This is a genomic window from Corynebacterium sp. MSK158, from assembly GCF_030229085.1.
Taxonomy (GTDB): domain Bacteria; phylum Actinomycetota; class Actinomycetes; order Mycobacteriales; family Mycobacteriaceae; genus Corynebacterium.
In genome coordinates, this window is the sequence record NZ_JASPHJ010000012.1 from 1 (window position 1) to 56708 (window position 56708).

The window sequence follows — 56708 nt, forward strand, 5'->3', positions numbered from 1 at the left end:
AGCATATACTTTCCGGAAACCTACAGGTCAATCCGTGAAAATCCGCGATTCCGGACACACTTTTTGACCCTTAACCCCCATCCTCGGCCTTATGCTGTGGCTGGGCTCTGGCATGTTCTGGCTCTTTTTGGCCGGCTTGGCCATCGGCATCGCCGCAGCCCCGCTTCTAAAGCTGGCCGCCGATCCTTCCCGTTCGCGCAAGCGCCGCGATAGTTCCTTCCGCGACTAGGTCCGCCGACTAGGTCCGCACAAGTCTCACGCAATCCACTTATAAAATGCAGGACACGTATAAAATATTCGCAGCAACCTCCCAGACAGGCTTAGTAGAAAAAGAAAGTCTTTATTAACAAGGGGAGCGCGGTGACGCGTTCCCCTCCGTCTTGAAGGAGAACGCTAGGTGTTAGCACCCTCGCGCATTGTAGGGCTCGATATAGCCCGCTCACTTGCGATTATCGGCATGATAGTTCTGCATATGGCCTCTTTGGTGTGGCATACCAAGGTCATTTTAAATGGCCTGCCCGCAGCACTATTCGCCGTTCTGGCCGGCGTCACATTGATGCTTATTTCCCGCGATTTCACGGCGACCACGTTCCTGCGCATCATCGCCCGCGGCTGCATAATCACACTTATCGGCCTCGCCCTGCTGCCCGTGGGTGGCGAGATCCAAATCGTCCTCGTGGTCATCGGCATCACGATGATCCTCGTGTCCTGGGTCCCGCCGCTGCGCTGGTGGTGGAAGCTCCTGCTTCTCGCCGCTGCTACCGTCGCCGCGACCATAAAATATGCGCCGCTGACCCTTCCGCAGGTCTATCCGCTGCTGGCCTATTGTGCCTATTTCCTTGCTGGCATGCTGCTCTATGAGGTCTATATCCGCAGCTCCCGCGCCGCTGCCCAGTGGGTGTCCACCGCCATCGCCGCGGCCGTTGCGGCAGCCGGCTTTTACTTCCGCTTCACCCCGGATATGCCTGGCTGGCTGCGCTTTACCGGCCACACCGGCGTGCTAGGAGAGATCGTCCTATCCATCGCCGTCGCCGCCATCGTCCTGCACCTATGCCTGCTTATCGGTCGGGCGGTGCCTAAGCTGGCGTATCCCTTTGCTGCGCTGGGTGCGATGTCGCTGAGCATCTACATCCTGCATGTGCTCACCGCTTACTACTGGCAAAGTCACGTCTCCCTCCACAACACCGGGTGGGCCTGCGCGTTCATCGCTCTTTTCCTCGTCCTCGCGAGCCTATGGCGCCGCCTGATAGGGAAGGGGCCGGCCGAATGGGCCGTCGCTAAGACCATCGCCATCGCCGTTCCTGCCGGAAAGAAGGACTAATCATGCAGCACAAAATCTTCCCCGCCCTGCTTACCGCCGGTATCGTGGCATTGACCGCCGCCCCTGCCAGCGCCCTCGAACACGGCGAGCCGGCCCAAGACTCAGCGGAGTCTCGCACCGTGGCGCAGTTGAAAATCGGGCGCGTGGGCAGCTTCGGCGATTGCACCGGCACCCTCGTGGCCGCCCAGTGGGTGCTTACCGCGCGCCACTGCCTAGAGTCCGTCAACAATGAGGGCACGCAGGCCCGCATCAATGGCACCACCTACGACGCCGATTCCTGGGCGCTATCCCCGCTTTCCGACGCCGCCCTTCTCCACCTCACCACCCCCGTCACCGATACAAAACCCGCAGAGATTTCCACTCAAGTTCCAGAACCTGGCCAGCGCGGCACGCTTTACGGCTGGAGCAGCAGTTCCTCCATGGCGCGCCGCGGCCAGCTGCCGCAGGCGGAGATGGAAGTGGCTGAGCTCCTCGGCGCCGGCCCTGCTGGCCCCGCTAGCTCCACCGAACCAGGCGCCGCAGACGCGGCCGAGGATGGCGCCGAGGACGCCGCTGGCGGAGAAAGCATTCCCGCGGCCGAGGCCATGCCGGGACTTAAAATGCCGGAGGGTACGGAAAGCGTGCCAGCCAGCGAGGCGATGCCGGGTGGGGCGCCAGATGGCCCGATGCCACTAATTGAAAGCGCCATCCTCGACGTACACTCCACCGGCCGGGCCGGCATGCAGGGTGGTGACTCCGGCGGCCCCTTCTTTGTAGACGGTAAGCTCGCCGGACTCGCCACGGCGGGCACCGCGAATGGGGATCCGGACTTGCCCTCGCCAAGCGCGGCAATCACCACGCTGGCCGGCACCAAGGAGTGGATCGAGGCAGTAGTGAGCGGACGCGATAAGGAAGCGATTCTCACCGCGGCAACCACTCCCGAACCGCCGAAAACCCCGCAGACCAGTGCAGATCGTGCGGGGCTCTATGCGGGCATAGCCGCCATCGGCCTTATCGCCGCCGCGGTGCTGGCGCGGATTCCCCGCCTGCGCAACCGCGGCCGTGAGGACTAGAAAATCTCGATGCGCCCGCCCAGGGACTCGGATTGGCGCAGCTGCGCCACCCAGTTCGGACCGCCTGGGTGCAGGCGCAGCACCGGGCGGGAAGAAATCTTGACCGGGGAAACCGATTCCTTGCGCGCGCCGGAACGGGCATCGATGCGGGTGCGGGCGCGATAGCCGGCGTCGGAAAGCTCAGCGATGGAAGGCTCGGGGGAGTCGAGCTTCTCGCGGGCATCGTGCAGCAAGTCCAAGGCTTCGTCCAATGCTTCCACCAACGCCGGCGCATTGGTCTCGCACATCTGCTGCACCAGCTCCGGGTGCGTGCCGGCCACGCGGGTAGCGTCCTTGAAAGAACCGGCAGACAGGGACTGTGCCAGGATTCCGCCATTATCGCCGACCACGGCGAGGATCTCCGCAAAGACGTGCGGCAGGTGGGAAATGCGCGCCACCGCGGCATCATGATTAGCCACGCGGATAGGCACCGCCTCTGCGTGCACCATCTGGGTCATGCGCACGACCTCGGTGAAGGTCTCAATCCACTCCTTCGGAATCTTGTCCCCGCGCGCCTCACACTCGGCGGCGTAGTCATAGGTAATGCCCCACGCCGCGCGGCGGAACAGGTCCTTCTGCGAGTTATCCCAGCCGGACTTGGACGTGCCCGCCATCGGGTGGCCGCCCACATAGCGCGACTCCATACCGCGCTCCAGTACCTGCTGGCGCACGGCCGTCTTAACGGAAACGACGTCCGTAATACCGCAGCTCGGCGCGTGCTCTTGAATAGCATCGAGGACCTCGCCCACCGCGGTCATGGGAACGGCAATAACGATGAGCGCGTTCTCCGTCTCCGCGCGGGTCAAAATCGCCGGAAGATCATCGGTGACGTCAAAACCCTGCTTTACTGCAGTGCGGGCGCCAGACGTGGAGTGGTTGTAGCCAAAAACGTGGTGATTGTATCCGGCGAGATCGCGCAGCAAAGAGCCGCCGATGAGGCCGAGGCCAATAATGCAGATGGGGCGTTGAACATCTTGAGAACTCACGATGACAATTGTGGCACAACACGACTAATCTCACGAGGTATGAGCAACGAAAATTACTCCTTCGCGGTAACCGTCGCCCGCAACGCGGGCCAATGGCTGGTGCGCAGCTTCAACGATGACTTTGAGGATCCGCAGACCTCCATCAATGCGGTGCGCAGCCTGCGTTCTGAGGGGGCTGCGTTCGCGCTGCTGTGCGTGGAGGATGCTTATTTTATTGCCGTGCGCCCGGTGCCGGGCGGGGTGAAGATGCTCATCTCGGACGCCACCTATGGCGTGGACGATGACTTCGCCGCCGATTTCATGGATATCAACGATCATGAAATCCCGGATGTGGACCCTGAAGAGGCCGATCCTTATGGCGAGGGTGATTTCGATATCTTCGCTGACCTTGGTCTATCCGAGGACCAGGTGGGCTACATCATTGACAATGATGAGGACTGGCCTTCCGATATGTTGCTGCGTATCGCCGGCGAGCTCGGCTTTGGCGATGAGTTGGAAGACGTCATTGATAACGCCTGAGCCCTTGCTGCGCGCTGAGGCTCGGATGCGTCGCGCCCTCGACGTCGCCAAGCGTACGCCGGCCGGCGACGTCCCCGTGGGTGCGGTGCTGTACGACGCCGCGGGAACCGAACTTGCCACCGGCGTCAACCGCCGCGAAGAGCTGGCGGACCCCACCGCCCATGCCGAGGTCGAGGCCATTCGCCAGGCCGTCCGTGTACACGGCGATGGCTGGCGGCTTTCCGGCTGCGAACTCGTTGTCACCCTGGAACCATGCGCTATGTGTGCCGGTGCGCTGCAGGCCGCGCGGGTGTCCTCCGTGGTCTTCGGCGCCTTTGAGCCCAAGACGGGCGCGTGCGGCTCGCTTATCGATGTCCTCCGTGCCCCCACCGCCCCCTTTACCCCGCAGGTCCGCGGCGGCGTCCTCGAAGGCGAGTGCGCTGGGTTGCTCCGAAACTTCTTCGACGGCCTGCGCTAAACGTGCGTACACTGGTGGTCATACAACAACTGTCTACTCAAAGGAGTGATTATGGGCGATTTGGAAAACAAGAAGGATGGCCTCGTAGGCAAGGCAAAGGAAGCCTACGGCGAAGCTACCGACAACAAGGACGTAGCTAACGAGGGCAAGGCCGACCAGGTCACCTCCGAGGCTAAGGACAAGCTGTCTGACGCCGCTGAAGGCATCAAGGACAAGGCCAACGAGGTTATCGGTGGCCTGAAGGACGACTAATCCTCGTCCCTCGTTTCCGCATCTCGCTGCGCTGGCACCCCGCCGGCGCAGCGATTTTGTCGCTCGGGCCTACTCCCGTAATCTGGAACGCGGTGGCGTGTCCGAGCGGCCGAAGGTGATCGCCTCGAAAGCGATTGTTGGGTAACCCCCAACCGCGGGTTCAAATCCCGCCGCCACCGCACCGGGATCCCGGCCTGTTTACGCAGGTCGGGATTTTCTTTTGCCCAATTTCCCAGCAGGCGCGCGGAATCCGGCTGGCTGGCCGCCAGCTGTGAAAACTGGGACGCAGGTGGCTTCGTGATAGGGGATTGTGGGGTATGGCCACTACACTAGGGCAAAGTTCAACCCGTCCCCCACGCGAATGCGAAGGTACATCTACCCGTGGCTAAACTGCTTTATCGTCTTGGGCGCTGGTCTTTCCTCCATAAGTGGAAGGTCATCGTGGCATGGCTGCTGCTGCTCGCCGCCGTCGGCGGTGCCGCCGCCTTGCTGATGAAACCGATGACGAGCGAGTTCTCCATCAAGGGAACCCCGTCCATCGACGCCACCTACAAGACCATGGACCTCTTCCCAGAGGGCGGCAACCCTGCCAACTCGCCCTCGGTCAACGTGGTCTTCAAGGCTCCAGACGGCCAGAAGCTTTCTGATCCCGCCAACCGCGAGGCCATCGACGCCACCATCTCCTACCTCGAGGACAACCTGGAGATGGCCGATACCACGCGCTTTGGCAACCCGCTTGAGGTCTCGCCTCGCCTGCAAGACCAGGTGATCCATCAGTTCACGGATATGGGGCTGCCGGAAGCATCCGCCCGCGCGGACGCGGACAACCTCGCCATGGTCAATGATGACGAGACCATTGCCTATACCACCTTCAATTTCGACGCCGAGTCGCCCTATAGCGTGGAGCAGGCCGACAAAGACACCGTTACCGACGCAATGAATATTGCCCGCGACCGCGGCCTCACGGTGGAGGGCAATGGTGCCGGCTTCGGCGATGAAATCGCGGTCAATTCCACCTCTGAGATCATCGGCCTCGGCGTTGCCTTTATCGTGCTCATCTTTACCTTCGGCTCCCTGGTTGCTTCGGGTATGCCTTTGGTGTCCGCCGTCATCGGCGTGGGACTAGGCGCGCTGGGCATGTTCATTGCCACCCACTGGATTGAGCTCAATAATATGACCCCGGTCCTGGCCATCATGATTGGCCTTGCCGTGGGCATTGACTATGCACTGTTTATTCTGTCGCGCTACCGTGCCGAGCGCCGCCGCATGGATGGGCCCGATGCCGCAGGCATGGCGGTGGGCACGGCCGGTTCCTCCGTGGTCTTTGCCGGCGCGACCGTCTTTACAGCGCTCTTCGCGCTCCTCATTGCACGCATTGGCTTCCTGACAGCCATGGGCTTGGCTGCCGCCGGCACCGTCGCCATCGCCGTGTTGGTCTCGCTGACGCTCATCCCCGCGATGCTCGGCTTGCTGGGCGATAAGGCCTTCAACGGCCGCATCCCCGGCGTGGCCGGCAACCCGACCCGTAAGGGCAAGCGCCGCCGTGGTCCCACCATGGGCAACCGCTGGGTGCGCCTAGTTCAGAAGGTCCCCGGCCTGGCCATGGCGTTGGTTGTGCTCTCCCTGGGCGCGATGACCGCGCCGGTGCTCCACATGGAGCTCGCCCTTCCGGCCGATACCACCTCCAATCCCGATACCACCCAGCGCAAGGCTGCCGACATCATGTCCGAGGGCTTCGGACCCGGCGTCAACGGCCCCTTCCTCGCCGTGGTCGATGCCCATACGGTCAACGCGGATGCCGGCGCCCTTGCCCCGCTTGTCGACGCCCAATCCCAGTCCGAACCAGCCCCCGCGCCCGCCCCCGCACCAGACGCGGAGGCCGCGCCCGAGGGCGCTGCACCAGAGGGCGCTGCACCGGAAGACGTGGCACCGGAGGACGCGGTACCGGAAGACGTAGCCCCTGAGCAGCCGCAGCCGGACCAGCCCGAGGCCGAGCCGGAAATCGCCCCGGTCGCTGAGGTTGTAGATACCGCGGAAGGCGATGCGGATAATGCCTCGCCGGAGGATAAGGCCGCGCTCGCGTCCTTCCTGTACACCGCGGACCAGCTCAAGGGGCTGGGCGGCGTGAAGCACGCGCAGATCGTCGGCCTGAGCGAGGACAAGCGCGCCGCACAGATCATGGTCACGCCAGACACCGCGCCGACTGATGCCGCGACGGTCAACGTTGCGCACGCGCTGCGCTCGGCCACCAGCGAGATCGAGGATGCCACCGGCACCGACATCGGCTTGACCGGCCTGACCGCGGTACAGCTCGATATCACCGAGCGCCTCGAGGAAGCCATGGCGCCGTACCTGGCCATCGTCGTGGGCCTGGCCATCGTGCTGCTGCTTTTGGTCTTCCGCTCCATCCTGGTGCCGCTGGTTGCGGGCCTGGGCTTCCTGCTGTCCGTCGGCGGCGCCTTCGGCCTGACCGTCCTGGTCTGGCAGGAAGGCCTGTGGAACCTAGTCCCCGCGCCGGGCCCGCTGATTTCCTTCATGCCGATCTTCCTCATCGGCGTGACCTTCGGCCTTGCGATGGACTACCAGGTCTTCCTCGTCACCCGCATGCGCGAGCACATTTCTCGCCACCCGGAGGGCACCGGCGGGCGATATAGCGCCGTCGACGAGGCCACCATCACCGGCTTTACCCAAGGCGCCCGCGTGGTGACGGCCGCGGCCATTATTATGATTTCGGTCTTCGTGGCCTTTATTAACCAGCCGCTGCCTTTCATTCAGATCTTTGGCTTTGCCCTGGCCGCCGGCGTGCTTTTCGACGCCTTCTTTATCCGCATGACCCTCGTCCCCGCCACCATGTTCCTCATGGGCCGCACGACGTGGTGGATGCCGAAGTGGTTGGAGAAGATTCTGCCCACCCTGGATATCGAAGGCACCGCCCTGGAAGAAGAATGGGAAGCTAAACACGCCACCCCAGCCCCTATCCCCGCAGATGAGGAAGAAGAATAGAAATGGACTTGAGCTTCGACGTCGGCAAGCGCCTGCCCGAAGGCCCCGGCAAGCACGGCCGCAGCGGTGTCATCCACACTCCGCACGGTGATATTCACACCCCAGCCTTCATCCCAGTGGCCACCAAAGCCACGGTCAAGACGCTGACCCCGGAACAAATTCGCTCCACTGGTGCGCAGGCCATCTTGTCGAATGCGTACCACCTCTACCTGCAGCCGGGCCACGATATCGTGGACGAGGCCGGCGGCGTGGCCGAGTTTGAAAACTGGCACGGCCCGACCTACACCGACTCCGGCGGATTCCAGGTCATGTCGCTGGGTGTGGGCTTCAAAAAGGTCCTTGCGATGGACGTTGCGGATCTCAGCGATAAGGACATCCGCGCCGCTAAGAAGGAACGCATGGCGCAGGTGGACGAGGATGGCGTGGATTTTAAATCCGTCATCGACGGCTCCAAGCACCGCTTTACCCCCGAGACGTCCATGCAGATCCAGCACGGGCTGGGCGCAGACATCATGTTCGCCTTCGACGAGCTGACCACGCTCGTTGATACGCGCACCTACCAGGAGGAATCCGTCGCCCGCACCCACCGCTGGGCCAAGCGCTGCCTGGATGAGCACGACCGCCTCACCCGCGAACGCGCCCACCGCCCGAAGCAGTCGCTGTGGGGTGTGGTCCAAGGCGCGCAGTATGAGGACCTGCGTCGCCAAGCCACCCGCGGCCTGCTCGACCTCGACCGCGCCGCCCGCGAGGACGGCAAGCGTGGCTTCGGCGGCTTCGGCATCGGCGGTGCGCTGGAAAAGGAAAACCTGGGCACCATCGTCGGCTGGGTCTGCGATGAACTACCCGAGGACAAGCCGCGCCACCTGCTCGGCATCTCCGAGCCGGACGATATCTTCACCGCCGTCGAGGCGGGCGCCGATACCTTCGACTGTGTGGCGCCCACTCGTCTGGCGCGCCGCGGCGGCGTCTACACCCTCGACGGCCGCATGAACCTTACCAATGCGCGCTTCAAACGGGACTTTGCCGGCGTCGACGAGGAATTCGGCGGCTACGTATCCGAGAATTACTCCCGCGCCTACCTGCACCACCTGCTCAAGGCGAAGGAATTCCTCGCCGGCACGCTGTGCACCATCCACAACGTGGAGTTCATGATTCGCCTGGTGGATAATATCCGCGCCGCCATCGACGGCGGCTACTACGAGGCCTACCGCGATGAATTCCTCGGCCGGTACTACGCCGGCAAGTAGTCCTCGCGCTTCTTCACCCACTTAATGACCGCGGCCGTCACCGGCAGCATGACGGCCTCCATCAGGGTCTTCCACACAAAGCCCACGATGACGTAATTGATAAAACCGCCCACGGTGTCTACGCCGATGACCGGTGCGGCGATGGCGCAAAATAGCAGCGTATCGCCGAACTCGCCCACCACAGTGGAGGCGATAAGGCGCGCAAAGAGGCCCTTTTCGCCCGAGCGCTTCTTCATCGCGGTCAACGTCCAGGCATTCAGCAGCTGGCCCACCAGGTAGCCGGCCAGCGAAGCGGCCAGAATCTGCGGCATCAGGCCAAGGGTGGCGGCGAAGGCCTCCTGGCCCTCGTAGAAATCAGCCGCCGGCAGCCAGATGGCGATATAGAAACACACGGCCGCCAGAATGGCCATCGCGAAGCCAATATAGACCGCGCGCCGGGTGGACTTGAAGCCATAGCACTCCGAGAGCACATCGCCGACGATATAGGCCAGTGGGAAGAGGAAAAAGGCGCCGTCGGTGACCAGCGGGCCGAGCTGCACGCCCTTGGTGGCGTTGATATTAGAAATCAGGAAGGTCACCACAAACACGGTGACCAGCCAGGGGTAGAGGGTGGAGCGGACGGGAATGAAGCGCACCTCAGCGCCGTTCGATTTTTCCATGCCCGCCATTGTGCCAGCCCGTAGACTGTGGGCATGAATTCCGCGACCACCGGCGCCGGCCGTTACGCGCCCAGCCCCTCCGGCGATCTGCACTTTGGCAACCTCCGCACGGCGCTTCTGGCGTGGCTTTTCGCCCGGTCGACGGGCAGGCGCTTTGTGGTGCGCGTGGAGGACATCGATAAGCAGCGCTCCTCCCAGGAGTCGGCCGAGCGCCAGCTGGCGGATCTGCGCGCGCTCGGGCTGGACTGGGACGGCGAGGTCATCTACCAGCACGACCGCGACGCCGCCTATGAGCAGGCCCTAGCCCAGCTGCCCACCTACGAGTGCTATTGCTCCCGCAAGGATATCCGCGAGGCCTCGCGCGCCCCGCACGCCATTCCCGGCCAGTACCCGGGCACCTGCCGCAACCTCACCGAAGACCAGCGCGCGGCCAAGCGCGCCGAGCTTGCGGCCCAGAATCGCCAGCCCGCCCTTCGCCTGCTTGCCGACGCCCCCACATTCACCATCCACGACGCCCTCCACGGCACCTATACGGGCGACGTCGATGACTTCATCCTGCGCCGCGGCGGCCAAGACACTGGCTGGGCTTATAACCTGGCCGTCGTCGTCGATGATGCCTACCAAGGCATCGACCAAGTGGTCCGCGGCGATGATCTTCTCTCCTCCGCGCCGCGGCAGGCTTACCTCGCCTCGCTGCTCGGCATCGAACCGCCGGAGTATATCCACGTCCCGCTCGTGCTCAATGCATCCGGCGAGCGCCTGGCCAAGCGCGATGGCGCGGTGACCATGCGGGAGATGGGGGAGGAGGGGGACGTCGTCAAGCAGCTGGCGGCCTCGCTGGGGTACGAAGCTCACAGTGCCGCTGATCTGCTCGCGCAATTCGCGCCCGAGCGCTTAAGCCCTGAGCCCTATACCTGGCGCGGGTAAAATCTGGGCCCATGGATGTTCTTCTGGTGCTCATTGGGCTCATGCTGCTGACCGTGTTCGTCGTCGCCATCGGTGACAAGATTGGGCTGCCGTGGCCGGCCCTGCTGACGATCATTACCGCCTGCGCGGTCTTCGTGCCGGGCCTGCCCCAGTTCGAGCCGCCTACCGAGCTCATCCTGCCCATCTTCCTGCCGCCGCTGCTGTGGGCGCTGGCCCGGCGCACCTCGTGGGGTGTTATCCGCGAGCAATGGGTGACCATCTTGAGCCTGTCCGTGCTGCTGGTGGTCGCCACCACGCTGGCTGTTGGCTTCACGGCCTATGCCTTCCTGCCCGGCATCAGCCTGGCCGCGGCCATCCTTATCGGTGCGGCCATCGCCCCGCCGGACCCCGTCGCCGTTGACGCCGTGGCCGAGCCCGCCGGCATCCCGCGCCGCATCATCACCACCTTGCAGACCGAGGGCTTGTTTAACGACGCCGCTTCTATCGTCGCCTTCAACCTCGCGCTGACGGCCGTGACCCAAGGCGATGAGCTCTCCTTCGGCGGCGGCGTGCTCAACTTCTTCTACTCCGCATTCGTGGCGGGCGGCCTGGGGTGGGTCGTCGGCCGGCTGGTGGCGCTGTTTATCACCCACGTCCACGACGTCACCGCGCGCAACGCGCTGACCTGGGTGACGCCGTTTGCGGTCTACCTCATCTCGGAGGAACTCGGCGCCTCCGGCGTTATCGCCGTAGTCATTGCGGCCGTGGAGCTTAATTCCCGTGCGGATATTCAGGCTGAGGACCGCCTGTCCGGCCAGGCCTTCTGGGAGACCATCGAGCTGCTCTTTACCGGCGTGGCCTTCGGGCTCATTGGCCTGACGGTCAATACCGCCATCGGTGAAGTGGGCTCGGATCTGTGGCACTCCGTGGTGGTGGGCGTCATCTTGTCCCTGGTGGCCTTCGTTGTCCGCTTGGTGTGGATGTACATCTATTACCGCATCAACGTCTCCCGCGGCCGCCCGCGCGTGGCGCCGCTGCGACTGCAGGAGGTGCTGCTGATGACGTGGTCCGGCATGCGCGGCCTCGTCACCCTGGCGCTGGTTTTGTCCATCCCGGCCGGCGTGTTCAGCTTCCACCACGAGCTTGCCGTCATCGCGCTGACCGTCTTGCTGGTCACGATGGTGGTGCCCGGACTGCTGCTTCCATGGCTGATGGAGCGCCTCGACCTTACGGAAGCCTCCCAGATTGCCAGCGATAAGATGCGCGCCGCCGTGGTGAGTCGCGCGCGTGCGGCCAGCATCGAGGCCCTGTCGCACTTCCGGCCGGACGGCCACATTACTGCCGACGCCGAGAAGGTCGACCCTGAAATTTCCGCCAACGTTATCAAGTGGTTCGAGGACCGGCTGGGCGATGGCGAGGATGTCTCCGATGATTCCCGCGTACAGCGCGCCTGGCAGGCCCGCCATGTGGCGTTGGAGGCCCGCCGGACTGCCCTGGCGGCCGCACAGGAGGAGCTGCTACGCATGCGCGGCTACCGGGCCTATAACCCGGCCATTGTGGACGAGGTGCTCGAGGAAATTGACCGCATGGTCTTGGGCACCAAGCGCCACTAGGCTGGGCGGCATGGATCCCTTCGATTATGCGCAGCTTGAGGACGCGCTGGATTACCTCTACGACTTCCTCGACCAGGACCTAGCGGACCGCGTGCGCGCCGAGCGCGAATATGTTCCAGCAGGGCTGGAGGGCCTGCTTGCCGACGACTCCCTCGACGACTACGTCTGGCTCTGGATCAAGGACCCAGGCCCGAATGGCTTCCGGCAATACCTGCGCGATGGGGGCTATTCCGAGGCCGAGGTCTCCCAGGCTTTCCTCTGGGCGCGCACCGAGTGGGGGATGAATACGCCGCCGCACGTCGCGTGGCTGAAGGCGGATGGCTACGAGCCGCCGGTCATCGATTAGCGGCCAGCGCGGCCGAGCGACTGTGCATAATAAAAATCCCGGCTCCGTGCGGTGAAGCAGGAGCCGGGATTTCCTTTGGCGGAGGATGTGGGATTTGAACCCACGAGGGGCGTGAACCCCGCACGCGTTCCAGGCGTGTGACATAGGCCGCTAGTCGAATCCTCCGAGAAGAAACATTAGCAGCCGTGGCAATTATTTTACCAATCGCCAGGTCAGGGCCTATTTCTGGCGATCTAATGCCGTTTGTGTTGGATGGTCCTTGGGTTGCGCGCCGGTGGGCGGTGGTAGCCCGTGCGGCCGGAGGTCCATTTGGCTAAACCGGCGCGCGGGCGTTAAAGTATGGGACAGGATTCCGCGTGGCGTCCATCCTCTGAACTCCCCCAGGGCAGGAATGCAGCAAGGGTCAGGAGGCTCTGGCGGGTGCGCGGGGTCCCCTTTTTGTATGGCGTGCGTTACTATTGGGGGCTAAAAGTCGCCCTATACATGGAAGGTAGACATACGCATGTCGCTTCTTACTTTGGAATCGTCCGAACTCGCGAAGCTCGCCGCCCAGGTCCGTAAGGACTACGAAGATCTTAAGGCTAAGGGCCTGAAATTGGACCTGACCCGCGGCAAGCCAGCGAAGGCGCAGCTGGACCTCTCCAACGATCTCCTCGCTTTGCCCGGCCTAGGCCATTACACCGACGCGGCCGGAAACGACCTGCGTAACTACGGCAACCAAAAGGGCATCAAAGAACTGCGCGATATCTGGGGCAAGCTGACCAACATGGACCCAGAGCTGCTGGTTGCCGCAGACTCGTCCTCGCTGAACATCATGTTCGACCTGATTTCTTGGGCGTTTCTCTTCGGCACCAATGACTCCGCGAAGCCGTGGAGCAAGGAAGAAAAGCTCAAGTGGATTTGCCCGGTGCCGGGCTACGACCGTCACTTTGCCATCACGGAGCAATTCGGCTTCGAGCTGGTCACGGTGCCAATGGAGGAGGACGGGCCGGATGTAGAGGCCGTCGAAAAGCTGGTGGCGGATCCGGCAGTCAAGGGCATGTGGGTAGTGCCGATGTTCGCTAACCCCACCGGTGCCGTGATTTCTGAAGACAAGGCCCGCCGCCTCGCCCGCATGGAGGCCGGCGCGCCGGATTTCCGCATCGTGTGGGATAACGCCTACGCCGTGCACACCCTGACTGAGGACTTCCCGGAAATCCTGCCGATTCTGGATATCGCTGCGGAAGAAGGCAACCCGAATCGCTTCTGGGCCATGTCTTCGACCTCGAAGATCACCTTCGCGGGCGCGGGCGTGGGCTTCTTCGGCACCTCGGAGGACAACCTCGAGTGGTACCTGGAGCACGCGGGCATCCGCGGCATCGGCCCCAATAAGATTAACCAGCTGGCGCACCACGAGTTCTTCGGCTCCGCCGAGGGCGTGCGCGCCGTGATGCGCCGCCACGCAGCGCTGATTAAGCCCAAGTTCGATGCCGTGCTGCGCATCCTGGACAAGCGCCTCGGCGAGTACGAGGTGGCGCAGTGGACCACCCCGAAGGGCGGCTACTTCATCTCCCTCGACGTCGTCGACGGCACCGCCAACCGCGTCTGGGAGCTCGCGCGCGATGCCGGCATCCTGCTCACTCAGGCCGGATCCGCCTTCCCTTATGGTCAGGACGATAACGACCGCAATATCCGCCTCGCCCCAACCCTGCCGCCGCAGGAAGAGGTCGAGGCCGCGATGGACGGCGTTGCCACCTGCGTCCTGCTCGCCGCCGTGGAGAAGCTGGGGGCCTAATATCAACGCCGACGAGTCTGCCCTGTGGCTGAGCGAGATTATCCCGGCGCCGCTGGAGTTTCGCTACGTTGAGGAGCGCCGGCTAGGCCTTGCCTCGCTTGCCGACGCCCAATCGCTCGCCCTTACCACCACCTTCAACACCACCGACACCGGCCTGCAAAGCCAGGACGACGGTGCCGACGTGCGCTGTGAGCTGCTCACGGTGGCGCGCACCGGGCAGCCCGAGGTGGCCGCCGCCATCAACGCCGCGGCTGACACTTTCGAAAAGGCCGGCGGCCTGCTGCCGGCGCAGCCGGGCGTGATGCTGCCGTCCATCCTTGACGTCCCAGATATCACCGTGCACCACGGACTGTTCATCGCGCCGTACCTGTGGGGCGGGCAGACCCCGCAGTTTCGCGAGGAGGGCCGCCTGACCCTCATCTTGCAGCTGCTCATGCTGACGGATTCGGAATATGCGTTTGGGGTAGAAGAGGGCGTCGGCAAGCTGCAGGGAGCGGTGGCCGAGCAGGGCATTGACCTGCTGGACTGGTCGCGCGAGGGTTAGCCGGTAAACTGGCTAACCGTGGCTTTATACCGGAAATATCGTCCAGCAACGTTCGCGGAGGTCGTGGGCCAAGAGCAGGTCACCACGCCGCTATCCGCCGCCCTTGATGCAGGGCGCATCAACCACGCCTACCTCTTTTCCGGCCCGCGCGGCTGCGGCAAGACCTCCTCGGCGCGGATTATGGCCCGCTCGCTCAACTGCGAGCACGGGCCGACCTCGACGCCGTGCGGCAAATGCGATTCCTGCGTCTCCCTCGCCCCCGGCGGCCCCGGCAACCTGGACGTGACGGAGCTCGACGCCGCCTCGCACAACGGCGTGGAGGACATGCGCGAGCTGCGCGACCGCGCCTACTACGCTCCGGCCGAATCGCGCTACCGCATCTTCATCATTGACGAGGCGCATATGATCTCGCCCTCCGGTGCGAACGCACTGCTCAAGGTCGTGGAGGAGCCGCCCGAGCACGTCATTTTCATCTTCGCGACCACGGAGCCGGAGAAGATCATCGGCACCATTCGCTCGCGTACCCACCACTATCCCTTCCGCCTGTTGACCCCGCCGGCCATGAAGGGCTTGCTGCAGCGCACCGTTGCGGCCGAAGGCGTGCAGGTCGAAGACGCCGTGTACCCCATGGTCATTGAGGCGGGCGGCGGTTCCCCGCGCGATACTTTGTCTCTGCTGGACCAGCTGCTGGCCGGCGCCGGGCCCGATGGCCTGACCTATGACCTTGCCCGGCCGCTTTTGGGTGTCACCGATGTCTCGCTGCTTGACGACGCCATCGAAACCCTCGCTAACCAAGACAAACCCGGCCTCTTCGCGATGGTCGACCACGTCATCGAGGCCGGCCACGACCCGCGCCGCTTCGCCGTCGATTTGCTCGACCGTTTGCGCGATTTGATGATCTTGCAGGCCGTGCCCGGCGCCATCGAGGCCGGCCTCGTCTCCGCGCCTACCGACCGCGCCTCCGTGCTCACCGCCCAGGCGCAGCGCTTTTCCGGCCCGCAGCTGACTTACCTGGCCTCCACGGTCAACGATCGCATCAGCGACCTTACCGGCGCGACCTCGCCGCGCCTGCTGCTGGAAATCATGTGCGCGCATCTGCTTATCGGGTCCACCGGTCCGGCTGCTTCCGCGCCAGCACCCGCAGCGGCTACCGCCCCCGCTGCCAACGCTGCCGCGGTCTCGCCCGCGCCGGCTGGCCCTGCGACCCCGGGCGGTGCTCCCGCGGCCAACTCCGCCGTTGCCGGTGCCCAAGACCCCCAGTCCGCCGCTGCTGCCATTATCGCTCGTCGCCGCGCTAAGTCCCAGGAGCAGCAGGCTTCTGCCCCTTCTTCTGCTCCAACCTCTGCACCGGCCGCTCAGCCGCAACCGCAGGTCCCGTCCCAACCGGAATCGCAACCGGATGCGCAGCCGAAGGCGCAACCCGAGCAGCCGGCGGCCGCCGAGGCGCAACGCACGCAGAAGCCTCAGAACCAAGAGCCGCAACCGCAGCAGCAAGAGGCTGGGGACCCGTGGCAGCGTGAGCGGAAAATCCCGCAGGCAGAGGTGTCCGAGCAGCAATCGGCGCAGTCGGCGCAGAGCGAGGCGTCGCACTCAGCGTCGGCTGAGGAGAAGCATCGCGAGCCACTGGAGAAGCCCGTGCCGGCCCGTGCGGAGGAAACTGCGCCGGAACCTGCCGCGCAATCACAGGCGGCGGAGGAGCCGACAGGCGACTTCGCAGAGGCCGTGAGGGAGAAATGGGTGGCGTTGAGGGGGAGCGTCGGAAAGCGGAATAAGGTGGCCGAAATCATGCTGGCCGAAGCCCGCGTGCTTGGCTTCCGCGATGGCACCCTGACGCTGGGACACACCACCGGCGCGCTGGCCGAGCGCATCAACGCGCCCGCCAATAACGCCGTCATCGTGGAGGTGCTCAAGGAGGAGTTCCAGCGCGATGTGGCCGTGACCTGTGTGGTGGGTACCGACCCGAAGACCGCCGGTTTCGATGCCCCGCGGCCGCCGCAGAGCAAAGAAGCGTGGAAGCCTAATCCGCCGGCGCGCGAGCCTGCCGACGACCAGGAGGCGGAGAGTAAACCGGAAAGCGCGCCCGGGTGGCGCTCGCGCATCGCACGGGCGACGCAGGCTGCCAAGCAGCGCGATGAATCGCAGTTCAGCAACGGCGTGCCGCTGCCGCCCGAGCCTGAGCCGGACTTTGCCGCTCCGCCCGAGGAGCCGCCGGCCTACACCCGCGACGACGAAGAGCGCGACATGATGGAGGCCGCGCAGTCCACCGGCGAGATGGATCATCGCAGCGCTACCGAGGTAGCTATGGAGCTGCTGGAGCGCGAGCTGGGCGCCCGGCGTGCCTAACCGGCAAGCACGGTACACTCGGGCGGTAGCGAAATTTACAGTTGATTTAGAAAGGAAACAACATGGCTGACCAAGACCCAATGCAGCAGGCAAATGACATGAACGACCTCATCGCGCAGGCCGCGCAGGTGCAGGCGGACCTGCAGAAGGCGCAGGAAGAAATCCTCGCCACCAACGTCGAGGGCCAGGCAGGCAACGGCCTGGTTAAGGTGACCATGACCGGCGGTGCCGAGCTCGTGGACCTGCAGATCGATAAGTCTGTCGTGGACCCAGAGGACGTCGACACCCTGCAGGACCTGGTCATGGGAGCGTTCAAGGAGGCCCACGCTGCGGCCGGCCGCCTGGCACAGGAAAAGATTGGCCCGCTGTCCCAGGGCATGGGCGGCCAGGGTGGCCCGTCTTTTGAGGATGTCTTCGGCGGCAACCAGTAGCCCGCGCGATACGATAAAAGGCCGTTGCCCCGGTTGGGGCCGCGGCCTTTTGCTGATTTGGGAGTAATTGATGTTTGAAGGACCTCTGCAAGACCTCATCGACGAGTTTTCGCGCCTGCCGGGCATTGGCCCGAAATCGGCGCAGCGCATCGCGTTTCACGTTTTGCACATGGAGCCCGAGGACATCGAGCGGCTGCAGAACGCATTGGGCGCGGTGCGCGATGGCGTGACCTTTTGCCGCATCTGCTGCAATATTTCCCGCGAGGATGTCTGCCGCATCTGCATTAATTCGCAGCGCGACGCCTCGACCATTTGCGTGGTGGAAGAGCCGAAGGATATCCAGGTCATCGAGCGCACCGGCGAGTATGAGGGTCGCTATCACGTTTTGGGTGGCGCGCTGGATCCGCTGGCGAATGTGGGCCCGCGCGATCTGAATATTTCCACGCTGCTACAGCGCCTGGGCGGCGTGCTGCCCGACCGCGAGCTGGCGGATTCCACCCCTGAAGCCCCGCTTTACGACGCCACCCCCACCATCCACGAAGTCATTCTCGCCACCGACCCCAATACTGAGGGCGAGGCCACCGCCGCATACCTGGTGCGGTTGCTGCGTGACTTCCCTGATTTGAAGATCACCAGATTGGCCTCCGGCATGCCGCTCGGAGGCGATCTGGAGTTCGTGGACGAGCTCACCTTGTCCCGCGCGCTCTCTGGCCGCCTGACCATTTAACGCGGGGAATCCGCAAGCGCGGGCTAGGGGACGGCGGCCGTGGGCCCGGTTCGCGCGCGGCCGGTGAACACCGGCGGGCCGTGCGCCTTGCTGGCCATCCCGCTCTCCGCGTTGCTGTGTACACCGCTGTGATCGCTATGCATGCTGCTAGGCGTAGCGTTGTGCCGGCTGGCGGGCGGGAGCCAAGCGATTCGACCGCGAATGCGCGCCATCCGTCCGCGGCCCGGCAGCCCGTTGATGGAGTTGTGATACGGGCAGAGCAGCGTCATGTTTTCGGGGTGGGTGAGGCCGCCGCGGGAGTATTCGATGAGGTGGTGGGCTTGGCATTCGGAGGCGGGGCGTCGGCAAGCGGGCCAGGCGCAGCGGGCGCCTTCGGCCTCGAGCATGCGACGCTGCTTAGGGGAGGCCTGCCGGGTGCGGTATAGGTTGACGGGGCCGCGCTCGGGGTGGATGAGCGTGAACAGGCCGGCGCCGGCTAGGGTGCGGCGGACGAGTTCGGCGCCGGTGATGGTCGCGCCATTGGTCATCGCGAGGCGGATGTCGTCGCCGTCGCCGGCCAGGATTTTCAGGTAATCCGGCAGCTCGATGATGACATTGGTGGTCACGGTCGCGGGCGCGGCGGCGCGGGAACCGGTGAGCCAGGCCAGCGGGTCGGACTTGGCGGCGGCCCAGATATCGGCCATCTGCGCGGCGGGGCCGGTGAAACTCAGAGTAGTTTTCTCGCCGTGCATGATGCGGCGGCCGCCGTCTTCGCGCTCGGGCGGCGGGTTGATTTCGCGCAGCAGCCGAGTCGCCGCGCGCGAGACCTGCGCGGTAGTGCCGGCGGTGGCGCACAGCTTCTCGCGAAATTGCCAGCGCTTGGTGGGGTCAGAAATGCCGCGCGAGCGGCGGGCGATGAGCGCGAGGGTCTCCAGGCTGTGTTGGTTGCGGCGCGCGGCGGCCAGGGCGCGGGATTGGTAGCGCGAGTGGCTGGTGGGCGAGAGGAAGGCCGCGGCGGTGCGGCGCAAGGTGCGCGCTTGGTCCGCGGGCAAGGGCAGGCTGGAGGCGGCGTGGGCCTCTTCGAGAAGTTCCACGCCGCGCTTAGCGATATCGCCCAGCTGCTCCAATAACGTCATGCCCCGCAGCCTATGGGCGGGGGCACGCGGCTACAAGGGGTGGCGGCCGAGCCTGTGGATAACTCGGGGGTTGTGGGGCCGCCGGGCGAAGTTATCCACAGGTGTGGGCCTATCTTTGGGAGCGCGGGGGCTCGGAGGCGTTGAAACGTTCGACGCGCAGGCGGTCGACGGCCGGGATATCAATCGGCTCGAGGTCCGCGAGGGGCACGCCCATGGCTTGGGCGAGGAGGAGATCCGCCAACTGCGGGTTTCGGGCCAGCGCCGGGCCGTGCATATAGGTGGCGATGACGCTGCCTTGGACGGCGCCTTCGTAGGTGCGCTGGGCGGAGCCGTCGCTGAGGTCGGCGGTGGCGGCCTGGTCGGCGTTGCCATTGCCGCGGGTGAGCGTGCCGAGCGGCTGCGCGGACGGGCCGAGGATGGTGGCCCCCAGGTGGTTTTCAAAGCCGGTCAGCGGCTCGGTGAGGTCCGCGGTGACACCGGCGCGGGTGGGCTCGGAGGCTACCTCGCCGATGGCGCGGTCCTGCATGCCGGCCGTGGTGGCGTCGAGCAGCCCGACGCCGTCGACGATGCGGCCGGAGGCGCGGAAGGATTCGCCCAGGACCTGCAGGCCGGCGCAAATGGCAAAAATGGGGCGGCCGGCGTTAGCGGCGCGGGTGAGGCCGCCATCGGAAATCAGGTGGTCCGCGGCGAGGATCTGCGCGGTATCTTCGCCGCCGCCGAGGGTGTAGATATCCAGCGTCTCGGGCACGGGCTCGCCCAAGCGGATGGGGTGAATCTCCGCCTCGAAGCCGCGCATGCGGGCGCGTTGGCGCAGGACGAGGGCGTTGCCGTCGTCGCCGTAGGTGCCGAGGACGTCGGGAAGCACTAGGCCGATATTAAGCATTGGTGGCCTCCTTGGAAAGCGCCTTCTTCAAATCGCGGAAGGCGGTGTAGTTGGCGAGGACTTCGATGCGGCCCTCCGGGCAGGCGGCGAGCGCGTCCATGGGATCGGGGATGAGCTCGTGGGAGATATCCGCGTAGACCAGGCGCACGGCGAGGTCGGTGCCGCGCTCGCCGGCGGCCTTGACGCTTAAGCCATTGAAGCCTTCGAATTTCACGTCCCACAGCCAGGACATGTCGATGCCATCGGCCACCTGGCCGTTGGTGGCAATGACCAGGCCATCGGCGCTGCGGTCCACCATGGACAGGGCTTCTTGCCAGCCGGCCGGGTTCTTGGCCAGCAGCAGGCGAATTTCGCGGCCCTTCCAGTGGATGGTGGAGTAGCGGCCGGCGACGTCGTCGATGCCTTCGGCGGCCGCAATGGCCTTATCGAGGTCCACACCGAAGCCCTGCACGGCCGCGGCGATGGCTTGGGCGGCGTTGCCCCGGTTCGCGCGGCCGGGCAGCGCCAGGTTCAGCGGACGCTTGGCGGTCGGGGTGATGATGCCCCGCTTATCGACGCCCCAGGTAGGCTGCGGCCGGCGGAATTCGCGGCCGTCGGCAAGCGGCTTAACGGCGTACCAGTCATCCTCGGTGCGCACGACGTGCCCGCCGGTGCGCGGGCAGGTGACGGAATCGCCGAGCCAGCCGGCGCCGGCCGAGACCCAGATGACATTCTTGGCGTCATAGGCCACGGAGGTCATGAGCACGTCGTCGCAATTGGCGATGACGAGCATGTCCGGGTGGGCCTCGACGGCGCCGCGCAGCGCGCGCTCAATCTTGTTGATTTCGCCCACGCGGTCCAGCTGGTCGCGGGTGAGGTTGAGCAGGACTAGGGCCTGCGGGTTGAGGTTATCGGCCACGTGGGGCACGTGGAGCTCGTCCACCTCGAGGACCAGGTGCGAGGCGTCTTTGCCGGCCATGAGCGCGGAGATGATGCCGGCGTCCATGTTGTCGCCGCCGTCGTTGGTGGCTACGGTGTGCTCGGCGCGGACCGCCGCGGCCAACATGCGGGTGGTAGTGGACTTGCCGTTGGTGCCGGTAACCAGCACGGCCGGGCGCCCACCGCCCAGGTTGGTCATGATGGAAGGGTCAATGGCATTGGCGATTAGACCACCGATCATTCCGCCGGCGCCACGGCCGGTGGCGCGGGAAGCGGTGGTGGCCAGCTTCGCGGCGGTAGTGGCAGTGGTGGTGCGCAACCTTTTCAGCGCACCCGGGACTCTAAAACTCATGTCCCCTAGGGTAGTCGGGCGGGCGGCTTAGTCGTTCTTTTTCCCCGCCGAGCCGCCAGAATTTCGTCGGCCTCTGCCGCGACCACCGCGGCGCCGGCGCCGCTTGTTGTTCTTACCGCCGCCCTTTTTGTTGTGCTGCGGTGAGCGTTGGGCCCGCGGCGCAGGCTTAGCGGATTCGGGTGCGGGCTCGGCGTCTTCGATGCGCGCGAGGGCGTCAAGAAACGCGGCATCCGACATCAGCGGAATGCCCTTGCGGTGGGCATGCATGGGCTTTCCCACCAGATCTGTGGTGACATTGCAGATAACCAGCGAGGACTCGCGGGTAAGCTTTTCCGAATAATTGAGCTCCTCGCGCATGAGCGCGGCGATGATGGTGTCCGGATCCTCGAGGATTTCCGGTGCGACCACGATCTCCATGCCGCGGCGCAGCTCCTTGCCCGGTTCGTATTTGCCGGGATTGTGGTGCTGGACGGGGGCCTCGGCGGCGTCGACGCGCACGTGGGAGCGTTGCAGGCCGAAGCGATCGGCGCGCACGTCTTCGGGCGCATAGCTGCGCACAGTTCCGCCTTCTTGCTGGCGGTAGAGCGCGATGAGCAGCTCGGTGTCCTCGCGTGAGGTTTCCGGCTCGGGCCGGCCGGCGCGCTCCACCGAGGCTTTCGGCGTGGCGTCCAGGCCGCTCTGCTTGGCGACGCCCCCTAAACGCACATCATTCGATCGCACCTGCTGCGCATAAGAGGTGGCCAAGGTATCGATAATGCGAACCGGTGTGGGGACGTGTCCGACCTTTTGGCGGCGCCGGCGGCCCTTGTTGCGGCCGCGGTTGCGGGCGCGATTTTGGCGGGCGGCGGCCATCATGGCGCGGCGGGCCTCGGCGACGATAAAGCCCCAGGTATAGGGGAGATCGTGGACGATGAGCGTGCGGCCATCGATAAGCTTGTCCAGCGATTTAAGGATTTTGCCAAAGGCGGGTGCCTGCTCAATATCGGTGGTGCTCAGCCCGTGGAGGTGGCGCGGGCCGGCATCGATATCGGGCTTGAGGACGGCGTGGAAGAGCTGGCCTTGTTCGCCGGCGTCGTTGAATGCGATGGCGTCGATAGTCACGATGCGCCCGGTGCTGGGGTGGATGCCGGTGGTCTGTAGGGTCAGCGCCACGTAGGGGTAGTCGGCCGCATCGGTGGATGAGTCGGCTTGCTGCGGCTGCTGTGGCTTCTGGTTAGCCGCTTTCGGCGCGGCAGGTCGCTCGTGGCGGGCAGATGGGTGCGGCTTTGGCTTTGGTATCGGCTTGGGTTTTGCGGCGTCCGGTTCGCCGGACGGTCGCACCGCGCGGCGCGGCCGGGCGCGTCGCTGTTCTGCGCCCGGTTTGGGCGCTGTGGACCTGGCCGCGTGGCGCGAAGCCACCGTCGCGGGCGACGGCGCTGGGGCCGACGCCGGCGTGTGCTGCGGGGAGGGGCCAGGTGTGTTGTTCATTAAACTCAGTGTAGTATCCCGCATTTCGTGCAGGGGGACAGGGCGCGCCGCTTAATTTTCGGCGACGATGACGATGACCTTCGGCGGGGTCGTTGGCTCCTCGGGCTCTTCAGGTCGCCCCGGTTCCTCCGACTGCTGCGGCTCCTCCGGCTCGAGCGGTACCAGGGGCACCTCCGGTTCATCCGGTGCGCCGCGGTCCGTAGTAGGCAGTGCCGGTTCAGGCTCTACGGTGATCTCTGGTTCTGGCTTCGGGGTGGGTTCGAGTTCAGAGCCAGGGATCGTCGTCGTAGGTGCAGTGGTCTCCGGCTCTGGCGTTGGTTCGAGCTCGGAACCTGGGATAGTGGTATCCGGCGCCGGCTCAGGCTCGGACTCCGAGGTCAGCAACGGAGACGTCGTCGTAGGCGCGGTCGACTCCGAGGGCTTTGGTTCCGAAGACTCAGGCGCTGAGGTGGGCGTAGACGGGTCTGCAGCCTGGGTCGGCTCAGACGTTGGCTCGCTCGTGGCAGAACTGGTGGCGGAGCTGGAAGGCTCTGCGGTCTGCTTTTCCGTCGAGGCTGCGGTGGTAGTTTCAGTCGTCGTTTCCTCGGAAGTTGTCTTTTCCGAGGTAGACGCGCTTGAGGTCGGCAGATCGGACGGCTCGGCAGGCGAGGATGCCTCAGAGGACGGCTCCGCAGATGTCGTGCTCTTCGTGGACTCCGTGGTCTGGGAAGGCTCGGCAGACTGGGAGGACGAGGAGGTTGCGGTCGGTCCCTTGGCTGCTACCTGGGGTGCGGGTTCCGAGCTGGAGGATGGCGTCGAGGCAGGCGTGGTCCGAGACGGTGCCGGTGCCGGTTCCGGGGCTGGGGCCGAGGCGACGTCATTGGCTGCGGCCATGGCGGCAGCGGCCGCGGCGGAGGCAGCGCGGGAAATTGCCTGGGAATCCTCGCCGTGGTGGCCGCCGCGGGGTTCGCTGTGGTGGCCACGTCGGTTGTCGGCGGCAGGGGCTTGGGCACGGTCAGCATGGGGAGAGTGCGTCGCGCTGGGCTTCTTCGTGGTCTGCGAAGTGGAGGGGGCGTCGGCAAGCGGGGGCTGAGCTGAGGTACCGCTGGTGGGGCCGGCATCGTGGATGCGCGGCGTGGCGGGGTGCGCGGGGCGCTTGGGGCCATTGCCGTCGAAGTGGGAAGAATCGAGGGAGGAATGGTTGTCTTCCGGAGCGGGCGCGGTGGAATGCGTGTTGGTGTCTGAAAGGGCTTCGTCCTCGCTCAGCAGGTTGGTGGCTACGGTGGCACCGCCACCAACGAGCACGGCGACGCCGGCTGCGGCCAGCAGGTTCGAGGTCACGGCACCGGATGCGCCGGCAGCACCGGCGGCAGAGGTGACGCTGAAACCGCTGGCTGCGGAGGTGCCAGCGGTAGAGACACCGGTAGCGGGGCCGCCGGGGACAGCGGATGCAGCCTGAGCGCGAGCTGCCGTAGCAGCGGACATGATGGCGGTGCCACCGGCGACGACGCCCAAAATTAGGCCCGCGTGGTGCTTATTGGCGGCGTTATGCGCATAAATGGTGAGCGCGGGGCGGTCATCGGCGTTGTAGTGGAAGTAACCGTGGGCAATGGCGAGGCGGCCGGTCTTGGTGCAGTCGAGCACGGCGGGGGCGATCTCGCGGGCGGCTTCCCGGGGAAGGGAGCCTAAGAAGGTGCTATTGATATAGACGTCGACGGTATTGCGGCGCAGGAAACCGCGGGTGCGCAAAGAAACGAGGTAGTGCTCGTCAGTGTGCGGAAAGGCGGTGACGTCCTTGGAAAACTCCGTCAGCGTGGCGGTGGTCTCGCCGGGCAGCATGGTCCAGCGCTGCGCCGGCGGGTTATTGGCGGGAATGCACAGGTGCGGCGCCGGCAGGAGCAGGTTCAGTGTGGGCCAGTCTTCCCCAGAGGCATCCGTCATACTCACATGGGCGGTGGCGCGTGGGTGCAGGCCGGCGCTGAGAATCCAGTCAAAGAGGGCATAGGCCTGGGAATCGGCAGAACTGAGGTGGCCCACAAGTGAGTCACCGATCCGAATCGCGAAGCCTTCCTCGGCGGTGCGGGGGCCGAGCTCCGCGGAAAGGTAACCGTTTTCCGCGGCTGTGGATTCGAGCAAATCGCTGAAAATCTCCGGCGACACATCCGCAATAGGCAGGTTATGGATCACGCCAAAACCGTGGTCAGGGACCACGTAGGTGGCGGAATCCAGCGAAGTCATTGGGGCCTTTCCATGCGGACAATTGTTACTTCGCATTTTAAGCATCGCTAGGGGCGATTTCCAATTTCCCAAACCCGCGAGAACGGGGTGTTATCCTGCCCAAAAGTTTCTACAGAATAAAAATAAGTACGGCGATAAGCGCGGCAATTACCAGTAGGGCAATGAGGGCGGGCCACCACTGCTGGCGGCGCGGTGCAGAGTCATTGACGTTGACGGCGCGGAAGCTGGTGGTTTCGAAGGTTTCGGTGGCGGCGGGGGAGGTAGGGGTGGCGTCGGCAAGCGAGGCCTCCTTTGAATCCGGCAGCGGCGCACCCGCATAGATACTGAGCACCCGGCCGGCGCTGCGCGGCGCATGGTAGGCATGGGCCAGGGTTGTGCCCTGCTTGGCGACGTCCACCCCATCCAGCCGCCCCACCCACTGCGGGCCCAAATAAGCATCGGCGCCGGATCCGGTGGTGCTGGGTGAAAGCGTCACCAATACGTGCATACGCGCGTGGGCGGGAATATCTAAATCCGCGGGCAGGTCGGTGATGTTGATGGGTGGGGCATAGCCCAGCATCGTCCACGGACCCGCCGGCGGGTTATTGGCCGGCAAACAGAGCCCCGGCCGGGGAAGGAGCAGCGAGAGGGAGCCATCGGGCTGCGGCGCGGCTGTGGCCGCAGGAGTGAGCCCAGCGCGAAAAAGCAGATCTATCTCGGGGTATTCGGCGCGGTCTGCGCTGGTGATATGCCCGATGGGGGAGTCGGTGCGCACCTCCAGGCCACCGTCCTGGCGGGGCGCCAAGGTGACGGTGAACTCCTGGTTTTCCTTCGTCTGCGCACCATAGACGGGCAAGGTCTGCACGGCGCCCAAGCCGCGGTGCGGAATGAGGTAGGTAGAAGAAAGCATACCCACCCTTCTACCACGCCAGGGTGCGGCACTGGTGTGCAGCACCGGCGGCCGGGCTTAGGCCAGGGCGCGATTGACGGCGGAGTTAATTGCGTTAATGGAAGCCCGCGTGGTGGATCCGGCGATGCCGGCGCCCCACACCTTGTTCTGGTTAACGTCGGCTGCGATATAACAGGCGGCCTCGGCGTCGTCGCCGGCGGAGCGGGACTGCTGGGAGTATTCCATGACCTCGAAGTCGATGCCCAGGGATTCCAGCGCGTTGGCATACGCCGCGATGGGGCCGTTGCCGGTGCCGGAGACGGTGGACTTTTCCCCGCGGAAGGTCACGGTGGCGGTCACGGCAGCGTCCTCCTCGTCCGTTGGGGCATTGTCCATATGGAAGGACGCTAGGGCCAGTGGAGTCTCGCGGTCTAGGAATTCGGTGGCGAAGATGTCCCACATATTCTTGGAATTGACCTCGCCGCCCTCGGAGTCAGTGATTTCCTGCACCACGGTGGAAAACTCCGCTTGCATGGCGCGCGGCATATTGATGCCGTGGTCGGTCTTCATGATGTAGGCAACGCCGCCCTTGCCGGACTGGGAGTTGACGCGGATGACCGCCTGGTAGTCGCGGCCCACGTCCTTTGGATCGATGGGCAGGTAGGGAACCTCCCAGATGGCCTCGCGCAGTTCTTCCCACGAGACCTCGGTATTGTTCGCGCCGGGGCGGATGGTGGCCGCCAGCGCATCGAGGCCCTTGTTGATAGCGTCCTGGTGGGAACCGGAAAAGGCGGTAAAGACTAACTCGCCGCCATAGGGGTGGCGCTCCGGCACGCGCAGCTGGTTGCAGTATTCGACGGTCTCGCGGATCTGTGGCAGATCGGAGAAGTCAATCTGTGGGTCCACGCCCTGGGTGAGCATGTTCAGGCCCAGGGTGATGAGATCGACGTTGCCGGTGCGCTCGCCGTTGCCAAATAGGCAGCCCTCGATGCGGTCCGCGCCGGCCATAAAGCCCAGCTCGGCGGCGGCGATTCCCTCGCCGCGGTCATTGTGCGGGTGCAGCGAAAGCAAGATGTCCTCGCGGCGGGCCAAATTGCGGTGCATCCACTCGATGGAATCGGCGTAGACATTGGGCGAGATCATCTCCACGGTAGAGGGCAGGTTGATGATCATCGGGTTATCCGGGGAGGGATCCATGATTTCTACTACCTCATCGCAGACCTCGCGGGCGAAGTCCAGCTCGGTGCCGGTAAAGGACTCGGGGGAGTATTCCCAGCGCCACGTGGTGTCGGGGTAGTCCGCGGCGATGGACTTGATGAGTGCGGCGGCGTCGGTAGCCAGCTTCTTAATGGCGGGCTTGTCCTTGCGGAAGACCACTCGGCGCTGCAGCTTCGAGGTGGAGTTATAGAAGTGCACGATGACGTTTTTGGCGCCCTCGCAGGCCTCAAAGGTGCGGCGGATCAGGTGTTCGCGGGCCTGGACTAGTACCTGGATGGTGACGTCATCGGGAATCTTATTGCCCTCGATGATTTCGCGGACGAAGTTGAAATCCGTTTGGGAGGCGGACGGGAAGCCGACCTCGATTTCCTTGTAGCCCATTTTGACCAGCAGGTCGAACATGCGGTGTTTGCGCTCTGGGCTCATGGGATCAATGAGCGCTTGGTTGCCATCGCGCAGATCCACCGCGCACCACTGCGGGGCGTGCGTGATTTTCTTGCTGGGCCACGTGCGGTTCGGCAGATCGATGTCTTCCACCTCGATGGCGAAGGGCTGGTAACGCTCGTGGGGCATGGCGGAGCCGCGCTGCTTATTCCACGCGGGCTGTCCCTCGCGGCGTGGGCCGTTGGGGGTAGTGATATCGCGAGGGGCGCTGATAAAAGAGTCAGTGGGGGACATGGTGCGGTTTCCTTGTCTGTGGTGTCTGTGGGGAGACGGCCAGCTGGGCTTGGGTAGCCGGACTCCGCGACGGGGCGCTGGCCAGTGCTTAGGCCGAAATCCCGCCGCGGCAGATAAGGAGTAGGTCAATCCGCTGTGTCATATCGGTCACACTACAGGCTCTCTCACTATGTGGCAAGAGATTTCATTCAATGAGACGCGACGGCGGTACGGTACTATGCCTTTCGTGTCTACTGCCCGCCATTCCGCATCCAACTCGTCGTCCATACTGCGCTCCTTGTGGGCGCCTGCCGCGCTCGTTGCGCTCATCGGAGCCGCAGTGCGCGTGGGCGTGCTCGCGGCGGTGGCCGCCGTGCAGGACGATAAGCTCTGGGGACTGCTCAATAAGTGGGACGCCAAGCACTACGTAGAAATTGCCCGCGGCGGGTACTTCGGTGCGGATATCTCTACGGATGGGCCGGTCCATGAGACAACCATGGCCTTCTTTCCAGGCTTTCCCTTCCTGGTGCGTGCGGTAAGCGGCATCTTGGGAACCGGTGAGGCTGGCACTGCCATCGCGCTCAACGTGCTCTTTAGCATCGCGCTGGCCGCCGGGGTGATGGCCCTAGCCGCGCAGATGGGCATGGGAAAGTGGGCCCAAGTGCTCAGCGCCGTAGTGGTAACTAGCGCGCCGATGTCCATCGTGTTTTCTATGCCGTATACCGAAGCGCTTTTCGGGGCACTGGCTATCTGGGCGGTAGTGGCGCTGGTGGGCGAGCGCTGGTGGGCCGCCGCGGCGTATATCTTTGTGGCCGGGCTCGTGCGCCTTACCGCGGTGGACCTCGTTGCGGTCTTTGGGCTTATGGTGCTGCTGCGGGCCCGAAAGGACTGGCGAGCCTGGGCCGCGGTGGCGTTTTCGGTCGTGCCGCTGGTGGGCTATTTGTGGTGGTCGAGCAGCCACTTGAAAGATGTCGGCGGTTATTTTGGTATCCAGAAAGAACATTGGAATTCCGGCTTTGATGGCGGCAAAGCCACGGCTATGTGGTTGTGGGAGACGCTGACTGGGGCCACCAATGGCGGCTACCTGCTCAGTGCCGGCGTAATGATCGCTGCCCCGGTATGCCTGGTGCTGGCATGGCGCCGCCTGCCGTTGGCGGCCTGGCTATTTTCCGCCGTCCTTATGGCCAATGTGCTGCTTTCTGATGGCATCATGCACTCGCGGCCCCGGCTGCTCCTGCCGGCGGTGATCGTGTTGTTGCCGTGGGTGAAAAAGGGGGCGTCGGCAAGCGTGGCGGTTATTGCCTGGGCCCTGTTTGGCGCGTGGTTTTCGGCCTATATGCTCGGCGTATTTGAGTGGGCCATCTAACCGCGCTGGCTCACCGGGCTGCGGGAGAGCACGATGGTGGACAGCACCATGACGGTCAGGGCGATGAGCATAATTGCCCAACCGACGGCCGTATCGATGAGGAATTTCTCTCCCAGGACCATGTATCCCAAGCCGAAGGCCACGATGGGCTCAAAGATGGTCATGGCCGGCAGGGAATGGGCAAGGGGGCCGGCGTTGAAGGAATATTGCTGTACCACCGTGCCGGTAAGCGCGAGGCCGATGAGGCCGTAGAACTGCCAGCTCGCCAATAGGGTGGTGAGGCCTTCATGAGTGAAAATATCCACCACGGCCTTAGAAAGCAGGGCGACGAAGCCATAAATAACGCCGCAGGCCGTGCCCAATGCCAAGGGGCGCTGATCCGGTAGCTTTGCGGCCGTCGCGCCGAGGATTGCGAGGGTGGCCAACCCTATGAGGAGCGCCGGCCACCAATCGCTCCATTCTGGGCGGGGATTGCCGGCAACCGGCCGGCCGTAGATGACCATGATGCCCACCGCAATGGTCAGCGCAATGGACCAGAAAACCTCGTGGAAGGGCATCTTACGGCCGGAGTACCATGCCGAGAGCGGCAGGGTAAACATCAAGGACAGCACCAAGATGGGCTGGACGACCAGCAAGGTGCCGAAGCCGAGCGCGATAACCTGCAGGCCGTAGGCGCCAATCGCGGCCGCGGTGCCCACCCACCACAAGGGATTAGACATGGCGGCACGCATGACCGAATCATCGGCGTCGAGGGCAATGCGGTGGCGGACGACCGTGCCCCAAGCAACCGTCAGCGCGGATGCGAGCGCGAAAAAGATGGCGAGGAGGTTGCTTAACACCCGCTCAACGGTAGTAAAGATTCCTGTTATATGCATATTCTGCGCTGCATGGCGCGCGTTTTTCTCTATGGGGGACGGCCGGCGCATGGCGCGCTTTACGCTCGGGGTGTGTGAATAAAAAGCAAGCATTGTCTAGGAATTATGATGAGGACTAGGCCCCTGCGGGGTAGCATGGGTATTTGACTAATGACCGACAGGTATTTCTGGCGGTGTGCGGACGCGCGCGCCAGGGGTGCCTTGAAAGACGAAAGGCGGCATCCTTACCGTGGCCCTGATCGTGCAAAAATATGGCGGTTCATCCCTCGAATCCGCAGACCGCATTCGCGCCGTTGCGGAGCGCATCGTGGCCACCAAGAAGCAGGGCAATGACGTCGTCGTGGTGTGCTCCGCCATGGGCGATACCACCGATGAGCTGCTCGACCTTGCCGCCCAGGTCAACCCCGTGCCACCACGGCGCGAAATGGACATGCTGCTGACCGCGGGCGAGCGCATCTCCAATGCGCTGGTGGCCATGGCCGTGGAATCCTTGGGTGCCCATGCCCAGTCCTTTACCGGCTCCCAGGCCGGCGTGCTCACCACCGAGCGCCACGGCAATGCCCGCATCGTGGACGTTACCCCAGGCCGCCTGACCGAAGCTCTCGATGAGGGCAAGATCTGCATCGTCGCCGGCTTCCAAGGAGTTAATAAGGAATCGCGCGATGTCACCACGCTGGGCCGCGGCGGTTCCGATACCACCGCGGTGGCGCTAGCAGCCGCGCTGAATGCGGACGTGTGCGAGATTTATTCCGATGTCGATGGCGTGTATACCGCAGACCCGCGCATCGTCCCAGACGCGCAGAAGCTAGAGAAGCTCTCCTTCGAGGAGATGCTGGAGATGGCCGCGGTAGGTTCCAAGATTTTGGTTCTGCGCAGCGTGGAATATGCCCGCGCGTTCAATGTACCCTTGCGAGTTCGCTCGTCTTATTCAAATGACCCCGGCACCCTAGTGACCGGATCGATGGAGGATATCCCTGTGGAAGAAGCAGTACTCACTGGTGTAGCAACCGATAAGTCCGAGGCAAAGGTCACCGTCCTTGGAATCCCGGACCGCCCCGGGGAGGCAGCGAAGGTTTTCCGTGTCATTGCCGATGCAGAGATCAATATTGACATGGTCTTGCAAAACGTCTCCTCCCTGGAGGATGGCACCACCGACATCACCTTCACCTGCCCGCGTGCTGACGGTCCACGCGCCATGGAGCTATTGACCAAGCTGAAGTCCGAGGGCGGCTGGGCCAATGTGCTTTACGACGACCAAGTGGGCAAGGTTTCCCTCGTCGGTGCCGGCATGAAGTCCCACCCGGGCGTGACCGCCGAGTTTACCGAGGCCCTGCGCGACGTTGACGTCAATATGGAGCTCATCTCCACCTCCGAAATCCGCATCTCCGTGCTCACCCGCGAGGCTGACCTGGACAAGGCCGCTCGTGCGCTGCACGATAAGTTCCAGCTTGGTGGCGAAGAAGAAGCCACGGTTTATGCTGGAACCGGACGTTAAATACCCAAAAGCAACTACAGAGGATTTTTAAGTCATGACCACTGTTGCAGTCGTAGGCGCTACCGGCCAGGTCGGCCGCGTTATGCGCTCCATCTTGGAAGAACGCAATTTCCCGGCGGATAAGGTGCGCTTTTTCGCCTCGTCTCGCTCCGCCGGCACCGAGCTGGAATTTCGCGGCGAGCAGATTACCGTAGAAGACCTTGCTGAGGTCACCGAGCAATCCGTTGCCGATGTCGATATTGCCTTGTTCTCCGCCGGCGGCTCCACCTCTAAGCAGTGGGCCCCGGTATTCGCCGCGGCCGGCGCGACCGTGGTGGATAATTCCTCGGCTTACCGCAAGGACCCAGAGGTTCCCCTCATCGTTTCCGAGGTCAACCCCGAGGCAGCCAAGAACACCCCGAAGGGCATCATCGCGAACCCGAACTGCACCACCATGGCGGCCATGCCGGTGCTGAAAGTCCTCCACGATGCCGCTGGCCTGAATAAGCTCCACGTGTCCTCCTACCAGGCGGTGTCTGGCTCCGGTCTGGCCGGTGTGCAGGCGCTGGCCGCGCAGGTCTATTCCGTTGGTGAGCACAATGTGGGATTGGTCCACGATGGTTCCGCGCTCAATGACGAAGACTTTGGCCCGTACGTGGCACCTATCGCCTATAACGCCCTGCCGATGGCTGGCAACCTGGTTGATGATGGCTCTCTGGAGACCGACGAGGAACAAAAGCTGCGCAACGAGTCCCGCAAGATCCTGGATATTCCGGAGCTGAAGGTCGCGGGCACCTGCGTGCGCATCCCGGTCTTCACCGGCCACACCCTGACCATTCACGCTGAGTTCGATAAGCCCATCACCCCAGAGCAGGCCACCGAGCTTTTGGGTGGCGCTCCGGGCGTTACGCTTGCCGACGTCCCCACTCCGCTCGCCGCCACCGGCATCGACGAGTCCTTGGTCGGCCGCATCCGCCAGGACCAGACGGTGGACGATAACAAGGGCCTCGTGCTCGTTGTCGCCGGCGATAACCTGCGCAAGGGTGCTGCTCTCAACACCATCCAGATTGCAGAGCTGCTCGTCTAGAGCAGCGCCGCTTCGCCACCCGTTGCACTACAAAGCTCGGCGCCCTCCTTTCCCCATAGCAAGGGAAGGAGGGCGCCGAGCTTTTGGCTTATTAACCGTGGACGAGGGGGTTAGTCCTCAGAAACCGGCTTGGCGGTGCCAGTTCCGGAGTCGGCACCAGGGCCCTTCTTGCCAAAGTCGAGGTCGCTAGTGGACGACGGAACCTCCGGCTTGGTGTGCTGCACGTAGGTCACGGACGGCTCCGGATCTTCGCGGTCATACTCAATATCATCATCATTTTCGAGCTCCTCGTGGATCTCTTCTGCGATATTGGTGACGAACTCGGTGGTTTCCATATTGGACGCTGCAGCCAGCTTGCGCAGCTCGCGCTCGTTCTTCTTGGTAAAGCGCTTGCGCGGGTCCAGGCGGCGGGACACCAGCTCATGGGCGCGCATGCGGCGGTCGGACTCGTCCGCGAGCTTGCTGCCGTTCTTGATGCGGTTGAAGACCATCACCGCGATCATCAGGAGTCCGAGGTAGCCCAGGATCGGGTAGACGTTGCTGACCAAGGCCTGGAAGCCCACGAAGGACAGGATGAAGCCGATGATGCAGGCGCCGGCATAAACCGGGTAGAAGCGCTTGGGGTTATTGCGGGTCAAGCGCTTGCCCAGCGCGTAGAACATGCCGATGGCGGTATTAAAGACCATGCCGTAAATGACAAAGGTCATCAGCACGCCCAAGACTGGGTGGATGCTGGTAATCAGGCTCAGTACCGGCATGTCCTGGCCGTTGACGGTTTCTGCCTCGAAGAAGAGGGCGAATACCAGCAGGGCCAACAGGATGAGATAGAGCAGGCCGCCAATGAGGCCACCGACGCCAACTGCACGGTTATCCAGGAAGTTACCGCCAATAACGATGGACATGGATACTGCCGTCATCACGTTCAGGCCGGTGTAGTTCAGTGCGGCTAGCCACCAATTAGGCAGCGAGGTATCAACATTATTGACCGCCCAGTCATTCATGGCAGAGAAATCAACGTCCGCATTCAAGATGGTGTAGCCGGTGGCAATCACCACGAAGATAATGATGAATGGGGTGATGGTACCGATGACCGCAGTTACTCGGTCGACATCCATCAGGCCGACGATCAGCACCAAAATCAGCATGGCGGTGGCGCCCACCCATACAGGGACGGACGGGAACTGCTGATTGATATTCGAACCACCGCCGGCGAACATGACGAAGCCGATGGCGAACAGGGTCACCAGGGTGGACCAGTCCAAAATCTTGGCGGTAAACGGCGATGCGACCTTGTCGTAGACAGCGGTATGCTCCTCGGCTTGGAAGTACGAGCCGAGCTGCAGGATGGATACGCCGGTGATCATCATCAAACCAGCGGCCAGGGCGATGCCCCACAGGCCCCAGTTACCAAAGGCCACGAAGTACTGCATGGCCTCTTGGCCGGAGGCAAAGCCTGCGCCCACGACGACGCCGATAAACGCCATGGAAATTCCGATTGCGCGTTTTAACATGAAAGGGAGAAACTCTCTTACTCACACGCGCCGGGCCCGGCATTGGTATCGCGCGGGCCCGGATCGACGGTCGATTTATCACGTGTGTACACGTCTAATAAACCACACATCGGACAGATATTTCGGGCAAGAATCGCCCCAACTGTGGCCTCATTTACCCCGGCCGTGGCGCGTAAAGCGCAGCTAAGTGCCAAAATTTGGGGCCCGTGGGGCACAAGGTAACCAGAGCGTAACAATTTGGGAGTGAAATTAACTCCGCAAGCCCAGGGGACTATTTGGGGGTATTACCCTGTCCCCGCGATGAGATCCTTGCGGGCGCGCGCCACGCGGGAGCGGATGGTGCCCACGCGCACGCCAGCAATCTTGGCCGCCTCCTCATAGGTATAGCCCAGCACTTGGGTAAGGATGAGGGCTTCGCGGCGGTCGGCCGGGAGGGCGTCGATAAGCGTACGGGCATCGATCCAGTCGCTCCACGCCGCGGAGTCTTCCGGCGCCGCACCCATCGCGTCTTCGTACTCGGTGGCAGACTTTCGCGGCCGGGCCATATCGTGGCGAATATTATCCACCCACACGCGCCGGGCCAAGGAGAGCAGCCACGTGCGCGCGGAGGACCGCGCCGCAAACCGCGGCAAGGCGCTGATGACGCGCAGATAGGTCTCCTGGGTGAGATCGTCAGCCCCCTCGGGCCCGCCCAAGTGCGCCAGCAAACGCCACACATCATCCTGGGTGGCCTTGATAAACTCCGTCAGTGCCGCGCGGTCGCCGCGACCGGCCCGAAGGGCAAGGTCGGTGACGCGGGCGTCGTCTGCTGCGGAGTGGTGAGTCACCTGAATGAATCTACCAGCACCTCTTACTCTCTTTGGCGAGCCCTGACAACCGTGCAAAGTTTTGCCACACTGGAGGGAACTGACCGCGAATTGCCAGGAGGCAAGAATGAGTGAATTTACCGCTGATGACATCCTGAACAAGGGCCAGCGCGCCGCTGGCAAGGGAAATACCACCCGCCCCTCGGGCCAGCCGGTGCCGTCCGAAAACACCTCGGTGACCGCCGGCCAGCAGGGCCCGGTGGCGCTGAATGATATCCACCTCATTGAAAAGCTCGCGCACTTCAACCGCGAGCGCGTGCCGGAGCGCACGCCGCACGCTAAGGGTCACGGCGCCTTCGGCGAGCTGCACATCACGGAAGATGTCTCTGCCTATACCAAGGCCAAGGTCTTCCAGAAGGGCACCGTTACCCCGATGATGGGCCGCTTTTCCACCGTGGCCGGCGAGCAAGGCTCCCCGGATACCTGGCGCGATGTGCACGGCTTTGCCCTGCGTTTCTACACCGAAGAAGGCAATCTCGACATCGTGGGCAATAACACCCCGGTCTTCTTCATCCGCGATGGCATTAAGTTCCCAGACTTCATCCACTCCCAGAAGCGCCTGGGCACCAATGGCCTGCGCGATGCCGATATGCAGTGGGACTTCTGGACCCGCAACCCGGAATCTGCACACCAGGTCACCTATCTGATGGGTGACCGCGGCACCCCGAAGTCCACCCGCCACCAGAATGGCTACGGCTCCCATACCTTCCAGTGGGTCAATGAGAAAGGCGAGGCTTTCTGGGTCAAGTACCACTTCAAGTCCCGCCAGGGCGTGGAGAACTTCACCGATGAAGAGGCCACTACCACCGCCGGCCAGAACCCGGATTGCCACCGCGAGGATCTCTACAATGCCATCGAGGAAGGCAACTACCCGATCTGGGACGTGAAGGTGCAGATCATGCCGCTGGATGAGGCGGAGAATTACCGCTTCAACCCCTTCGACCTGACCAAGGTCTGGTCTAAGAAGGACTACCCGCTGCATGATGTGGGCTACTTCGTCCTCAACCGCAATCCACGTAACTTCTTTGCCCAGATTGAGCAGGTGGCGCTCGACCCGTCCAATATTGTGCCGGGCGTTGGCCTATCCCCAGACAAGATGCTGCAGGCTCGCGTCTTCGCTTACGCTGACCAGCAGCGCTACCGCATCGGACCGAACTATAAGCACCTGCCGGTCAACCAGCCGCAGAATGTGGACCAGGTCAATACTTATGAGCATGAGGGCCCGATGCAGTACCTCTTCAACGCTCCGGAGGATCCGGTTTATTCGCCCAACCGCTATGAGAAGGGCACGGGCGTGCTTGACGACGCCGCTGTAAACGACCGCTCCCAGCTCGAGACCACCACCGCGGCGGAGCTCTACATCAATCCGGAGTCTCACGGCAGCGACCTGGTGCGTGCACCGTACGTTCGCCACGCCGAGGACGATGACTTCGTGCAGGCGCGCGACCTGTACGAGAACGTCTATGACGATGCCGCCAAGGAGCGCCTGGTCACCAATATCACCAACGCGATGGCTGGTGTATCCGAGGAGACCGAGGAGCGCGTCTACGAATACTGGACCAACGTGCACCCAGCCCTTGGCCAGCGCGTTCGCGAGGTCTACGCCGAGAAGAAGTAATCTTTCCCCGGCAGCACCTGTGTGCTAACGACGCCGCCCCCGTACCGAGTTGCTTTACTGCACGGTATGGGGGCGGTTTCTTGCTGTGCGGCTAGTCGCAGCGGCGCATCTTTTCCGTAACAAAGGCGGGAGCGCCCTCAGCGGCCCACTTATCCACGTCGTAGCACGGGGCGGCCAGGCCGGAGGTTGTCGTGCCAATGGATTCAATGGCTACCCACTGGCCGCCCTCGTAGCGTGCCCAGGCAGTCCAATCCGTGCTGTCTTTGCCAAAGTGGGCCCACTGGCCATCGCAATTATTGACTCGGATGTTGGTCATGGTGGGAGCTGCGGGCTGTAGCGCTTCTGGGGAGCAGTCGCCGCGGCCGGTGTCGGCGGGTACGGCGGCCGGGGCTGCACTCTCCTCGTTGGCGGATTCTGCGGTCTCCTCAGCGGGAGCTGCCGCCGCAGAAGTAGGCTCGGCCTCCACAGTCTCGGTGGCGGTGTCTTCGGCTTCCGAAGTTGCGGGCTCGCTCGTGGTTTCTTCGGACGAGGTCTCCGTGGCCGAGGAGCTTGCGGCGGTGGCGTCGGAGAACTCCGGTTCTGCGGACGTATCGGCATCGTTGGAGCAGGCAACAAGGCTGAAACACAGCGGCGCGATGGCCGCGGCGGCGAGGTAGCGGGAAGGGGCTAGGGAATAATTGTGGGACATGCCATATATCGTAGAGGAACTGCCATTGCGGGGGTGCTCGGCGCGCCTGCAACAGGGGAGTGACCTGCAAGGATAGGTTCAATACTATGACCTCACGCCTTGCCTCCCCAGACGCTGCGTCCCCCTCCCGGTGGCGCAGCGTCCTCTTGATCCTCCTGCTTGCCCTGCCGCTCATTATCGGGGCTGCGGTGGCGGGCCTTGCGCAGTGGGAACCCGCCCACACCTGGTCTAGCGCCGCGCAGCCGTTTGGAGCGCCGCGGGAAAATTCCGCCTCGCCAGAGGTGAAGGAAGCCGCCGAGGCGGCCAGCCGCGCGCAGGCACAGGCGAGCATGCTTAAATCGGGTGCCACGCAGCTTGATGACGGCACGGGAGAGCTGAATAAGGGGGCGGATGAGCTCGGAGGGGGCGTCGACAAGCTGGCGACGGGCTCCCAAGAATTGGTAGCCGGCCTCAATCAGCTGCAGTCCGGAACTAATACGCTCGGTGGCGGTGCAACGGAGCTGGCCAATGGTGTCGGCGGTGCCGTGGACCAGGTGGTGGGCCTCGGTGCCGTCCAAGGGCAGATTCTGCAGGCCATCGATGGCACGATGCGCGACCTGGAAGGAAATAAGTCCAAGGAAGCGAAGGAAATTCGCTCGCAGCTGGGCGATCTCCGTGCGCAGGTGAATAATTTCCGCCTGGATAATTCGGTGACCGATCAGCTCAAGAAGCTCAAGGATGGATCGCGCGATCTGTCGAATCAGTTGGCGGTCAACGGCTATGCCTATCACGATGGCGTGAATCAGGCTGTATCCGGTGCGCAGGAGCTTAACGAGGGCATCGCGGAGCTGAACAAGCGCGTTGGTGAGGCGCAGGAGGGCGTGGACAAGCTTGATGACGGCGCCGGCAAGCTCTCCACCATGGCGGCCCAAAACCAGACCAATGTGGGTGAAATTCAGCGTGCCCTGCCGCCAGCGCATACCGCGACCGACGGCCCGGCACATCTGCTCAGCCCTATCGTGGCGATGCTGGTCTCCGCCCTGGTCTTGCTCGCAGGCGCCGCGGCCGGTGTGGCATGGCAGATGGGATTCCGCCCATGGTTGACAGTCCTCGGCGGCACGCTGGCCGCGGTCGCCATCGGGGAAATCCTCCTCTTTGTGCTTGCCACCGGATTTACCCCTGTGGCGGCGGTGTGGGCCGGCGCGGCGCTCCTTCTGGGCGCGCTGTCCATGGCGGCCATCACCCGCGGCCTACTCGGGCTATGCGGCATTACTGCCGGCAGCATCCTCGCGGCGCTGTTTGGCATCGGCCAGACCGCGCTGGTGGGATGGCTGTGGAAATCCGCGGCAATTGCCGGTGTTTCTAAGATTTGGCAGATTGTTTCTAATCTTTTGCCGCTGAATTGGACTACCGCGGCCGTCACAACGGCGGGCAACGAAGGCGAGCCGGCCATCCTGTGGACCGGCGTTGCGGTATTGCTCGCCATCACTCTCATTGGGCTGAGTGCAAAGTGGTGGGCTCCATCCACAGGAAAAACCAAACCTACGGTTCATTAAGTCTGAAAAAACACACCTAAGAATAGAAAATATTGGTGGAAGCTGGGAACTTTGATTCGCGCTACCGTTTGCATTGCGCGAGTGCTACAGTTGGTCTTGCTCACAAAGCCTACTTAGGGGGTAGGCGAACGGTTTCTCCAATCCGTTGTGAGTGATAGGGAATAGGGACGACGCGGCGCTGTAGGGGCACCGCGTCGTTTCCCATATGTGGGGGTCTAGCTGCAATTTTTGCGGAAAAATCCGTGTAATTCCCAGAATGCTTTTGCTGCAGTGGGACTTTTTCAGGCATTGCGAACTGCTTCGTGGTGGCGATTATCTATAGGTAATTCAATTTAAATCGGTGTGGACTTTGGGGGTAGTAGTAGCGTTGTCGATAGCCGGGGGTTTAATCTGAGTCACACTCGCTTGTATTCGTAGCGTAGGACATCGTGAGTTGTCGACTTTTGAAGGAGCACTATGCAGACCCCGCTCGGGCTCACGGCCATGGGCCTCATCATCATTTTCGTGACGGTGGGAATTTTGATCCGCGGCCGAGTAAATCCCATTATCCCCATGACGCTGGTACCCGTGGTTGGCGCCTTAATATGTGGATTTGGTCTAGGTGAAATATCTGACTTTTTCAGCGAGGGCTTAAATTCCGTCATCAACGTCGTGGTGATGTTTATCTTCGCCATTATCTTCTTCGGCATTTTGCAAGACGTCGGCCTGTTTACCCCAGTCATTCGCGCGCTCATCAAGGCCACCCGGGGAAGGATCATGGCCGTAACGCTGGGCACTGCGGCGATTGGTGTGGTGGCGCACCTTGATGGATCGGGTTCTACTACCTTCCTCATCACCATCCCGGCCCTGTTACCGCTCTACCGTGCGCTGAACATGTCGCGCTACGTGCTCATTACCATTGTGGCGATGGCCGCCTCGGTCATGAACATGGTTCCTTGGGGCGGCCCGCTGGGCCGCGCCGGTGCTGTGGTCGATCAGGAGCCCAATGCCATCTGGGTGCAACTCCTGCCTATTCAAGGCGTGGCGATTGTGCTGGTATTCCTCTTGGCTGCGCTTCTGGGGTGGTGGGAACAGCGCCGCGTTGCGGGGCTGCGTGAAAGCGGCGAATGTGCAGGCGGTACTGCAGTGGACGTTAACGCATTGGCCGATGAATTCGCTGCTGCACAGGTGCGTGAACAACATAAATTGGGCTACCACATCCGCACAGGGCGCTGGGTAACCGTGGTCAATATCATCGTTGCACTTGCAGTCCTAGTGGCCTTGCTCTCGGGCGTAGTCCCGCCCGCCCCAGCCTTTCTCATTGCCACGACCATCACTCTGGCTATTAACTTCAGCGGTCCCATGGAGCAGGGCGAGGCCCTGCGACGGCACGCGCCCAATGCCTTGGCCATGGCAGGCGTTATCCTTGCAGCCGCGATGTTCTTGGGTGTCCTCAATGAAACCAAAATGCTTGAGGAAATCGCACTGACGCTAGTAAACGTTCTACCAGAGGGCGTCGCACCGCACCTCCATGTGATCGTGGGCTTCTTCGGTGTGCCGCTTGATTTGTTGACCTCGACGGATGCTTATTACTTCTCAGTGCTTCCTATTGTTCAAGGAACTGTTGAAAGCTTTGGGGTCAGCGGCATGGGTGCGGCCTGCGCGCTCATTATCGGCAACGTGGTGGGCACCTTTGTCTCGCCCTTCTCTCCTGCATTGTGGCTGGCGCTGGGACTTGCGGAAGGTCAGATGGGTAAATACCTCAAGCTGGCTTTCCCAATTGCGTGGATTTTCTCCGCCATCTTGGTTGCCGTGGCGCTATTTACGGGAATGCTGGCGTAATAACGAAAAAGGCCCGCAGCAAAGCTGCGGGCTATTGGTCGGGATAACAGGATTTGAACCTGCGACCTCTTCGTCCCGAACGAAGCGCGCTACCAACCTGCGCCATATCCCGGCGTTCCGCCTTGAAAAGCGGTACCTGGATACTTTAACGCAAGCTGAGCGCAATCAACAAAACGGCAGGTGGCTGGGTTTAGTCCACCTCGGTGATTTTCAGCAGAGTGGCGGAAGGGCGGCAGAAGAGGCGTACCGGGGCGAATTTGGAGGTGCCCAGGCCATTGGAGACATGCATCTTCATCGGGCCGAAGTCGTGGAGGCCCTGCACGCGGTCGCGATCGATGCCGCAATTGGTAACCAACGCCCGGGAGCCGGGCAAACAGATCTGGCCGCCGTGGGTGTGGCCGGACAGGGAAAGTTGGTAGCCATCGCCCGCAAACTTCTCCAGCACGCGGGGTTCGGGGGCATGGAGGAGCGCTAGGGACAAGTCGGCGTCCTCGTTGGGCGGGCCGGCGATTTCGGAATAGTCATCCAGATCGTGGTGCGGATCGTCCACGCCGGCGGCGGCAAGGCGGACGTTGCCTACCTTGAATTCATGGCGGGCCTGATTGGCATCGCGCCAACCGTGCTCCAAGAAGGCGGCGCGCATGCCGCGCCACGGCAAGTCCACATAGGAGGGCTCGCGCTTTTTGCCCAGCAGGTACTTGAAGGGGTTAACCGGCTGCGGCGCCCAGTAGTCATTGGTGCCAAAAACAAAGAGGCCGGGACGGGCCAGCAAAGGGCCGAGCGCGCGCAACGTATCGGGAACGGCCTGCTGATCGGAGAGATTATCGCCAGTGTTGACCACGAGGTCCGGCTCCAGGGCGTCGAGGGCAGACACCCAGGCAATCTTGGTCTCCTGGCCGGGGATCATATGCAGATCGGACAGATGTAGCAGCCGAAATTCCGGCTTACCGCGCAGCGTGCCCTTGGGCAGGAGGGGGAGCGTATATTCCTTGAGCTCGAATTTGGTCAGTTCGCTATAGCCCCATGCCGCGGCGCCCAGGCCGGCAGCGGTGAGGCCGCCAAGAATACGTAAAAGTTTCACGGCTACCACACTACCTGGCGTACATTGATAGGCATGAGCGAGCTAAAGCAAACCATCCGTGCAGATTTGAAAACCGCAATGAAGGCGAAGGAGAAGCAACGCACCAGCGCCATCCGCGCCTTGCTGGCCGCCATCCAGGCCGAGGAGACCAATGGATCCCGGCATGAGCTGGAGGACGCCGATATCCTCAAGGTGATTGCGCGCGAAATCAAAAAGCGTCGCGAGTCCGCCGAGGTTTATGAGGACAACGGCCGTCCGGAGCTGGCGGAAGCCGAGCTTGCCGACGTCCCCTTCTTCGAGGCCTACCAACCCCGCCAGCTGGACGAGTCCGAGCTACAAGCTTTGGTGAAGGAATCTATCGCGGAGGTTGAGGCCGAAAACGGCGAAGCACCCACCATGAAGCAGATGGGTGCAGTAATGAAGGTGGCCAATGCCAAGGCCGCCGGCCAGGCGGATGGCAAGCGCCTGTCCGCTGAGGTCAAGTCCCAGCTGAGCTAAAACGGGCGAGACCGCAACGGGCGAGGCTTAGCGGCCAAGCAGGCTGCGGATGTCGTTGGCAAAGCTATCGATGTCCTCTTGGCGGATGCCAAAGTCTTCCGGCGAGAACCCGCCGCCGGTACCGCCACCGCCGTTGCCCCTTCCGCCGCCTGTGCCGCCAGTCGAGCGGCCCGGGCTCGTAGCACCGTCGGCATTACCGCCGCCGGTGCTATTTTGTGCGCCGGTGGAGTTGGCGTCGGCCACGCCGGAGGAAGAGGATTGGGAGGCCCCGGCGCCGTCGGAAAGCTGCAGCGTAATCTCCGCGCCCTTCTTCTTGCCGTCCTTGCCGGTAATCGCGCGAACCACGCGGCCATAAGGAACATTGCCGCCGATAACCCGGGAGGTCTTGACTACGTAGCCCTTGGACTCCAAGGTCTGGCGGGCCTCGGCCTCGGATTTGCCGCGCAGGCTATCAAGGGTCTTATCGGCCGTGGTGCCGTTGTCGTACTTCTTGTTGTAGTTCGGCAGTCCGGCCTTGGTCGCTATCGGCAGCTGCGTAGCCATGCTGAAGAAGGTCTGCGCCGGTTCCAAGCCGCCGTAGAGGTTGCCCCAACCCGCGCACTGGCGCACCGGCCCGGTACATAGCGGGACGGTGGAGGTGCCATCGTTATAGATATACGGCGCGGCGGAAATACCCTCGTTGAATCCCAAAAATGCGGAGGATTGGTTGGACTCGGTGGTACCGGTCTTGGCCGCGATTGGGCTGGAATAACCGGCCGCTTGGGCGGCATCCTTGGCGGTGCCCTGCTTGGCGTCCTCGGACAGGGCATTGCTCATCGCGCGGGCTACGTCCTTATCAACGGCCTGCTCACACGGGGTTTCCTTGAGATAGACCTCGTTGCCTTCCTTATCCGTGACCTGGGAGATGGGGTTAGGCTCACACCACCTGCCATCCGCGGCCAGCGTGGCGCCGACATTGGAAAGCTCCAGCGGGTTGACCTGGTCGGGGCCCAAGGTGAAGGAGCCGGAGTTGGCGTCCTTGGTGTGCTGAGCAATCGAGGTGTCTTTATCAAAGCTGCCCTTGTCATCGTAGGAGCGCAGGCCCAAACGCACGGCCATATCGACGATGGGTGCCACGCCTACCTGCTCCGTGAGCTTGATAAACGGAGTATTGGGGGAGTGTGCCAGCGCTTCCTGCAGCGTCATCGTGGCCTTATAGGCACCAGCGTTTTCCACGCAGTAGCGGTCCGCCGGGCAGCCGGCGGCGCCGCCGTGGCCCAGGCCTTCCGCCTCGTAGCGGGTGGGCACATCCACGGTGTTTTTGATGCCATAGCCCGCTTCGAGCGCGGCCGCGGCGGTAAAGACCTTGAAGACGGAACCTGCACCGTTGCCCACTAAGGAGTAGGGCTGCGGCAGGATGGTCTCATTTTTATCTAGGTCCAGGCCGTAATCGCGCGAGGAGACCATGGCCAGCACCTTGCGGTCCGACCTGCCGGGCTTGATGACGTTCATGACTTCAGCCACGCCCTGGGCATCCGGATTGGTATGGCTTTGGACGGACTCGAGGGCCTTATCCTGCACCGTTGGATCCAGCGTGGTTTTGATGGTGTAGCCGCCGCGCGCTAGCTGCTCCTCGCTAATGCCCTTCTTATCCAGGTATTTCAGTACATAATCACAGAAGAAACCGCGGTCGCCGGCGCCGATGCAGCCATTGGCTAGCGTTTTAGGCTTCTTGCCGACGCCCAGCTTCTCCTCCTTATACTTATCCGCTTCCTGTTGCTTGATATGGCCGTTATCCGCCATGGATTGCAGGACTAGGTTGCGTCGGTCGGTTACTTCCTCGGCGTTGGTATAGGGATTGAGGCGCTCAGAGGATTGGACCATGCCAGCCAGCATCGCTGCCTGCGGCACCGTGAGCTCGGAAGCATGCGTGCCAAAGTAGGTGCGGGCCGCCGCCTCGACGCCATAGGCATGGTTACCAAAAGACACCAGGTTGAGGTAGTTGGTGAGGATGTCATCCTTATCCAATTCCGCATCCATCTTGGTGGCCATGCGCATCTCGCGCAGCTTGCGGGCCACGGATTGCTCGGTGGCCGCGGCGCGCTCTTCATCGGTGGTGGCAGAAACTAATAGCAGGTAGTTCTTGACGTACTGCTGATCGATGGTGGAAGCGCCCTGGGAGACGCCGCCTGACGTCAGGTTTGTCCATAGCGCGCGGAAGTTTCCCTGGAAGTCCACGCCTTCGTGATCATAAAAGCGCTCGTCCTCAATGGAGACGATGGCGTTTTTCATGGCCTTAGAGATCTTTTTGCTCTCTACCGGGTGGCGGCGTTGGCTGAAGACATAAGCCATGTCCTTGCCCTTGGCGTCTTTGATCGTGGTGACGCCTGGGATATTGCCGGCAGTCAGATCTTGCAGGTCAGATTGCATGGTTTCGTTAGTGCGGGCAATCGCTACACCGGAAATGCCCGCGAAGGGGGCAAGAGCCAGGGCGATGAGCGCACCTACCAAGACCGTAGACAGGGCTATCTTGGCCAAAGATTTGATGACAGTCACGCCCCATACACTACGTGGTTGCCCTTGGTAGGTGGAAGATCACTCGCACCCCCTAAAGTGTGACGTGTTAGACAATCTTCTACCTGGATGAATAGACTCAGATGCGTTACATAGTATTCCGTCTGGGAAGGAGCACACTCACCCATGACCGTTCGTGTGAAGACTGCTGGAATGTCTAATACAGCCCGAAATCCCGAGCGTGGTGAGTGGGTCACCCAGGCCAAATGCCGCAAGGGCGACCCGGATGCCCTATTTGTTCGCGGTGCGGAACAGCGCAAGGCGGCCGTCATTTGCCGCCACTGCCCGGTGTTGACCGAATGCCGCGCCGACGCCCTGGATAATCGCGTCGAGTTCGGTGTGTGGGGCGGGCTGACCGAGCGCCAGCGCCGAGCCCTGCTGCGCAAGAACCCCCACATCACGGACTGGGCCCACTACTTGGCCCAAGGTGGCGAGCTCGTCGGCATTTAAGAATTTAGACGGCATAGTGCGTATTTAATAGTTAGAATGGACCCCATGACTAAATGGGAATACGCAACCGCACCTGTCCTTACCCACGCCACCAAGCAGATCCTCGATTCTTGGGGTGAAGATGGCTGGGAACTGGTCACCGTCACCCCGGGTCCTAACCCGGAAAACGTCGTGGCCTACTTCAAGCGCGAGGTGGCAGAGTAAATGGGCTTTCATGCTCGCTTGCGGGAGCTGGGGTATGAGCTGCCGGGCGTCGCCAAGCCACTAGCTTCCTATGTGCCGGCCGTGCGCGTGGGTGATCAGGTCTGGACCTCTGGCCAGCTTCCCCTCGTGGAAGGCGCCCTGCCGCTCACCGGCAAGGTTGGCGCCGAAGTCACCACGGAACAAGCCCAGGAACAGGCACGCATCGCGGCGCTGAATGCTCTTGCCGCTATCGATGCCGAAGTTGGCCTGGACAATGTCTCCCGCGTGGTAAAAATCGTGGGGTTTGTAGCCTCCGATCCGGCCTATGCAGACCAACCGGTAGTTATCAATGGTGCCTCCGATTTCATCGGTGAGGTCTTTGGGGATGCTGGAAAGCATGCTCGCTCCGCAGTGGGCGTAGCTGCGTTGCCTAAAAACGCCCCGGTAGAGATCGAACTAATCGTAGAAATTGCTGCTTGATCGGATAGGCTAGTAACTATGGAGCACCCCGCATATAGTCAATTGCGTCCCGTCGGCCAGTCCGTTGGCGTAGTCCTTTGTGATAACCCCAGCTACACCGCCCTTGAGGGGACGAATACGTGGATTATTCGCGCCGCTGAAGACTCTCGGGCGATCGTCGTGGATCCGGGTCCCGAGGATGAAGGCCATCTCAACGTTGTGCACCGCAACGCAGGTGAGGTGGCTTTGATTTTGATTACCCATCGCCATGATGACCACGCTTCGGGCGCACAACGCTTGCGGCAGATGACCGGCGCCCCCATCCGCGCCTTCGATCCGAGCTACTGCAATGGTGCCGAGGCCCTCCAGGACGGCGAGCACATCTCCCTCGATGGCATCACCCCAAGTCTCGAGGTCGTTCACACCCCAGGCCATACCGCGGATTCCACCTGCTTCTTTGTGTGGAGCGGCGAGGTAGGAAATTCCCGCCTCGAAGGCATTATCTCCGGTGACACCATCGCCGGCCGCCACACCGTTCTCCTTTCGGAGACGGACGGTAACTTGGCCGATTACCTGCAGACCCTCGACACCTTGGAAGAGCGCGGGAAGGATATTGCGCTGTTCCCGGGACACGGACCAGACTTGGATGACACCTCTCAGGTGGCCCGCAAGTACATTGACCGCCGCCACTACCGCCTTGACCAGATTAAGGAGATCCGCTCCCGCCTAGGCGATGATGTAGATCTGAATACCCTGGTCAACGAGATGTATGACGATGTGGACCCGGTGCTGCGCCACGCTGCGGAGCAGTCCACGCGCACCGCGCTGAAGTACTTGGACGGCGAGGCTAAATAAGCCTATCTCCATTCGCCCCTCTTCCTCATTGGTGGGAAGAGGGGCTTAATTGTGCTGTGGGCTGAGGTAGGAGGTGCGCAGGGTCGACGTGCGGCCGCGGTATGGTCCGCAGGCAGTACGGTGTGGAGCGTACCGCGGCCACAAGTGTGGTGCGGAACTGGTTAAGGGGGCAAAACCAGCGAAACCCCGCCGAGGCGGGGTCGTGAGCCGGCGCGGTCTTAGCGAGCGCGGCGGGCGAGGTGCTCGGTATCGACGATGAGCACGGACTTGCCCTCGAGGCGGATCCAACCGCGGTGCGCGAAGGTGGCCAGCGCCTTGTTGACGGTCTCACGGGAAGCGCCCACCAGCTGGGCAATCTCTTCCTGGGTGAGGTCGTGGTTCACGCGCAGGGCGCTGCCTTCCTGGACGCCGAAGCGGTTAGCCAGCTGCAGCAAGGTCTTTGCCACGCGGCCCGGAACGTCGGTGAAGATGAGGTCAGCCAGGTTAGCGTTGGTGCGGCGCAGGCGGCGAGCCAGCACGCGCAGCAGCTGCTGGGCGATTTCGGGGTGGTCGCCTACCCACTTCTTGAGCAGCTCGGAGTTCATGGTGGCTGCCTGAACCTCGGTCACGCACACTGCGGAAGAGGTGCGCGGGCCCGGATCGAAGATGGACAGCTCGCCAAACATATCGGATGGGCCCATGACGGTCAGGAGGTTTTCGCGGCCATCCGGGGCGTGGCGGGCGAGCTTAATCTTGCCCGAGGTGATGATGTACAAGCGATCACCAGGCTCGCCTTCGTCGAAGATGGTGGTTCCGCGCGGGTAGCGCACGGTCTCCATCTGCTCGATTAGGTGCTGCACTGCAACGGGATCAACGCCTTGGAAGATTCCGGCGCGGGAGAGGATGTCCTGTACGCCTTCCACGTTTTACTCCTTGGATGTCGACTAAGAAAGTCCATAGATGAGCCTGTGCCACATCTGGGTGCGGTCTTTCGTGCACTCGACAATGCGGAACAAGCGGGGTCACTGTGTAACGGATTTCATCTTACAGTGTAATTGGTCACTTTTGGTACTTCAGTGAAATTTTGTCACACTATAGAAACTCTACTCGTGCTAGGGCACGGTTCAGGCCAGCAGTTTTCCGGCCTAGTCAGCAAAAACGACTGCCTCAAGCTTTTCCATCAGGAGGGCGAAAAGGGCGATGGCAAGTGGCACCAGAATCACGAGTGAAATCATGGTTTCCTAGTCTACTAAGCTAAACCCCATGAATTCAGCACTGTCAGCGGCCAGCGCGCCGGAGCTGCGCGCACCGGAGATAAATCGGCGTTTGGCGCAGGAGTACCCGGATGCACGGTGTGCCTTGGATTATGACTCCCCGCTACAGCTGCTCGTTGCCACCGTTCTTTCCGCGCAATGTACGGATGAACGCGTGAATTCGGTGACCCCTGAACTCTTTGCTCGCTACCCCGAGGCGGCGGATTATGCTTCCGCGCAGCGCTCGGACTTGGAGAGCATCCTGCGGCCGCTTGGCTTTCAGCGTGCCAAGGCGGGGCACCTTTTGGGCATTGGGGAGAAGCTGGTGGCAGATTTTCAAGGCGAGGTCCCGCGCACGGTCAAGGAACTGACCAGCTTGCCCGGGGTCGGGCGCAAGACCGCGCTGGTGGTGCTCGGAAATGCCTTCGGGATCCTCGGGCTGACCGTGGATACGCATTTCGGCCGCCTCATGCAGCGGCTCGGGCTGACGGGGGAGACGACGCCGGTCAAGATTGAGCGGGACATCGCAAAGCTCGTGCCGGAAGAAGAGTGGACGATGTTTTCACACCGCGTCATCTTCCACGGGCGCCAGGTCTGCCATGCGCGCACGCCGGAGTGCGATGCATGCGTTCTGCGGGATATGTGTCCAGCCGCTCGTGGGCGCTAGGCTAACGGTATGAAGAACTACGTCCTTGGCACGGTAATTGCCGCGATCCTGATTGCCGTCATTGCGGTAGCTGGGGTCTCGCAGTTGCGGGGTGGGGACGGATCTGAGGAGGCGTCGCCAAGCGAGGCTTCCCCACAAGAAGTCCCGCAGCGTCCAGACTGCCCGGCCGGCACTGTGGCTGGGGTAGAGCTGGAGTGTTTAGGCGGTGCGGACGCCGGAAAGCCCGCCGATGAGGGCGTAGCCGTGGTCAATGTGTGGGCGTGGTGGTGCGAGCCGTGCCGCGCGGAGCTTCCCTATCTGCAGGATGTGGCGGAAGCGCACCCAGACTGGCAGGTTGTGGGCGTGCATGCGGATAAGAATGCGGGAAATGGTGCAGCTTTCTTGAATGACTTGGGCGTGGAGCTGCCGAGCTTCCAGGATTCGGATAATAAGTTTGCCGGTGAACTGGGCCTGCCGGGCGTGGTGCCGGTGACGGTGGTGCTCAAGGACGGTGAGGTGCGCAAGCAATTTGCGCAGCCGTTTAGCTCCGCAGCGGAGATTGAAAAGGCCGTGGAGGAGGCGATTGCGGCATGAGTCAACTCCTTCCCGAGCGCACACCAGATTGGCTCAAGCCGGCGCTGGGGGTAGACCCCAGCCAGGTGCAAGAGCTCATTGGCAACCGCCAGGCTTCGTCCCTCAACGGCACCAATGTGCAGGTGCCGGTCAAGCGGGAAGCGGCCGTGCTCATGCTGCTGAGCGGTGAGAGCGCGGAGGAGGCCAGCATTTTGCTCACGCATCGCTCGCCGTCCATGCGCTCGCACTCGGGCCAGATAGCCTTTCCCGGCGGCCGCCGGGATCCCGCCGATACCTCCCTGGTGGATACCGCGCTGCGGGAAGCCTGGGAGGAAACGGATCTGCAGCGCAACTCCGTGACCCCGCTGGAGCAGTGGGAGCAGCTGCATATCCGCGCCACCGGCAATCCGGTGAGCCCCATTTTGGCGCATTGGGCCCAGCCGGGGGAGGTCTATCCCGCCAGCCCCGATGAAACCGATGACGTGTTTCTCGTGCCTATCCGGGAGTTGATCGATCCGCGCAACCGCTTCATGGTGGGCTTTAGAAAGTGGCAAGGACCAGCATTTCACGCCAATGGTTACGTCATTTGGGGCTTTACCGCCGGCGTGCTTTCGGCACTATTGCAGCACGCTGGGTGGAGCATTCCATGGGATAACAATTCAGTCATGGACCTGCGTGACTCCCTCACAAACTCCCGCAATAATGAGAAGATGTCCTAACCGCTTGTGCCGCGGTACGTATTCGTTTTAACTCCCAGATAGAAAGAACCCATAGCCATGACTCCTGCGCTCATCGTTGACGGCTTGATTGTGGTCGCCGTCCTCATAGCGCTCCTGAGTGGGTGGCGCAATGGCGCCCTCGCGGCGGTATTGGCCTCCATTGGTGTGGGTGCTGGGGTAGTGCTAGGCATTGCCGTGGCCCCGGCCGCCCTGCGCTTGGTGGAGCAGCCCTCGCTGCGCTTGCTGCTATTGGTGGGAATCCTGGTGCTTTTTGTGGGCGTCGGGCAGCTTATCGGATCCTCGTTAGGTGGCAGCGTGCGCGATCGCATGAAGGCGCGCAAGACGCAGCGCCTCGATTCCGCCGTGGGTGCGGTTTTTCAAGCCTTTGCCGCCTTGGTGGTTATTTGGCTCATTTCTATCCCCGTGGCCACCAATTTAGGCGGTGCGGCCGGTCAGGGCCTCCGCGATTCCCGCATCTTGGGCAACCTCAACTCGGCCGCGCCGGCGCAGGTAGCGTCGCTGCCCAATGGGGTGGCGGCGATGCTCAACGAGTCCGGCCTGCCGCCGCTAGTCTCGCCGTGGCAAAACTCGATTAGCACCGAGGAAGTAGAAGAGCCGGACCCAGACGTGCAGGATCCGGAGATGGTGCGGCGCATGCGGCCGTCTGTCATTCACGTGCTTGGCGACGCCGAAGAGTGCTCCCGCCGCCTCATGGGTTCCGGCTTCGTGGCGGCCGATGACTACGTGATCACCAATGCTCACGTAGTGGCCGGCACGCAGACCGTGCGCTTGGATACCAAGGTGGGACTCAAGGACGCGACCGTGGTCTACTACAACCCGGATGTGGATGTGGCCGTGCTGCACTCGCGCGACCTGGGCATCGATCCGCTGCCATGGGCCCAGGCCCCGGCCCAGACGGGCGATGATGCCATGGTCATGGGCTTCCCGCACTCTGGGCCTTTCGACGCCGAGATGGCGCGCGTGCGCGATCGCATCACCATTTCCGGCCCGGATATCTACTCGCATGGTCGCGTGGAACGAGATTCCTACACCGTGCGCGGCAAGATCCAACAAGGAAATTCCGGCGGGCCGCTGGTCAACACGGCCGGCGAGGTCCTCGGCGTGGTCTTCGGCGCCTCGGTGGATGATTCCGAGACGGGCTATGCCCTAACCGCCGATGAGGTCAACGCCCAGATCGGAGACATCACGCAGCTTACCCACCCGGTTGATACCGGGGAGTGCGTGGCGCACTAGTTATGTTCTTGTAGCCAGGCCGCCAGCATGGAAACGAAATCCGCCGGTGCTTCCAGGTGCGGAAGGTTCTTCGCGCCGGGGACGGTCGTGGCGGTGAATCCGCGGCGGGCGCGCGAGGCGGCGCGGCGGACCACGGGGTTCCATAGACGCTGCTGGGCGTGGATAAAGAGCACGGGGCGCTCTACTGCCAGTTCTACCCAGGTCAAGGGGACCACGGCGGTGCGCATGCGGTGGTTCCACAAGATTCCACGGCGGACGCTGCCGATGCGGGAGGCGCGCAGGCGGAGATCGAGGATGCGGTCTAGGGTGGCGTCGGCAAGCGAAGGCCCCGTATCCAGCTCCAGCTCCTTGCGGTAGGCGCGCGGGCTAAGCAGCAGGTTTTGGGCGCGGGTAACGCGCGGCAGGCGGCACAGCAACGAGCGCAGGTTAATCCACCCAAAGTCCCACGGCCGGGCGGCAATCGCGCGGCGCAGATCCACCGGGTGGGCGGAGGATATGGAGGCTAGGCCGCGCACCCGCTCAGGGCGTTCTGCCGCCAAGCACCATGCCACGGCGCCACCCGTATCGGCGCCCACCACAAAGGCGTCGTCATGGCCCAAGGCCTGAATGAGCCCGCTAATATCGCCCACTAAAGTGCGGATATCCTGCCCCGCATCAATGGGCGGCTTATCGGACATACCAAAGCCCCGCATATCCACGGCCGCGACGTGGAAGCCGCGTTGTGCAATCGGCGCTATGACGTCCTGGTAATCGAACCATCCGCCGAAGGCGCCGTGGATGAGCACCACGAGTGGCTGCGTGCTATCGCCCGCCGTGGCGACGTGCAGGCGAATGCCGCGGGTGTGGACGAACTCATGCGCATAAGGTCCATCCAGCTCCACCGTTGAGGGGGGCAGGGGTGCGAAGGCCATGGTGCCGCCTTTCTATAGTTGGGGCAGAAACGGTAGAGAAGAGGGGGCGGAAGTACACAAAATCCGCCCCAGGCTAGCTAGGGCGGATAGAGGGGTGCACGTACGCGTGGCGCCTGCCGGTTTAGGTGTAGAGGCCGTTGGTGTTCTTACGGTCCAGGGACTTCTGCGCCTTGCCCGGAACCAAGTTCTTGAGTTCCTTGGTGGAGTCAATGGTCTTCTGCGGGGCCTTGACCTGCTTGACGTTCTTCAGGCCAACGAAGGCTAGGATGCCGGCGAGGACGATCATGATCAAGAAAACGATCAGGAACGCTGCCCAGCGGTCCAGCCAGACGGCGAGAAGCTCGGCCAGGAAGAAGAAAAAGAAGAAGGAGCTATACAGCGCGATGGTGCCTGCGCCGCCGAAGAGGCCTGCACCGATGCCGCCCTTCTTAGCGGACTCTGCCAGCTCGGTCTTGGCTAGCTCCACCTCGGAGCGCACGAGCTGGGACATCTGCTCGGTGGCGTTGGAGACCAGCTGGCCTACCGAGGTCTCGGACGAGGATGTATCCACGTCACTCAAAGGGATCGAGTTCACCTTCGGTGCAAATTGATCAGTACCGTCGGTAAAAAGTCCATCGTTGCTCACGATTAATTCTCCTCGCGTTTATCTAAACCTTGTAATGTCCCCAACAATAATGGAATCACTATTATCCCATGGTGCCACGCATACTTAGGGACTTCCACGGCTATCCTAATGGATATGTCAGAAAATGACGCGTTATCCCCGCTGTTTCGCCTGCCGGGGGTAAAAGAAAGTGCAGAAAAGGCCGCCGCTGCCATTGCTCGTGCACACCGCCGACCTGCAGGATTGCGCAAGTTTGAGGTTATCTCTGCGGAGTCCCTCATGCGCGGCGCCCGTGCCAGCGTGGCGCTGGACGGCCACGCCATCCCCCCACATCCGGGACCGGAAGATATGGAAGAAGGGCCGCTGGCCAGCGCTATCAGCGCCTATTCCGTGGCCGCCCCGGAACTCTTAGATGCTACGGTGCGCTCCTTTGCCCGGGCACCGCTGCAGGTGCTGGCGCGCATCGACGTCGCGGCCGGCGGTACCGGCATTCCGGCCGGTGAGAGTGCGCGCTTGCAAGGGTTGGGACGGCTCATCGCGCAGGGTGGCGGTCCCGCCTTCGATCTCTTGCTGCCGAGTGTGGTCCATGCCGAGATTGCCGCCGGCGAGTTCTTTGGCCCTCGCAGTGGCCTCGTCGCCCGCGTGGCCTCCCGCCTCGCCGCGGTGCATACGGGCTTTGACCCGCGCGGTTTTGCCGTGCCCGAGGTCTACTACACCCGCCACCGCGCCGAGTATGCCGCCGCGGTGGACAATTATCGCACCGCGCTTGCCGACGCCCTCTTAACCCACCTCGCCGCCTGGACCGCCGGTGGCAAAGAAGCCGACGCGATTGCTCGCGCGGCCTAAGAGGCGCGCCGTGGGCCCCGCTTGGGCGGGCCAGGGCGGCCCGGATGCTGCGTTAGCCACAGGCCAGCACCGATAACTGCCGCGGTACCCGCCAGAACGGAGGCGCCGATTCCAATTTCCTTGGCGGTCGGTGCAGGAAGGAGCGGCACCGGGTCCTTAAAGGAGCGGATATTCCAATCGTGGGCGAGGGCGTGGCGCTTTAGCTGCTTGTCTGGGTTGACGGCGACGGGGTGGCCTACCTTTTCTAGCATCGGGATATCCGTAGCGGAATCCGAGTAGGCGTAGCTGGCATTAAGGTCGAGGTTTTCTGCCGCTGCGGTCTGCTCCAGTGCCTCTGCTTTAGTGGGGCCCTTGCAATAAAAGAGCACCTCCCCGGTAAAACGGCCGTTTTCCTCTGCCAATTCGGTGGCAATGACGTGTTCGACGCCGAGTTCTTCTGCGATGATGTCCACCAGCACGGCCGCGGAGGCAGAGACGATAACCACGTGGTGGCCAGCGGCGCGGTGGGTGCGGATAAGTTCGCGGGCCTCAGCATAAATGGAGGGCGTGACCACGTGATGCATGGTGTCGCGGGCGATGGCGCGCACCTCGTCCACGGACCACCCAGTGACCATTGCGGTGAGTTGGTCGCGGGTGGAATCCATGCCTTCGCTGGTCAAACCGGAGAACATATAGCTGGCCTTAGCAAGTGATAGCTGCAGTGCTTCGGCCGGCGAGATGAGCCCGTTGTGAAGGAACTCGCGGCCAAACGCATAGGCCGAGGAGGTGGCGATGATGGTCTTATCGAGATCGAAAAACGCCGCGGTGCGTGCGGGGTCGCCGCCGGCTCGGGTGGTGGCTGCGCGGCGGGGATGACGGGGCTCGCGGGAAGTAGTCATGATGTGCTGCCGAGTGTAGCCGTCCTTAGTACTTGCTGGTGCAGAAGTGGTTGACGTTAACGGTGATTTGTATGTCACAAATGTGGGATTGGGAACCCGCGTGGGGGTGGCGTTGAGTGAACATGTATTCGGTGCAGGTCAGCGCCGTGACCGTGGAAATCTGCTGTTAGCTGTTGTGATTGGGTGGCGAACATGTCATAATAATGCGTGCAAGGCCCCGATATACCGTGCGGCCTGCCCCGGCTCACCCCCCGAGGCCGGGTTACTGACGGCCCGCGCGCACACCCCCCCCGATGCGCGGGCCGTCACCTATATCTACCGCCGTGCGGCGCCGGTTATCCACAGATTTTTGGTTGAAACGACAACCAAACTAGGTCCACATGGTGACTTCTGGCGGGTTATCCACAGCACTGCTGCCGGAGCCTCGCTGCGGTTGCGCGGATGCTTCAGGCTATGAGGCATGAACGCATTACACCCTGATTCCGCCGTCATCGTCGTCGCCATTGGTGACGAAGCGCTGCGCGCCGAGGCCGTTCACGCCGCGGCTGCGACCAGCCACGATGTGCTGACCGTGACCGATCCCCGCGATATTCCGCGCAGTTTGCCTGGCGCCTATGCGGTGCTGGTTGATTCCCTCATGGCCCGCGTGGTGGCAGCAGCGCGGCGCACCCACACCGCGCCTGCGCCCGTGCTTTTCCTAGCCGCGGACCCCGGACCGATTGATTACGAGGCGGCGCTCGCCTGCCACGCGGAGAGCGCCTTTATCATCCCCGCCCAGGTGAAGGAGTTGCTGGCGAGCATTGCCGCTGCGGGCGCGCCGCAGGAAGCGCGGCCGGGCAGTGCGACCATCGCCGTGGTGGGCGCGAGCGGTGGGGTGGGCGCTTCGACCTTCGCGGCCGCGTTAGCCCGCACCCAATGCGCAGCCGACGGTCGCGCCCTGCTTATCGACGCCCACCCATACTCCGGCGGCCTCGACCTCCTGCTCGGTGTAGAAGCGGAACCGGGGGCGCGCTGGCCGGAGCTTACCGTGGGCGATGGCAGCATCGATGCCGCCGATCTCTACCGCGCGCTGCCATCCACGCCTGATGGAGTAGCGGTGCTCTCGGCCGCGCGCAGCACCGTCGCGGATCCCTTCCGCTTGGACAAGGACCTGCTTGCGCGAGTGGTAGGGGCGGCCCATGCAGGCGAAGGGTTATGCGTGGTGGATTGCACCCCGGAGACTATCCCGGATACCTGTACCCACGTGGTCATCGTGGTGGCCGCGGAGGTGCGCTCGGCCGCGTCGGCCGCGCAACTTCTGGTGCGCTTCGATGCTGCGCGGCGCAGGTGCGTGGTGGTGCTGCGGCAACGCCAGTGGGCGTCGTTAAGCGCGGCGGAAGTAGAACGCATCGTCCACAGCACGGTGCTGGCAGAATTGCCGACGCTCCGGGGCCTCACCCGCGCGGTAGAAATCGGCGGCCTGCCGCAGCGCCTCCCCGCACCCTTGCGCAAGGCCGCCCGCGCGGTCCTCGAGGAGGTTGGCGCATGAGCGAGCATAAAGCAGCACAAGAAACGCTGGAAAAGATGCAGCGCATCATTGCCGCCGAGCCCGACGTGGTGCATGATGCGGCAGCCCTGGCCCGGCGCATTCGCGCAGAAGCCGGCGTGATTAGTGATGTTGCAGTGCTTGACTTGCTGCGCCGCCTGCGCCAAGACGCCACCGGGATGGGGCCTCTCGATGCGGTGCTGGGGCGCGAGGGCGTCACAGACGTCGTAGTCAACGGGCCACACGCGGTATTCATGGACCGCGGCGAAGGCCTTGAGCTCACCGATATCACCTTCCGCGATGATGCCGAGGTCCGCCAGCTGGCCAGCCGGCTTGCGGCAGCTTCAGGCACGCGCCTCGATGATGCACAGCCCTTTGCCGATGGCCGCGTCACCCGCCCCGATGGTGTCGTGCTACGCGTCCACGCCTTGCTGAGCCCGCCCGCGGTTGCCGGGACTTGCCTGAGCCTGCGCGTATTGCGCCAAGCGCAGACAACCCTGCCCCAGCTTGTAGACAATGGCACGCTGCCAGAAGACATCGCGGCGCTGCTGCGCGCCGTGGTGGACAAGCGGATTTCCTTCCTCGTCATCGGCGGCACCGGTTCCGGCAAAACCACCCTACTCTCCGCGCTTTTGGGAACCGTCTCCGAGCGCGAACGCATCCTCGTTATCGAGGACACCGCCGAG

53 protein-coding genes, 3 tRNA genes and 1 other RNA gene (1 of these 57 running past the window's edge) are annotated in these 56708 nt (G+C 63.1%); 36 read left to right on the forward strand and 21 right to left on the reverse strand.

Annotated features, from left to right (window positions below):
• The first annotated feature begins 91 nt into the window (after positions 1–91).
• From QP915_RS09360 to QP915_RS09370, 3 genes are all read left to right on the forward strand, one after another.
• The gene (locus QP915_RS09360) at positions 92–229 is read left to right on the forward strand and encodes a hypothetical protein (protein ID WP_284769154.1); all 138 of its coding nucleotides are present in this window, start codon (positions 92–94) and stop codon (positions 227–229) included.
• Positions 230–457: 228 nt separating this feature from the next.
• A complete protein-coding gene (locus QP915_RS09365) occupies positions 458–1321 on the forward strand; it encodes an acyltransferase family protein (protein WP_502869330.1) in 864 nt (287 codons plus the stop codon).
• Between the two features lie 2 nt (positions 1322–1323).
• Positions 1324–2373, forward strand: coding sequence for a trypsin-like serine protease (locus tag QP915_RS09370; RefSeq protein WP_284769156.1), 1050 nt, complete (start codon positions 1324–1326; stop codon positions 2371–2373).
• Here the strand turns inward: QP915_RS09370 and QP915_RS09375 are convergent.
• Entirely contained in the window at positions 2370–3398 is a 1029-nt protein-coding gene (locus tag QP915_RS09375; RefSeq protein ID WP_284769157.1) for a prephenate dehydrogenase, read from the reverse strand. The genes QP915_RS09370 and QP915_RS09375 overlap by 4 nt on opposite strands.
• 39 nt (positions 3399–3437) lie before the next feature.
• Here QP915_RS09375 and QP915_RS09380 point away from each other — a divergent pair, with 39 nt between their 5' ends.
• The 6 genes from QP915_RS09380 (at position 3438) to tgt (ending at position 8876) form a co-directional block, all read left to right on the forward strand.
• On the forward strand, positions 3438–3917 hold the full coding sequence (locus QP915_RS09380) for a tRNA adenosine deaminase-associated protein (RefSeq protein WP_005323176.1): 480 nt from the start codon (positions 3438–3440) through the stop codon (positions 3915–3917).
• A gap of 25 nt (positions 3918–3942) precedes the next feature.
• Positions 3943–4374: a nucleoside deaminase gene (locus QP915_RS09385; RefSeq protein WP_204611388.1), complete on the forward strand. Its 432-nt coding sequence runs from the start codon at positions 3943–3945 to the stop codon at positions 4372–4374.
• A gap of 51 nt (positions 4375–4425) precedes the next feature.
• A complete protein-coding gene (locus QP915_RS09390) occupies positions 4426–4626 on the forward strand; it encodes a CsbD family protein (RefSeq protein WP_005323174.1) in 201 nt (66 codons plus the stop codon).
• Between the two features lie 91 nt (positions 4627–4717).
• A tRNA-Ser gene (locus tag QP915_RS09395) sits at positions 4718–4805 on the forward strand.
• 202 nt (positions 4806–5007) lie between these two features.
• A complete protein-coding gene (locus QP915_RS09400) occupies positions 5008–7629 on the forward strand; it encodes an MMPL family transporter (protein ID WP_284769158.1) in 2622 nt (873 codons plus the stop codon).
• Positions 7630–7631: 2 nt separating this feature from the next.
• On the forward strand, positions 7632–8876 hold the full coding sequence (tgt, locus tag QP915_RS09405) for a tRNA guanosine(34) transglycosylase Tgt (protein ID WP_284769159.1): 1245 nt from the start codon (positions 7632–7634) through the stop codon (positions 8874–8876).
• Here the strand turns inward: tgt and QP915_RS09410 are convergent.
• Positions 8861–9535 (reverse strand): queuosine precursor transporter, encoded by a 675-nt coding sequence (locus QP915_RS09410; RefSeq protein ID WP_179387271.1) that lies wholly within the window; start codon positions 9533–9535, stop codon positions 8861–8863. The genes tgt and QP915_RS09410 overlap by 16 nt on opposite strands.
• A 33-nt stretch (positions 9536–9568) precedes the next feature.
• Between QP915_RS09410 and gluQRS the strand changes: the two genes are divergently transcribed.
• The 3 genes from gluQRS to QP915_RS09425 are packed head-to-tail and all read left to right on the forward strand — an operon-like array spanning position 9569 to position 12400.
• Positions 9569–10462, forward strand: coding sequence for a tRNA glutamyl-Q(34) synthetase GluQRS (gene gluQRS, locus QP915_RS09415; RefSeq protein ID WP_284769160.1), 894 nt, complete (start codon positions 9569–9571; stop codon positions 10460–10462).
• 11 nt (positions 10463–10473) lie between these two features.
• Positions 10474–12054, forward strand: a complete 1581-nt coding sequence (locus QP915_RS09420) for a cation:proton antiporter (protein WP_284766153.1) — start codon at positions 10474–10476, stop codon at positions 12052–12054.
• Positions 12055–12064: 10 nt separating this feature from the next.
• Positions 12065–12400, forward strand: coding sequence for a hypothetical protein (locus QP915_RS09425; protein WP_005323168.1), 336 nt, complete (start codon positions 12065–12067; stop codon positions 12398–12400).
• A gap of 76 nt (positions 12401–12476) precedes the next feature.
• Here QP915_RS09425 and QP915_RS09430 read toward each other — a convergent pair.
• Positions 12477–12565, reverse strand: a tRNA-Ser gene (locus QP915_RS09430).
• 178 nt (positions 12566–12743) lie between these two features.
• Here QP915_RS09430 and ffs point away from each other — a divergent pair.
• The 6 genes from ffs (at position 12744) to recR (ending at position 18219) form a co-directional block, all read left to right on the forward strand.
• An RNA gene (gene ffs, locus QP915_RS09435) (signal recognition particle sRNA small type) lies at positions 12744–12842 on the forward strand.
• Between the two features lie 60 nt (positions 12843–12902).
• Positions 12903–14174 (forward strand): aspartate aminotransferase type Ic, encoded by a 1272-nt coding sequence (locus tag QP915_RS09440; RefSeq protein ID WP_284769161.1) that lies wholly within the window; start codon positions 12903–12905, stop codon positions 14172–14174.
• Positions 14128–14718 carry a hypothetical protein gene (locus tag QP915_RS09445; RefSeq protein WP_284769162.1) on the forward strand — a complete coding sequence of 197 codons (591 nt, stop codon included), beginning with the start codon at positions 14128–14130 and terminating at the stop codon, positions 14716–14718. The genes QP915_RS09440 and QP915_RS09445 overlap by 47 nt, the downstream gene beginning before the upstream one ends.
• Positions 14719–14736: 18 nt before the next feature.
• Positions 14737–17061, forward strand: coding sequence for a DNA polymerase III subunit gamma and tau (locus QP915_RS09450; RefSeq protein ID WP_284769163.1), 2325 nt, complete (start codon positions 14737–14739; stop codon positions 17059–17061).
• Between the two features lie 62 nt (positions 17062–17123).
• The gene (locus tag QP915_RS09455; protein ID WP_005327377.1) at positions 17124–17492 is read left to right on the forward strand and encodes a YbaB/EbfC family nucleoid-associated protein; all 369 of its coding nucleotides are present in this window, start codon (positions 17124–17126) and stop codon (positions 17490–17492) included.
• A gap of 70 nt (positions 17493–17562) precedes the next feature.
• Complete coding sequence (gene recR, locus QP915_RS09460) at positions 17563–18219, forward strand: recombination mediator RecR (protein ID WP_005323161.1); 657 nt, start codon at positions 17563–17565, stop codon at positions 18217–18219.
• Between the two features lie 23 nt (positions 18220–18242).
• On the opposite strand, the gene QP915_RS09465 is transcribed toward recR, so the two are convergent.
• The 7 genes from QP915_RS09465 to leuA all read right to left on the reverse strand — a co-directional run bounded on the left by QP915_RS09465 (position 18243) and on the right by leuA (position 27935).
• Positions 18243–19334 carry an HNH endonuclease signature motif containing protein gene (locus tag QP915_RS09465; RefSeq protein WP_284769164.1) on the reverse strand — a complete coding sequence of 364 codons (1092 nt, stop codon included), beginning with the start codon at positions 19332–19334 and terminating at the stop codon, positions 18243–18245.
• A gap of 109 nt (positions 19335–19443) precedes the next feature.
• Positions 19444–20217, reverse strand: a complete 774-nt coding sequence (locus tag QP915_RS09470) for a type 1 glutamine amidotransferase (protein WP_284769165.1) — start codon at positions 20215–20217, stop codon at positions 19444–19446.
• Entirely contained in the window at positions 20210–21487 is a 1278-nt protein-coding gene (locus QP915_RS09475; protein WP_284769166.1) for a Mur ligase family protein, read from the reverse strand. The genes QP915_RS09470 and QP915_RS09475 overlap by 8 nt, the downstream gene beginning before the upstream one ends.
• Positions 21488–21514: 27 nt before the next feature.
• Complete coding sequence (locus QP915_RS09480; protein ID WP_502869331.1) at positions 21515–22807, reverse strand: DNA polymerase III subunit epsilon; 1293 nt, start codon at positions 22805–22807, stop codon at positions 21515–21517.
• 198 nt (positions 22808–23005) lie between these two features.
• Positions 23006–25171, reverse strand: a complete 2166-nt coding sequence (locus QP915_RS09485; protein WP_284769168.1) for a hypothetical protein — start codon at positions 25169–25171, stop codon at positions 23006–23008.
• 109 nt (positions 25172–25280) lie between these two features.
• Complete coding sequence (locus tag QP915_RS09490) at positions 25281–26060, reverse strand: hypothetical protein (protein ID WP_284769169.1); 780 nt, start codon at positions 26058–26060, stop codon at positions 25281–25283.
• Positions 26061–26117: 57 nt separating this feature from the next.
• Positions 26118–27935 (reverse strand): 2-isopropylmalate synthase, encoded by a 1818-nt coding sequence (gene leuA / locus QP915_RS09495; RefSeq protein WP_284769170.1) that lies wholly within the window; start codon positions 27933–27935, stop codon positions 26118–26120.
• Between the two features lie 217 nt (positions 27936–28152).
• Here leuA and QP915_RS09500 point away from each other — a divergent pair, with 217 nt between their 5' ends.
• Positions 28153–29280, forward strand: coding sequence for a mannosyltransferase family protein (locus QP915_RS09500; protein WP_284769171.1), 1128 nt, complete (start codon positions 28153–28155; stop codon positions 29278–29280).
• Here QP915_RS09500 and QP915_RS09505 read toward each other — a convergent pair.
• Positions 29277–30155, reverse strand: coding sequence for a DMT family transporter (locus QP915_RS09505; protein ID WP_284769172.1), 879 nt, complete (start codon positions 30153–30155; stop codon positions 29277–29279). The two genes, QP915_RS09500 and QP915_RS09505, sit on opposite strands and share 4 nt — an antisense overlap.
• 229 nt (positions 30156–30384) lie before the next feature.
• On the opposite strand from QP915_RS09505, the gene QP915_RS09510 reads away from it, so the two are divergent.
• The gene (locus tag QP915_RS09510; protein ID WP_179387282.1) at positions 30385–31650 is read left to right on the forward strand and encodes an aspartate kinase; all 1266 of its coding nucleotides are present in this window, start codon (positions 30385–30387) and stop codon (positions 31648–31650) included.
• Between the two features lie 34 nt (positions 31651–31684).
• On the forward strand, positions 31685–32716 hold the full coding sequence (locus QP915_RS09515; protein WP_284769173.1) for an aspartate-semialdehyde dehydrogenase: 1032 nt from the start codon (positions 31685–31687) through the stop codon (positions 32714–32716).
• Positions 32717–32826: 110 nt separating this feature from the next.
• Here QP915_RS09515 and QP915_RS09520 read toward each other — a convergent pair whose 3' ends face one another.
• Together QP915_RS09520 and QP915_RS09525 are read right to left on the reverse strand one after the other, a co-directional pair.
• Complete coding sequence (locus QP915_RS09520; RefSeq protein WP_284769174.1) at positions 32827–34227, reverse strand: YkvI family membrane protein; 1401 nt, start codon at positions 34225–34227, stop codon at positions 32827–32829.
• A 284-nt stretch (positions 34228–34511) separates the two neighbouring features.
• Complete coding sequence (locus QP915_RS09525; RefSeq protein ID WP_284766139.1) at positions 34512–35054, reverse strand: RNA polymerase sigma factor; 543 nt, start codon at positions 35052–35054, stop codon at positions 34512–34514.
• A 106-nt stretch (positions 35055–35160) separates the two neighbouring features.
• Here QP915_RS09525 and QP915_RS09530 point away from each other — a divergent pair, with 106 nt between their 5' ends.
• Positions 35161–36711: a catalase gene (locus QP915_RS09530; RefSeq protein ID WP_284769175.1), complete on the forward strand. Its 1551-nt coding sequence runs from the start codon at positions 35161–35163 to the stop codon at positions 36709–36711.
• Between the two features lie 91 nt (positions 36712–36802).
• On the opposite strand, the gene QP915_RS09535 is transcribed toward QP915_RS09530, so the two are convergent.
• Entirely contained in the window at positions 36803–37399 is a 597-nt protein-coding gene (locus QP915_RS09535; RefSeq protein WP_284769176.1) for a hypothetical protein, read from the reverse strand.
• A gap of 86 nt (positions 37400–37485) precedes the next feature.
• Between QP915_RS09535 and QP915_RS09540 the strand changes: the two genes are divergently transcribed.
• Together QP915_RS09540 and QP915_RS09545 are read left to right on the forward strand one after the other, a co-directional pair.
• The gene (locus QP915_RS09540) at positions 37486–38934 is read left to right on the forward strand and encodes a hypothetical protein (protein ID WP_284769177.1); all 1449 of its coding nucleotides are present in this window, start codon (positions 37486–37488) and stop codon (positions 38932–38934) included.
• A gap of 456 nt (positions 38935–39390) precedes the next feature.
• Complete coding sequence (locus QP915_RS09545; RefSeq protein ID WP_284766135.1) at positions 39391–40755, forward strand: CitMHS family transporter; 1365 nt, start codon at positions 39391–39393, stop codon at positions 40753–40755.
• A 35-nt stretch (positions 40756–40790) separates the two neighbouring features.
• Here the strand turns inward: QP915_RS09545 and QP915_RS09550 are convergent.
• Both QP915_RS09550 and QP915_RS09555 read right to left on the reverse strand, forming a co-directional pair.
• A tRNA-Pro gene (locus QP915_RS09550) sits at positions 40791–40867 on the reverse strand.
• A 78-nt stretch (positions 40868–40945) separates the two neighbouring features.
• Complete coding sequence (locus QP915_RS09555; protein ID WP_284769178.1) at positions 40946–41836, reverse strand: metallophosphoesterase; 891 nt, start codon at positions 41834–41836, stop codon at positions 40946–40948.
• 33 nt (positions 41837–41869) lie between these two features.
• On the opposite strand from QP915_RS09555, the gene QP915_RS09560 reads away from it, so the two are divergent.
• On the forward strand, positions 41870–42334 hold the full coding sequence (locus tag QP915_RS09560; RefSeq protein WP_239278470.1) for a GatB/YqeY domain-containing protein: 465 nt from the start codon (positions 41870–41872) through the stop codon (positions 42332–42334).
• 27 nt (positions 42335–42361) lie between these two features.
• Here QP915_RS09560 and QP915_RS09565 read toward each other — a convergent pair whose 3' ends face one another.
• A complete protein-coding gene (locus QP915_RS09565; RefSeq protein ID WP_284769179.1) occupies positions 42362–44869 on the reverse strand; it encodes a transglycosylase domain-containing protein in 2508 nt (835 codons plus the stop codon).
• A 144-nt stretch (positions 44870–45013) separates the two neighbouring features.
• Between QP915_RS09565 and QP915_RS09570 the strand changes: the two genes are divergently transcribed.
• From QP915_RS09570 to QP915_RS09585, 4 genes are read left to right on the forward strand one after another with little or no spacing between them, the layout of a single operon-like run.
• The gene (locus QP915_RS09570; RefSeq protein WP_005323132.1) at positions 45014–45337 is read left to right on the forward strand and encodes a WhiB family transcriptional regulator; all 324 of its coding nucleotides are present in this window, start codon (positions 45014–45016) and stop codon (positions 45335–45337) included.
• 45 nt (positions 45338–45382) lie between these two features.
• Positions 45383–45541 (forward strand): Sp36 family protein, encoded by a 159-nt coding sequence (sp36, locus tag QP915_RS09575; protein WP_005323131.1) that lies wholly within the window; start codon positions 45383–45385, stop codon positions 45539–45541.
• Positions 45542–46000 carry a RidA family protein gene (locus QP915_RS09580; RefSeq protein ID WP_198492395.1) on the forward strand — a complete coding sequence of 153 codons (459 nt, stop codon included), beginning with the start codon at positions 45542–45544 and terminating at the stop codon, positions 45998–46000.
• Between the two features lie 18 nt (positions 46001–46018).
• On the forward strand, positions 46019–46834 hold the full coding sequence (locus tag QP915_RS09585) for an MBL fold metallo-hydrolase (RefSeq protein ID WP_284769180.1): 816 nt from the start codon (positions 46019–46021) through the stop codon (positions 46832–46834).
• Between the two features lie 218 nt (positions 46835–47052).
• Here the strand turns inward: QP915_RS09585 and glxR are convergent, their stop codons facing one another.
• Positions 47053–47736 (reverse strand): CRP-like cAMP-activated global transcriptional regulator GlxR, encoded by a 684-nt coding sequence (gene glxR / locus QP915_RS09590; protein WP_005323128.1) that lies wholly within the window; start codon positions 47734–47736, stop codon positions 47053–47055.
• A 340-nt stretch (positions 47737–48076) separates the two neighbouring features.
• Between glxR and nth the strand changes: the two genes are divergently transcribed.
• Genes nth through QP915_RS09610 form a run of 4 tightly spaced genes read left to right on the forward strand, consistent with a single transcriptional unit; the run spans position 48077 to position 51258 of the window.
• Complete coding sequence (nth, locus tag QP915_RS09595) at positions 48077–48733, forward strand: endonuclease III (protein ID WP_284769181.1); 657 nt, start codon at positions 48077–48079, stop codon at positions 48731–48733.
• 9 nt (positions 48734–48742) lie between these two features.
• A complete protein-coding gene (locus tag QP915_RS09600) occupies positions 48743–49306 on the forward strand; it encodes a TlpA family protein disulfide reductase (protein WP_284766131.1) in 564 nt (187 codons plus the stop codon).
• Positions 49303–50004: an NUDIX hydrolase gene (locus QP915_RS09605; RefSeq protein ID WP_284769182.1), complete on the forward strand. Its 702-nt coding sequence runs from the start codon at positions 49303–49305 to the stop codon at positions 50002–50004. Before QP915_RS09600 ends, QP915_RS09605 begins: the two co-directional genes overlap by 4 nt.
• A 57-nt stretch (positions 50005–50061) precedes the next feature.
• The gene (locus tag QP915_RS09610; protein ID WP_284769183.1) at positions 50062–51258 is read left to right on the forward strand and encodes a MarP family serine protease; all 1197 of its coding nucleotides are present in this window, start codon (positions 50062–50064) and stop codon (positions 51256–51258) included.
• Here QP915_RS09610 and QP915_RS09615 read toward each other — a convergent pair.
• Both QP915_RS09615 and QP915_RS09620 read right to left on the reverse strand, forming a co-directional pair.
• On the reverse strand, positions 51255–52169 hold the full coding sequence (locus QP915_RS09615) for an alpha/beta fold hydrolase (protein ID WP_284769184.1): 915 nt from the start codon (positions 52167–52169) through the stop codon (positions 51255–51257). The two genes, QP915_RS09610 and QP915_RS09615, sit on opposite strands and share 4 nt — an antisense overlap.
• A 121-nt stretch (positions 52170–52290) precedes the next feature.
• Positions 52291–52797 carry a phage holin family protein gene (locus QP915_RS09620; RefSeq protein WP_239278546.1) on the reverse strand — a complete coding sequence of 169 codons (507 nt, stop codon included), beginning with the start codon at positions 52795–52797 and terminating at the stop codon, positions 52291–52293.
• 105 nt (positions 52798–52902) lie between these two features.
• On the opposite strand from QP915_RS09620, the gene QP915_RS09625 reads away from it, so the two are divergent.
• Positions 52903–53619: an oxidoreductase gene (locus QP915_RS09625; RefSeq protein WP_284769185.1), complete on the forward strand. Its 717-nt coding sequence runs from the start codon at positions 52903–52905 to the stop codon at positions 53617–53619.
• Here QP915_RS09625 and QP915_RS09630 read toward each other — a convergent pair.
• A complete protein-coding gene (locus tag QP915_RS09630; RefSeq protein ID WP_284769186.1) occupies positions 53616–54497 on the reverse strand; it encodes an HAD family hydrolase in 882 nt (293 codons plus the stop codon). The two genes, QP915_RS09625 and QP915_RS09630, sit on opposite strands and share 4 nt — an antisense overlap.
• Positions 54498–54957: 460 nt before the next feature.
• On the opposite strand from QP915_RS09630, the gene ssd reads away from it, so the two are divergent.
• Both ssd and QP915_RS09640 read left to right on the forward strand, forming a co-directional pair.
• Entirely contained in the window at positions 54958–56025 is a 1068-nt protein-coding gene (ssd, locus tag QP915_RS09635; protein WP_284769187.1) for a septum site-determining protein Ssd, read from the forward strand.
• Positions 56022–56708, forward strand: the 5' portion of a protein-coding gene (locus tag QP915_RS09640) for a TadA family conjugal transfer-associated ATPase (RefSeq protein ID WP_284769188.1). Its footprint extends 492 nt past the window's final position; the window shows 687 of its 1179 coding nt (coding positions 1–687); the start codon lies at positions 56022–56024; the stop codon falls past the right edge of the window. Before ssd ends, QP915_RS09640 begins: the two co-directional genes overlap by 4 nt.

Coding starts and splice junctions, on each gene's coding strand:
- QP915_RS09360 (WP_284769154.1), top strand. CDS start 92: ATGCTGTGGCTGGGCTCTGGCATGTTCTGGCTCTTTTTGGCCGGCTTG.
- QP915_RS09365 (WP_502869330.1), top strand. CDS start 458: ATGATAGTTCTGCATATGGCCTCTTTGGTGTGGCATACCAAGGTCATT.
- QP915_RS09370 (WP_284769156.1), top strand. CDS start 1,324: ATGCAGCACAAAATCTTCCCCGCCCTGCTTACCGCCGGTATCGTGGCA.
- QP915_RS09380 (WP_005323176.1), top strand. CDS start 3,438: ATGAGCAACGAAAATTACTCCTTCGCGGTAACCGTCGCCCGCAACGCG.
- QP915_RS09385 (WP_204611388.1), top strand. CDS start 3,943: ATGCGTCGCGCCCTCGACGTCGCCAAGCGTACGCCGGCCGGCGACGTC.
- QP915_RS09390 (WP_005323174.1), top strand. CDS start 4,426: ATGGGCGATTTGGAAAACAAGAAGGATGGCCTCGTAGGCAAGGCAAAG.
- tgt (WP_284769159.1), top strand. CDS start 7,632: ATGGACTTGAGCTTCGACGTCGGCAAGCGCCTGCCCGAAGGCCCCGGC.
- QP915_RS09410 (WP_179387271.1), bottom strand. CDS start 9,535: ATGGAAAAATCGAACGGCGCTGAGGTGCGCTTCATTCCCGTCCGCTCC.
- gluQRS (WP_284769160.1), top strand. CDS start 9,569: ATGAATTCCGCGACCACCGGCGCCGGCCGTTACGCGCCCAGCCCCTCC.
- QP915_RS09420 (WP_284766153.1), top strand. CDS start 10,474: ATGGATGTTCTTCTGGTGCTCATTGGGCTCATGCTGCTGACCGTGTTC.
- QP915_RS09425 (WP_005323168.1), top strand. CDS start 12,065: ATGGATCCCTTCGATTATGCGCAGCTTGAGGACGCGCTGGATTACCTC.
- QP915_RS09440 (WP_284769161.1), top strand. CDS start 12,903: ATGTCGCTTCTTACTTTGGAATCGTCCGAACTCGCGAAGCTCGCCGCC.
- QP915_RS09455 (WP_005327377.1), top strand. CDS start 17,124: ATGGCTGACCAAGACCCAATGCAGCAGGCAAATGACATGAACGACCTC.
- recR (WP_005323161.1), top strand. CDS start 17,563: ATGTTTGAAGGACCTCTGCAAGACCTCATCGACGAGTTTTCGCGCCTG.
- QP915_RS09465 (WP_284769164.1), bottom strand. CDS start 19,334: ATGACGTTATTGGAGCAGCTGGGCGATATCGCTAAGCGCGGCGTGGAA.
- QP915_RS09470 (WP_284769165.1), bottom strand. CDS start 20,217: ATGCTTAATATCGGCCTAGTGCTTCCCGACGTCCTCGGCACCTACGGC.
- QP915_RS09475 (WP_284769166.1), bottom strand. CDS start 21,487: ATGAGTTTTAGAGTCCCGGGTGCGCTGAAAAGGTTGCGCACCACCACT.
- QP915_RS09485 (WP_284769168.1), bottom strand. CDS start 25,171: ATGACTTCGCTGGATTCCGCCACCTACGTGGTCCCTGACCACGGTTTT.
- QP915_RS09490 (WP_284769169.1), bottom strand. CDS start 26,060: ATGCTTTCTTCTACCTACCTCATTCCGCACCGCGGCTTGGGCGCCGTG.
- leuA (WP_284769170.1), bottom strand. CDS start 27,935: ATGTCCCCCACTGACTCTTTTATCAGCGCCCCTCGCGATATCACTACC.
- QP915_RS09500 (WP_284769171.1), top strand. CDS start 28,153: ATGCCTTTCGTGTCTACTGCCCGCCATTCCGCATCCAACTCGTCGTCC.
- QP915_RS09505 (WP_284769172.1), bottom strand. CDS start 30,155: ATGCATATAACAGGAATCTTTACTACCGTTGAGCGGGTGTTAAGCAAC.
- QP915_RS09515 (WP_284769173.1), top strand. CDS start 31,685: ATGACCACTGTTGCAGTCGTAGGCGCTACCGGCCAGGTCGGCCGCGTT.
- QP915_RS09520 (WP_284769174.1), bottom strand. CDS start 34,227: ATGTTAAAACGCGCAATCGGAATTTCCATGGCGTTTATCGGCGTCGTC.
- QP915_RS09530 (WP_284769175.1), top strand. CDS start 35,161: ATGAGTGAATTTACCGCTGATGACATCCTGAACAAGGGCCAGCGCGCC.
- QP915_RS09535 (WP_284769176.1), bottom strand. CDS start 37,399: ATGTCCCACAATTATTCCCTAGCCCCTTCCCGCTACCTCGCCGCCGCG.
- QP915_RS09540 (WP_284769177.1), top strand. CDS start 37,486: ATGACCTCACGCCTTGCCTCCCCAGACGCTGCGTCCCCCTCCCGGTGG.
- QP915_RS09545 (WP_284766135.1), top strand. CDS start 39,391: ATGCAGACCCCGCTCGGGCTCACGGCCATGGGCCTCATCATCATTTTC.
- QP915_RS09560 (WP_239278470.1), top strand. CDS start 41,870: ATGAGCGAGCTAAAGCAAACCATCCGTGCAGATTTGAAAACCGCAATG.
- QP915_RS09570 (WP_005323132.1), top strand. CDS start 45,014: ATGACCGTTCGTGTGAAGACTGCTGGAATGTCTAATACAGCCCGAAAT.
- sp36 (WP_005323131.1), top strand. CDS start 45,383: ATGACTAAATGGGAATACGCAACCGCACCTGTCCTTACCCACGCCACC.
- QP915_RS09580 (WP_198492395.1), top strand. CDS start 45,542: ATGGGCTTTCATGCTCGCTTGCGGGAGCTGGGGTATGAGCTGCCGGGC.
- QP915_RS09585 (WP_284769180.1), top strand. CDS start 46,019: ATGGAGCACCCCGCATATAGTCAATTGCGTCCCGTCGGCCAGTCCGTT.
- nth (WP_284769181.1), top strand. CDS start 48,077: ATGAATTCAGCACTGTCAGCGGCCAGCGCGCCGGAGCTGCGCGCACCG.
- QP915_RS09600 (WP_284766131.1), top strand. CDS start 48,743: ATGAAGAACTACGTCCTTGGCACGGTAATTGCCGCGATCCTGATTGCC.
- QP915_RS09605 (WP_284769182.1), top strand. CDS start 49,303: ATGAGTCAACTCCTTCCCGAGCGCACACCAGATTGGCTCAAGCCGGCG.
- QP915_RS09610 (WP_284769183.1), top strand. CDS start 50,062: ATGACTCCTGCGCTCATCGTTGACGGCTTGATTGTGGTCGCCGTCCTC.
- QP915_RS09615 (WP_284769184.1), bottom strand. CDS start 52,169: ATGGCCTTCGCACCCCTGCCCCCCTCAACGGTGGAGCTGGATGGACCT.
- QP915_RS09625 (WP_284769185.1), top strand. CDS start 52,903: ATGGATATGTCAGAAAATGACGCGTTATCCCCGCTGTTTCGCCTGCCG.
- QP915_RS09630 (WP_284769186.1), bottom strand. CDS start 54,497: ATGACTACTTCCCGCGAGCCCCGTCATCCCCGCCGCGCAGCCACCACC.
- ssd (WP_284769187.1), top strand. CDS start 54,958: ATGAACGCATTACACCCTGATTCCGCCGTCATCGTCGTCGCCATTGGT.